The sequence below is a fragment of the Thauera sp. ZXT1-4 genome, assembly GCF_052598215.2.
Window position 1 is genome coordinate 1 of sequence record NZ_JBQWSN020000020.1, and the last position, 57,671, is coordinate 57,671.

The 57,671-nt window shown below is 66.3% G+C and carries 48 protein-coding genes (1 of these 48 running past the window's edge); 26 read left to right on the top strand and 22 right to left on the bottom strand.

The annotated features are described in order from the left end of the window. Positions 1-9: 9 nt before the first annotated feature. The 6 genes from ACUH78_RS14015 to ACUH78_RS14040 all read right to left on the bottom strand — a co-directional run bounded on the left by ACUH78_RS14015 (position 10) and on the right by ACUH78_RS14040 (position 4,347). Positions 10-339: an NIDO-like domain-containing protein gene (locus tag ACUH78_RS14015; protein WP_445333765.1), complete on the bottom strand. Its 330-nt coding sequence runs from the start codon at positions 337-339 to the stop codon at positions 10-12. Positions 340-693: 354 nt separating this feature from the next. Continuing rightward, complete coding sequence (locus ACUH78_RS14020) at positions 694-1,074, bottom strand: hypothetical protein (RefSeq protein WP_418365285.1); 381 nt, start codon at positions 1,072-1,074, stop codon at positions 694-696. A 72-nt stretch (positions 1,075-1,146) separates the two neighbouring features. Further along, positions 1,147-2,010 carry an SPFH domain-containing protein gene (locus ACUH78_RS14025; protein ID WP_435751226.1) on the bottom strand — a complete coding sequence of 288 codons (864 nt, stop codon included), beginning with the start codon at positions 2,008-2,010 and terminating at the stop codon, positions 1,147-1,149. A gap of 27 nt (positions 2,011-2,037) precedes the next feature. Then, positions 2,038-2,481, bottom strand: coding sequence for an NfeD family protein (locus ACUH78_RS14030; protein WP_418365283.1), 444 nt, complete (start codon positions 2,479-2,481; stop codon positions 2,038-2,040). Positions 2,482-2,833: 352 nt separating this feature from the next. Continuing rightward, positions 2,834-3,832 (bottom strand): recombination-associated protein RdgC, encoded by a 999-nt coding sequence (locus ACUH78_RS14035; protein ID WP_445333766.1) that lies wholly within the window; start codon positions 3,830-3,832, stop codon positions 2,834-2,836. A gap of 47 nt (positions 3,833-3,879) precedes the next feature. After that, entirely contained in the window at positions 3,880-4,347 is a 468-nt protein-coding gene (locus tag ACUH78_RS14040) for an SRPBCC family protein (RefSeq protein ID WP_418365281.1), read from the bottom strand. 60 nt (positions 4,348-4,407) lie between these two features. Between ACUH78_RS14040 and ACUH78_RS14045 the strand changes: the two genes are divergently transcribed. Further along, positions 4,408-5,142, top strand: coding sequence for a 16S rRNA pseudouridine(516) synthase (locus ACUH78_RS14045; RefSeq protein ID WP_418365280.1), 735 nt, complete (start codon positions 4,408-4,410; stop codon positions 5,140-5,142). 13 nt (positions 5,143-5,155) lie between these two features. Here the strand turns inward: ACUH78_RS14045 and ACUH78_RS14050 are convergent, their stop codons facing one another. Further along, positions 5,156-6,061, bottom strand: coding sequence for a hypothetical protein (locus ACUH78_RS14050; RefSeq protein WP_445333791.1), 906 nt, complete (start codon positions 6,059-6,061; stop codon positions 5,156-5,158). Positions 6,062-6,160: 99 nt separating this feature from the next. Between ACUH78_RS14050 and ACUH78_RS14055 the strand changes: the two genes are divergently transcribed. The 7 genes from ACUH78_RS14055 (at position 6,161) to ACUH78_RS14085 (ending at position 16,716) form a co-directional block, all read left to right on the top strand. Further along, positions 6,161-6,424, top strand: a complete 264-nt coding sequence (locus tag ACUH78_RS14055; protein WP_445333767.1) for a hypothetical protein — start codon at positions 6,161-6,163, stop codon at positions 6,422-6,424. Between the two features lie 49 nt (positions 6,425-6,473). Further along, complete coding sequence (earP, locus tag ACUH78_RS14060) at positions 6,474-7,661, top strand: elongation factor P maturation arginine rhamnosyltransferase EarP (RefSeq protein ID WP_445333768.1); 1,188 nt, start codon at positions 6,474-6,476, stop codon at positions 7,659-7,661. 65 nt (positions 7,662-7,726) lie between these two features. Then, positions 7,727-8,284 carry an elongation factor P gene (gene efp, locus ACUH78_RS14065; RefSeq protein ID WP_418365277.1) on the top strand — a complete coding sequence of 186 codons (558 nt, stop codon included), beginning with the start codon at positions 7,727-7,729 and terminating at the stop codon, positions 8,282-8,284. A gap of 146 nt (positions 8,285-8,430) precedes the next feature. Beyond that, positions 8,431-8,961, top strand: coding sequence for a prolipoprotein diacylglyceryl transferase (locus ACUH78_RS14070; RefSeq protein ID WP_435751232.1), 531 nt, complete (start codon positions 8,431-8,433; stop codon positions 8,959-8,961). Beyond that, complete coding sequence (locus ACUH78_RS14075; protein WP_445333769.1) at positions 8,961-10,130, top strand: glutaredoxin family protein; 1,170 nt, start codon at positions 8,961-8,963, stop codon at positions 10,128-10,130. The genes ACUH78_RS14070 and ACUH78_RS14075 overlap by 1 nt, the downstream gene beginning before the upstream one ends. Positions 10,131-10,239: 109 nt before the next feature. Then, entirely contained in the window at positions 10,240-15,915 is a 5,676-nt protein-coding gene (gene uvrA, locus ACUH78_RS14080) for an excinuclease ABC subunit UvrA (RefSeq protein WP_445333792.1), read from the top strand. A 114-nt stretch (positions 15,916-16,029) separates the two neighbouring features. Beyond that, positions 16,030-16,716: a cytochrome b/b6 domain-containing protein gene (locus ACUH78_RS14085; protein WP_445333770.1), complete on the top strand. Its 687-nt coding sequence runs from the start codon at positions 16,030-16,032 to the stop codon at positions 16,714-16,716. A gap of 125 nt (positions 16,717-16,841) precedes the next feature. Here the strand turns inward: ACUH78_RS14085 and ACUH78_RS14090 are convergent, their stop codons facing one another. Then, a complete protein-coding gene (locus ACUH78_RS14090) occupies positions 16,842-17,294 on the bottom strand; it encodes a c-type cytochrome (protein ID WP_418365273.1) in 453 nt (150 codons plus the stop codon). 260 nt (positions 17,295-17,554) lie between these two features. On the opposite strand from ACUH78_RS14090, the gene ACUH78_RS14095 reads away from it, so the two are divergent. Beyond that, positions 17,555-19,201, top strand: coding sequence for a methyl-accepting chemotaxis protein (locus tag ACUH78_RS14095; RefSeq protein WP_445333771.1), 1,647 nt, complete (start codon positions 17,555-17,557; stop codon positions 19,199-19,201). A 63-nt stretch (positions 19,202-19,264) separates the two neighbouring features. Here the strand turns inward: ACUH78_RS14095 and ACUH78_RS14100 are convergent, their stop codons facing one another. Next, a complete protein-coding gene (locus tag ACUH78_RS14100) occupies positions 19,265-20,740 on the bottom strand; it encodes a DegQ family serine endoprotease (RefSeq protein ID WP_445333772.1) in 1,476 nt (491 codons plus the stop codon). A gap of 132 nt (positions 20,741-20,872) precedes the next feature. Then, on the bottom strand, positions 20,873-22,921 hold the full coding sequence (locus ACUH78_RS14105; protein ID WP_445333773.1) for a TonB-dependent receptor plug domain-containing protein: 2,049 nt from the start codon (positions 22,919-22,921) through the stop codon (positions 20,873-20,875). A gap of 116 nt (positions 22,922-23,037) precedes the next feature. Here ACUH78_RS14105 and ACUH78_RS14110 point away from each other — a divergent pair, with 116 nt between their 5' ends. Beyond that, positions 23,038-23,964, top strand: a complete 927-nt coding sequence (locus ACUH78_RS14110; protein WP_445333774.1) for a hydrogen peroxide-inducible genes activator — start codon at positions 23,038-23,040, stop codon at positions 23,962-23,964. Between the two features lie 126 nt (positions 23,965-24,090). Beyond that, the gene (locus ACUH78_RS14115) at positions 24,091-24,561 is read left to right on the top strand and encodes a Dps family protein (protein WP_445333775.1); all 471 of its coding nucleotides are present in this window, start codon (positions 24,091-24,093) and stop codon (positions 24,559-24,561) included. 91 nt (positions 24,562-24,652) lie between these two features. Here ACUH78_RS14115 and ACUH78_RS14120 read toward each other — a convergent pair whose 3' ends face one another. From ACUH78_RS14120 to ACUH78_RS14135, 4 genes are all read right to left on the bottom strand, one after another. Continuing rightward, complete coding sequence (locus tag ACUH78_RS14120; protein WP_445333776.1) at positions 24,653-27,211, bottom strand: DNA topoisomerase III; 2,559 nt, start codon at positions 27,209-27,211, stop codon at positions 24,653-24,655. A gap of 105 nt (positions 27,212-27,316) precedes the next feature. After that, complete coding sequence (locus ACUH78_RS14125; protein ID WP_418365266.1) at positions 27,317-27,787, bottom strand: Smg family protein; 471 nt, start codon at positions 27,785-27,787, stop codon at positions 27,317-27,319. Positions 27,788-27,867: 80 nt separating this feature from the next. Beyond that, positions 27,868-29,049 (bottom strand): DNA-processing protein DprA, encoded by a 1,182-nt coding sequence (gene dprA / locus ACUH78_RS14130; protein ID WP_418365265.1) that lies wholly within the window; start codon positions 29,047-29,049, stop codon positions 27,868-27,870. Positions 29,050-29,086: 37 nt separating this feature from the next. Continuing rightward, positions 29,087-30,118 (bottom strand): LysM peptidoglycan-binding domain-containing protein, encoded by a 1,032-nt coding sequence (locus ACUH78_RS14135; RefSeq protein ID WP_418365264.1) that lies wholly within the window; start codon positions 30,116-30,118, stop codon positions 29,087-29,089. Between the two features lie 181 nt (positions 30,119-30,299). Between ACUH78_RS14135 and def the strand changes: the two genes are divergently transcribed. From def to tpx, 7 genes are all read left to right on the top strand, one after another. Beyond that, the gene (def, locus tag ACUH78_RS14140; RefSeq protein WP_435751488.1) at positions 30,300-30,803 is read left to right on the top strand and encodes a peptide deformylase; all 504 of its coding nucleotides are present in this window, start codon (positions 30,300-30,302) and stop codon (positions 30,801-30,803) included. Further along, the gene (gene fmt, locus ACUH78_RS14145; RefSeq protein ID WP_418365262.1) at positions 30,803-31,768 is read left to right on the top strand and encodes a methionyl-tRNA formyltransferase; all 966 of its coding nucleotides are present in this window, start codon (positions 30,803-30,805) and stop codon (positions 31,766-31,768) included. The genes def and fmt overlap by 1 nt, the downstream gene beginning before the upstream one ends. Before the next feature lie 88 nt (positions 31,769-31,856). Next, the gene (htpX, locus tag ACUH78_RS14150; protein WP_418365261.1) at positions 31,857-32,699 is read left to right on the top strand and encodes a zinc metalloprotease HtpX; all 843 of its coding nucleotides are present in this window, start codon (positions 31,857-31,859) and stop codon (positions 32,697-32,699) included. Positions 32,700-32,936: 237 nt separating this feature from the next. Next, positions 32,937-33,863 carry a phosphate/phosphite/phosphonate ABC transporter substrate-binding protein gene (phnD, locus tag ACUH78_RS14155; RefSeq protein ID WP_445333777.1) on the top strand — a complete coding sequence of 309 codons (927 nt, stop codon included), beginning with the start codon at positions 32,937-32,939 and terminating at the stop codon, positions 33,861-33,863. Positions 33,864-33,960: 97 nt separating this feature from the next. Continuing rightward, positions 33,961-34,821, top strand: coding sequence for a phosphonate ABC transporter ATP-binding protein (locus ACUH78_RS14160; RefSeq protein WP_445333778.1), 861 nt, complete (start codon positions 33,961-33,963; stop codon positions 34,819-34,821). 100 nt (positions 34,822-34,921) lie between these two features. Continuing rightward, on the top strand, positions 34,922-36,970 hold the full coding sequence (locus tag ACUH78_RS14165; RefSeq protein ID WP_445333779.1) for a PhnE/PtxC family ABC transporter permease: 2,049 nt from the start codon (positions 34,922-34,924) through the stop codon (positions 36,968-36,970). A 100-nt stretch (positions 36,971-37,070) separates the two neighbouring features. Then, on the top strand, positions 37,071-37,571 hold the full coding sequence (tpx, locus tag ACUH78_RS14170; protein WP_435751483.1) for a thiol peroxidase: 501 nt from the start codon (positions 37,071-37,073) through the stop codon (positions 37,569-37,571). A 67-nt stretch (positions 37,572-37,638) separates the two neighbouring features. On the opposite strand, the gene ACUH78_RS14175 is transcribed toward tpx, so the two are convergent. From ACUH78_RS14175 to ACUH78_RS14185, 3 genes are all read right to left on the bottom strand, one after another. Continuing rightward, positions 37,639-39,327: a flagellar assembly protein A gene (locus ACUH78_RS14175; RefSeq protein ID WP_445333780.1), complete on the bottom strand. Its 1,689-nt coding sequence runs from the start codon at positions 39,325-39,327 to the stop codon at positions 37,639-37,641. Between the two features lie 112 nt (positions 39,328-39,439). Further along, entirely contained in the window at positions 39,440-39,949 is a 510-nt protein-coding gene (locus ACUH78_RS14180; RefSeq protein ID WP_435751481.1) for an LEA/WHy family protein, read from the bottom strand. Between the two features lie 88 nt (positions 39,950-40,037). Continuing rightward, positions 40,038-40,769, bottom strand: coding sequence for a type 1 glutamine amidotransferase (locus tag ACUH78_RS14185; RefSeq protein WP_445333781.1), 732 nt, complete (start codon positions 40,767-40,769; stop codon positions 40,038-40,040). Positions 40,770-40,863: 94 nt separating this feature from the next. Here ACUH78_RS14185 and ACUH78_RS14190 point away from each other — a divergent pair, with 94 nt between their 5' ends. After that, on the top strand, positions 40,864-42,747 hold the full coding sequence (locus ACUH78_RS14190) for an ABC transporter transmembrane domain-containing protein (protein WP_445333782.1): 1,884 nt from the start codon (positions 40,864-40,866) through the stop codon (positions 42,745-42,747). Between the two features lie 91 nt (positions 42,748-42,838). Here the strand turns inward: ACUH78_RS14190 and ACUH78_RS14195 are convergent, their stop codons facing one another. The 3 genes from ACUH78_RS14195 to leuA form a co-directional block, all read right to left on the bottom strand. Next, positions 42,839-43,732, bottom strand: coding sequence for a DNA ligase (locus ACUH78_RS14195; protein ID WP_445333783.1), 894 nt, complete (start codon positions 43,730-43,732; stop codon positions 42,839-42,841). An 84-nt stretch (positions 43,733-43,816) separates the two neighbouring features. Then, positions 43,817-45,622 carry a diguanylate cyclase domain-containing protein gene (locus ACUH78_RS14200; RefSeq protein WP_445333784.1) on the bottom strand — a complete coding sequence of 602 codons (1,806 nt, stop codon included), beginning with the start codon at positions 45,620-45,622 and terminating at the stop codon, positions 43,817-43,819. A 450-nt stretch (positions 45,623-46,072) separates the two neighbouring features. Next, positions 46,073-47,785: a 2-isopropylmalate synthase gene (gene leuA, locus ACUH78_RS14205; RefSeq protein ID WP_445333785.1), complete on the bottom strand. Its 1,713-nt coding sequence runs from the start codon at positions 47,783-47,785 to the stop codon at positions 46,073-46,075. Positions 47,786-47,956: 171 nt separating this feature from the next. Between leuA and ACUH78_RS14210 the strand changes: the two genes are divergently transcribed. Beyond that, positions 47,957-48,424 carry an Lrp/AsnC family transcriptional regulator gene (locus ACUH78_RS14210; RefSeq protein WP_445333786.1) on the top strand — a complete coding sequence of 156 codons (468 nt, stop codon included), beginning with the start codon at positions 47,957-47,959 and terminating at the stop codon, positions 48,422-48,424. 72 nt (positions 48,425-48,496) lie between these two features. On the opposite strand, the gene ACUH78_RS14215 is transcribed toward ACUH78_RS14210, so the two are convergent. Continuing rightward, on the bottom strand, positions 48,497-49,330 hold the full coding sequence (locus ACUH78_RS14215) for an ABC transporter substrate-binding protein (RefSeq protein WP_418365247.1): 834 nt from the start codon (positions 49,328-49,330) through the stop codon (positions 48,497-48,499). 123 nt (positions 49,331-49,453) lie between these two features. On the opposite strand from ACUH78_RS14215, the gene ACUH78_RS14220 reads away from it, so the two are divergent. From ACUH78_RS14220 to ACUH78_RS14245, 6 genes are all read left to right on the top strand, one after another. Then, complete coding sequence (locus ACUH78_RS14220) at positions 49,454-50,623, top strand: substrate-binding domain-containing protein (RefSeq protein WP_445333787.1); 1,170 nt, start codon at positions 49,454-49,456, stop codon at positions 50,621-50,623. Further along, on the top strand, positions 50,614-51,534 hold the full coding sequence (locus ACUH78_RS14225; protein ID WP_418365245.1) for a LysR family transcriptional regulator: 921 nt from the start codon (positions 50,614-50,616) through the stop codon (positions 51,532-51,534). The genes ACUH78_RS14220 and ACUH78_RS14225 overlap by 10 nt, the downstream gene beginning before the upstream one ends. A gap of 158 nt (positions 51,535-51,692) precedes the next feature. Beyond that, positions 51,693-53,003: a Glu/Leu/Phe/Val family dehydrogenase gene (locus tag ACUH78_RS14230; RefSeq protein ID WP_445333788.1), complete on the top strand. Its 1,311-nt coding sequence runs from the start codon at positions 51,693-51,695 to the stop codon at positions 53,001-53,003. Between the two features lie 140 nt (positions 53,004-53,143). Further along, positions 53,144-55,027, top strand: a complete 1,884-nt coding sequence (locus tag ACUH78_RS14235) for a sensor histidine kinase (protein WP_445333789.1) — start codon at positions 53,144-53,146, stop codon at positions 55,025-55,027. Then, positions 55,024-56,367 carry a sigma-54-dependent transcriptional regulator gene (locus tag ACUH78_RS14240; RefSeq protein WP_435751474.1) on the top strand — a complete coding sequence of 448 codons (1,344 nt, stop codon included), beginning with the start codon at positions 55,024-55,026 and terminating at the stop codon, positions 56,365-56,367. The genes ACUH78_RS14235 and ACUH78_RS14240 overlap by 4 nt, the downstream gene beginning before the upstream one ends. A 240-nt stretch (positions 56,368-56,607) precedes the next feature. Next, on the top strand, positions 56,608-57,576 hold the full coding sequence (locus tag ACUH78_RS14245; protein WP_418365241.1) for a TAXI family TRAP transporter solute-binding subunit: 969 nt from the start codon (positions 56,608-56,610) through the stop codon (positions 57,574-57,576). Here the strand turns inward: ACUH78_RS14245 and ACUH78_RS14250 are convergent. After that, positions 57,552-57,671: part of a hypothetical protein coding region (locus ACUH78_RS14250; RefSeq protein WP_445333790.1), annotated on the bottom strand (this coding region is incomplete at its 5' end). Its footprint extends 77 nt past the window's final position; the window shows 120 of its 197 annotated nt. The genes ACUH78_RS14245 and ACUH78_RS14250 overlap by 25 nt on opposite strands.

Genomic DNA, 57,671 nt, shown 5'->3' on the forward strand with positions numbered 1-57,671 from the left:
ACGACTTTTCTAGGAAATTTCAGATGGCGCATGCCATTCGAGTGCGATGACCCTGGGGGCCAGCATGGGCGTGCTGACGCCGGTGATGCCGAACGGGGTGTAGGTCCCCAAAGGACCGGTGAAGGTGGTGTTGCCGTTGTTATTCACATACAGGCTGCTGTATGCGTTTCCGTAGAAGTTCAGGCTGAAACCGATCGACACCAGACCAGTTGATCCATCGTCATTGGCGGCGAGCGTGTTGGTGAAGAGGCTGGAATCGTGGATGGCTGCGGCATGTGCAGTCGTAGTGCCAAGTGCAATCAGCAGCACGATGGAAAGCTTCTTCATTGGGTTGGTCATGTTGGTGGTCCCTGCAATGAGTAAATGAATGGATGGTTTTCTGAATCCACAAAGCCCCTATCGGAGCTTTCTTTCCTCATGCAAAGCAAATTTCATGCCAAAAATACAGGTTCTTGTTTTACATGGAAATCACACCATCCATCGCATCCATGCCAGCCTTTGTGTAAAAAGTTCCGACACCAAGCCTTGCGGCCTGCATGAACGCCGGGGCCTCACCGAGCCGCCATGCGTTCGGCCACGCGCGCGATCATTGCGATGCGCGCGCAGATCTCGAGGGTATGGCTACCGATCGCGGCACAGGCGATCCGCAGTTGCGTGGGCTAGTCGCCACACCCTATGGACACCTGACCCGGATCACTCCCCAGCAATGATGCCTTCGACCACCTTCTTGCCGTCCGAGTACAGCGCCACCTGGCCGTCCTCGAGCTCGACGTTCATGCAGCCGGTGTTGCCCTTGAGCTTGCCGTCCAGCCATTCGCGGCAGTAGCGGCCCTGCTCGTCCACCCACCAGCGTGCCTTGGCACCGGTTGTGTCGGTAAGCGTACCGTCGGTACCGAACTTGAGCGTGTAGGCGGTTTCGGTGCGCAGATACACGCCGATGAAGGTGGCGCCGGTCAGCAGCTTCTCGACCTCGACCTTGTCGGTCATGAAACTCTGCGCCATGGCGCTACCGGATGCGGCGGCAAAGGCGAGGGTGGCGAGCAGGGTACGCACGAGGCTTGCGGGCTTGGTCATCGTGATCTTCCTTATCTTGCTTTGGGGCTTGCGATTGAATGCGAGTCTGTGAGGCCGGATGCGAGCGAAGGTTCAGCCGCGTGCGCCGAGCCTGCCGACCAGGCCGCGCAGCGTCTCCTGCAGGTCGGCGGGCATCACCACGAGCTTGGAACTGCCCGATTCGCCGAGCTTCTCCAGCGCGGCGATGTACTTCTCGCCGAGCAGATACATCATCGGCCCGGCCTGGTCGCCGATGCCGGCCGAGACGCGGCGGATCGACTCGGCCGAGGCCTCGGCCAGCATCACCTGCGCATTGGCGTCTCGTTTGGCGGATTCCAGCCGCGCCTCGGCCTCGAGAATCGCCGCCTGCTTGGCGCCCTCAGCCTTGGTCACCGCGGCCTTGCGCTCGCGCTCGGCCGCGGCCTGCAGTTCCATCGCCTTCTGCATCGACTGCGAGGGCTTGATGTCCTGGATCTCGACCGATTTCACCGTCAGGCCCCAATCGACCGCCTCGTCGGCGATGCTCTCGCGCAACCGCGCCTTGATCTTGTCGCGCGAGGAAAGCGCCTCGTCGAGCTCCATCTCGCCGACGATCGAGCGCAGTGTGGTCATGATCAGGTTGCGGATCGCCTCCGAGAAGTCGGTCACGCCATATACCGCCTTGACCGGGTCGGTGACCTTAACGAAGGCAATCGCGTTCGTCAGGATCACCGCGTTGTCGCGGGTAATGACCTCCTGCTCCTGCACGTCGAGGATGATGTCCTTGGTCACCAGCTTGTAAGCCACCTTGTCGAGATAGGGGATGAGGATGTTGAGGCCCGGCCCTAGCGTGGCGTGATACTTGCCAAGACGTTCGACCACCCACTCTTCGCCCTGGGCGACCAGGCGCACGCCTTTTGCGATGGTGATGACAACGAACACCAGGATGGCGATCGCGATGGCGAGACTTTCATTCATGAACCCGTTTCCTCCGGACTGTTTCGATCAGGCTTTCGCCACCTTGACGTAACTGCCTTCCACGCTCACCACCCGCACCCGCTCACCGGCCGCAATCGCGGTCTCGGACACGCAGGCCCACTCGTCGGCACCCAACACCGGACGCTGAAAGCGCACCTTGCCGCGCTCAAAGGGCGCAACCGCATTCACCAGCAGGCCGATCTCGCCGATCACTTCGCCCGCCGCCGTGCCGATCAGGGTCTTGAAGCGCGCTCGCCGCGCCACGCTGAACCACAGGACCGTCATCGCCATCGACGCGATGACCCACGCTGCGATCTGCTTCGACAAAGCCAGGTCGGGCACGGCAAGCAAGACCAAGCCGGCGAGCATCGCGCCGAGCCCGAACCAGATGATGAAGAAGGAGGGCAGGGCAAGCTCGAGCAGCACCAGCGCGAGGCCGGCAATCTCCCAGTGCCACCATTCAAGAGTCATCGCATTATCCATGGGTCAGACTTTAACGCAGCTGGAGCGACAGTTGGCTTGCAAGCATCGCACTGCGCAGTGGGAAAGCTGTGGTGAAGCAGGGCAGCGAATTGTGGACAAGTCACTGAAACCGCCCAAGCAGAATTTTCATCAACAAAGCATCCTGCCGTGGACGAGGGGGTTTTCAACCGCTTTTCGAGAGACTCAAATCGTTGATCGATATGATGAAAATACGGTTATCCACAGAAAAACGGGGTGTACTGTCTTTATGATCTTTTAAATCTTTAAATATTGTGTACACCCAGAAGCAGACCACCCGGCGCGCTGCCAGGTCGTCTGTTCGCTATCCCAACCGCTGTGCTCAGAACGGAGGATCGTCTGTCTCAACCGCTTGTTCGACAGGTTTCAGGGCCTGCAGGCGGGGCAGTTCAGCGCTAGGCATGTGGCCTTCCTGTGCTGTCGCAGCGATCTCGCCGCCCAGTGCAGCCACCACGGCAGGAAGCAGATGGGCGAGTTCGCCGGTCATAAGCGCAAACTCTGCGTTGAACAGCGCCTCGGCGTCATCCTTGTCGCCATCGCCAATCTGGTCACGCACGATGTCGAGGAAATCGAGGCGCTTGATCTCGAGCTTCTCGGTCAGCACGAAGCTGATGCGGTCGTCGAAGGTCAGCGCAAGTCGGGTGGGCAGCTTGCCGGCTTCGAGGTGGCCCTTGACCTCCTCACCCTCGAGCGGATGCCGCACGTAGCGCACTGCGGCCTTGTCTTCGGCCACCGAACGCAGCTCGCAGTCCTGGTCGATCGTGAAGCCCTCTGGCGGCTCACTGCCGGCCAGCCAGCCGGCCATTGCCGACGTCGGCGACAACTCGGTACGCAGCAGGGTCAGGGGCAGGCTGTCGAGCGTGTGGCGCAGTTGTTCGAGCACGTCCTCAGCCTTGCTCTGGCTGGCGGCATCGACGACCAACCATCCGTTGATCGGATCGATCCAGGCGAACATGCGGCGGCGGCGGGTGAAGGCGCGCGGCAGCAGTTCCTGCGTCACTTGTTCGCGCAGCTCCTTCATCTGCTTGCGGCCGAGCTTGTAGCCCTGCTGCTCGGCCAGCTCTTCGGCGCGCTCATCTGCTTCCTGCTTGACCACCGCAGAGGGCAGCAGGCGGTGCTCGAAGCCCAGGCAGATCAGGAACTGACCGCCGATGGCGTGCACCAGCACCTCGTTACCGAGTGGCGACAACCAGCCACGACTCTCCATGTCCTGGCTGCCGCAGGGGTGAAAGGGCTTCTTTGCGAGCTGCTCCTCGAGGCGCTCGGCGCTCATGTCCCACGGGACGGGAAGGCGATAGATCTGCAGATTCTTGAACCACATGTCGGGAGGTGTTTCCTGTTGATGGAGTTTCGGGTCCGGGCCAGACGCTACTGCGCCTGCCCGCGGGATTGGGCGATCATCCGGATCACGCGCACGGTATCGAGGTCGGACTGGTGGTACGCCGAGCGCACGAATTGCGCGTAACGCCCCTCCTCACCGCCTTCCGGCAACGAGGTCTGGTAGGCGAAACGCAGGAAGAAGGCGCCGGGCTCGGGTTCCTCGATGGTGATCACCAGACTGCCGCCGGGGTGTTCCTCATTGGCTTCGGATTCGAAGCGCATCCAGTGCAGCGGATCGAAGGTGACACAATCGCGGATGATGGCGCTGCCGAAGTGCAGGTCGCGCACGAGGCGGTCTTCGCTGCGCTCGATGATGTGGCAGGCCTCCAGGCCGGGCAGGAAGATGCACGCATCCTCTGCGCGGCACAACAGGCCGAACCACAGCTCTTCGCGTGTGAGCTGCATCTGCAGCGGGTTGGCGAGATCATTGACCTCGATCAGGTGTTCGAATTTCAAGGCGGTCTCCTGAGCGGGCAGGGCGGCAGTTTACCCGCGGATGCCTGCACCCGGGATAACATGCGTGCCATGCAACTCGAACGCCTCCTCCATGCCCAGGGCTTCGGCAGCCGCAAGGAATGCCGTGCCCTCATCCGTGCCGGTTACGTCAGCGTCGCCGGCGAAGCCTGTGAAGATCCGTATGCCGAATTCGATGCCGGCAGCACCGATGGCTCGCCCGGTCTCGCATTCCGCGTCGGCGAACAGGACTGGCGCTTCCGCGCCCGAGCCTATGTCGTCCTCCACAAGCCGGCCGGCTATGAGTGTTCGGCCAAGCCGACCTTCCACCCTTCGGTCTTCACCCTGCTGCCGCCGCAACTGCAGGAACGCGGCGTACAGTGCGTAGGCCGCCTAGACCAGGACACCACCGGGCTGTTGCTGCTCTCCGACGACGGGCAGTTCATCCACCACTGGAGTTCGGGCAAGAAGCGCACGCCCAAGGTCTACGAAGTCACCCTGAAGCATGCGGTGGAGCAGGCCTTTGCAGATTGCCTGCTCGGCGGCGTCGAACTGCATGACGAGCCTGCGCCGATCGCCGCCGCGGCCTGCGAGCTCACCAGCCCGAACACGCTGCGCCTGACCCTCTGTGAAGGCAAGTACCACCAGGTCAAACGCATGGTCGGCGCTGCCGGAAATCGTGTGGAGGCCCTGCACAGAAGCCGGGTGGGAGGGCTGGACCTGCCTGCCGGGCTCGCGCCAGGGCAGTGGCGATGGCTGGAGGCGGACGACCTCGCCCGCCTCGCCGACTACGCTTGAAGGCTCAAGGCGCCTAGAAGCGCATCTCCAGGTTCATGCCGACCGCCCAGGATTTGTCGCGCTCGCGGTTTTCTTCATCGTACTGCGGCCAGTAATGGCCGACGATGAGCTCGCCGATCAGCCATTCGCGATAAACCGGTTGCGTCCACTTCATCCGCACACCGTATTCGCCGACGGCTTCCTGGGCACCCGTTTCACCGGTCGCCACCAGTTCGCCCGAAAGCAGGCGGTCATCACCAAAGCGACGGAACAGACCCAGGCTGCTTCCCCAGGCGAAACCGTCGGTCTTCTCGGAGATGGTTGCCGCGTTCTGCCAGTGCAGTGAGAGCGTTGGCGTGAAGGCGTGCTCGTAATCGAGTGCGGTCGTGGAACCGAATTTGTGCGAGGTATTCCAGAAAATCGTCTCACGGAACTCGATGCGATCCTGTTCCGTTACGGCCCACTGCTCGCGGTAGCGCGCCTGGGTGTAAAACTTCAGCCCGCCGCGCACGCCTGCCCGCAAATCGATGTTCCTGCGCAACGCAAGCCCCAAACCTGCAAAGCCGGTCTGGTCTTCCCGTCTGCGCTCCTCGAGCAGCAACTGTTCGCGCGTGAATGCCTCAGCCTGGTCGGTCACGAGCTCGTCCTCGTTCTGCCGCCCGATGAATACATATGCCTTTTCGCGCAGGTTGGGCAAATCGAAGCGGGCACGGAAACGCACGTTGGTGTCCCAACCTTCGTCCTGCCGCCAGAGGTTACGCAGACCTAGGCGTCCGTTGGTGACCCGGCCGCCATCTTCGAAGGGGAGATCGCCGAACCAGTCGTTCACTGTTTCTCCCAGCCACAGCGAGAACCCTCTTACCTGGGTCCGAGTGGTTTCCAGAATGCCTTCCTCCTCAGCGGCTTGCGGACTAACGGTATTGGCATGCCGTTCCGCCAGGCTCGTGAGTGGTGCAATCAGCAGCAGTACCAGTGGTAGGGCATGTCGTCTTGCCACGGTAAACCTCCCCTTCCCGGCAACGGTTCCGTTGCAGGCTAGATGTTTGCGGACCAAGAACCCGCTTCTGCAGACGATTTTACCTGCAAGTACACGGGTGCGCCCGAGCCTTACGGCGCTCAGGGTTTGTTCTTCTATTTAGTTATTGATTTAAACAACAATAAAGTTAACAGTACCCAAAAATCTGTGGATAAGTCCCTGCGCACCTTGTTTCACCTGCTTTTCACCCCTGGAGGAAGTCAGTGGGAAAGGCTTTGGGTGACTGTGGGGGAATTGTCCATCAATTTTGGTGCATCTCGCTTTTGAGCGCTTGTCCACAAGCTTTCAAGCGCTCACTCCCAGGATTGTTCAGGATATGACTGTTGCTGCTGCGTCATCTCGCCCGGAATGGGAGATCTTCTGTCAGGTTGTGGATAACTTTGGGGATATCGGCGTGTGCTGGCGGCTGGCCCGCGATCTGGCCGCGCGCAAGCCCGGAGGGGTGAGGCTCTGGGTGGATGACTGGGCGGTCCTGCAGCAGATCTGCCCGCCCGCAGCGGACGTCGATCCGCGGGCAGGTAGCGTGGTCGAAGGGGTGGAGGTGCGCGGTTGGGAGGAATCGTTCTCGCCCCTGGCGCCCGGCAGGATCGTGGTGGAGGCCTTCGCCTGCGAACTGCCGGCGTCCCAACTCGAGGTCATGGCTGCGCAGAGCAGTCCGCCGGTGTGGGTCAATCTCGAGTACCTCTCCGCCGAGGCTTGGGTCGTCGGGTGTCACGGCATGGCTTCGCCTCATCCGCGACTGCCGCTGGTGAAATACTTCTTCTTCCCGGGGTTCGATCCTCGCGTGGGGGGGCTGCTGCGCGAGCCCTGCTTGCTACAGCGCCGCGATGCGTTCGTGAAGGATCCAGCGGGCCGACTCGCCTGGCTGCGGGAGCGTGGTGTGGATATTGACCCGCAGACCCTGCGGGTGTCGCTCTTCGCCTACGAGCAGCCGGGCCTGGGGGAACTCATCAGCTGCTGGACCACCGGAGCGCGCCGCATCAGCTTGCTGGTGCCCGTCTCACGTGTTCTGGCGGATGTCGCTGCCGGGCTGGGCTGTCCCGCTCCAGAAGCAGGCGCGCATATCCGGCGCGGTAGTCTGGATGTCCATGTACTCCCCTTCACGGATCAGGATGGCTACGATCGGCTGCTCTGGGCGAGCGATCTCAACTTCGTGCGCGGCGAGGATTCCTTCGTGCGCGCGCAGTGGGCGGCTCGTCCCTTCGTCTGGCAGATCTACCCGCAGGCCGATGCCGTGCATCACGAGAAGCTCGATGCCTTCCTTGCGCTCCATCGGCCAGGTCTGCCTGCGGCAACCGCTGACGCACATGCTGCGTTCTGGCGCGCCTGGAACGCATGCCCGGGTGAAGGTATTCGCCCCGCACGCGCCTGGCCCGCATTTTCCGAGGCCCTCCCGGTGCTCGCCGAACACGCGCGGAGCTGGTGTGTCGCGCAGGCCGCCCTCCCCGACCTCGCAGACAACTTGACAAAATTCTGCTCCCACATCCGCCAAAGCCCGCGGTAGAATCGCGGGCTAAATTTTTCAAGCACATGCGGCCGCTCGCCGCAGCGATCAATTCGGGAAACAGCATGAAAACCGCTCAGGAACTCCGCTCGGGCAACGTCATCATGGTGGGCAGCGACCCGCTCGTGGTGCAGAAGGCCGAATACAACAAATCCGGCCGCAACGCTGCGGTCGTGAAGATGAAGCTCAAGAACCTGCTCACGGGCGCTCCGTCCGAGTCGGTGTACAAGGCGGACGACAAGTTCGAGGTCGTGGTGCTGGAGCGCAAGGAAGTCACCTACTCGTACTTCGCAGATCCGATGTACGTGTTCATGGACGCCGACTACGAGCAGTACGAGGTCGAAGCCGACAACATGACCGACGCCCTCAAGTACCTCGAGGACGGTCTGCAGTGCGAAGTCGTGTTCTACAACGGCAAGGCGATCTCGGTCGAACTCCCCAACAGTGTGGTACGCGAGGTCGTCTACACCGAGCCCGCCGTCAAGGGCGACACCTCGGGCAAGGTCATGAAGCCGGCCCGCATCTCCACCGGTTTCGAGCTGCCGGTGCCGGCCTTCGTAGAGATCGGCGACAAGATCGAGATCGACACCCGCACCGACGAGTACAAGAACCGCGTCAAGTAAGCGCGCCTTACGTCGATCGCTGCAATGGGCCCGCAAGGGCCCATTTGCTTTCTGGATGTTGCAGCGTGAAATCTGCGCATTGTTTTGCTGTCGGGATTCGGTAAGCTCACCCCATTCGCCGCTTCCTGCTCCGTCTGACAATGCTCATGAAACCGCTGTCCCTGCTCGTTCCCATTCTGTCGCTGGCGATTCTTGCAGCCTGTTCGGCCGAACCGCAACAGGCGCCTGCGCCCGTCAAGGAAGCCACGCCCGAGGCCCCTGCTGCGGAAGCGGCGCGGGAGGATGCGGCGGCGGCCCGCCAGAAGGCGGCGGATGCCGCTCGTGAGGCGCTGCAGAAGGCTGGCGAGGCTGCGCGCAAAGCTGGCGAGGCGGGTGCAGCCACCGTGCAGGCGGTCGTCGAGTCAGCCGAGGGGGCGATTCGTGACAGCGGACCTGCAGGTGAGGGCGAGTCCGCCACCGGTGCTCAGACGGTACGCGATGCGAAGGAGGCTGCCGAGCAGGCGGCTCACCGCATCGCAGAGGCTACGCGCGATGCTGCGCAGCGTCTGAGGGAAGTCGGCAAGGGGGCGATCGAGAGCGTACGTCCCAGGCCCGACGGGGAGTTGGGTGAACCGGCGCCGGTAGAGGAGCGTACCTTGCCGGAGGCAGAGGCCGAAAAGGGCAGTTCGGAGGAGTGATGTCCGCCGCGATGCGGCAAGTGGGGATGGCGGCAGCGCTCGGACGCGTGCTGGTCTTTCTCGCCCTGTTTTTTCCCTTGCCTGTCTGGGCGAGCGGCGATGCAGAAGCTGCTTCGCCGCTGGTGCTTCCACCGCCAGGAGAGCTTCAGGTTTTCGTTCGCGATGGCTGTCCGCATTGCGCCGACGCGAAGACTTATCTGGACGAACTCCAGCGCATCCGCCCCGATCTTCGCATCGTGTTACGCCAGGTCGATCGCGATCCCGCTGCGCGTGACGTCCTCGTCGCGATCAGTCAGGCCGTCGGTGCCTGGCCGCCCGGGGTGCCGACCTTCGTGTATGGCACGCAGGTACTGGTCGGATTCGACGACGCGGCGCACACGGGCTCGGAACTGGAGCGGCTGATCGAGGCCTTGCCGCCGCCACCGCGCGACCGGTTCGAATCTGCGCTGTTCGGCACCCTGAGCGTCAGCGAACTAGGACTGCCACTGTTCACGCTCGCGCTCGGCCTGCTCGATGGCTTCAATCCCTGTGCGATGTGGGTGCTGCTGTTCCTGCTCTCGCTGCTGGTACGGCTGAAGGACAGGCGGCGCATGGCCCTGGTGGCCGGCACCTTCGTGCTCGCGAGCGGTGCGGTGTATTACGCCTTCATGGCGGCGTGGCTCAATGTCTTCCTGTTCGTCGGCATGACCGACGCGCTGCGCATCGGCCTCGCAGCACTCGCCATGCTGATCGGTCTGGTCAACGTGAAGGATTTCTTTGCGTTTCGCCGTGGCGTCTCGCTGTCCATTCCCGAATCGGCCAAACCTGGCATCTATGCTCGGGTACGTGCCATCCTGAAAGCTAGATCACTGTCGGCCTCGCTGGTGGCCGTCGCCGTCCTTGCCGTGGGGGTGAACTTCGTCGAGCTGTTGTGTACTGCCGGCCTGCCAGCGATCTATACCGCGGTACTCACCCAGCATGCGCTCTCGCCGCAGGCGCATTACGGTTACCTCGCTCTCTACATCTTCGCCTACATTGCCGACGATGCGCTGATGGTGGGGACGGCGGTGCTGGCGCTTGGCAGTGGAAAGCTCACCGAGCGTGGCGGGCGCGTGCTCAAGCTGCTGTCGGGGGCGGTGATGCTCGCACTGGGCACCGTAATGCTGCTGCGACCGGCGTGGCTGATGTAGAGGATCAGGCGTGAAACGCTTTTCGTGTCATCGGGAGCTTTTCCTGCGCGCATGAGTCCGAGGCGGGTCCGCGCCTAAAATGGCGGCTTACATCCTCGTGTTCGAGTCCATGTCCAAGTCCGAAACCCGCTACACCCCGGTCGATGCCCCCGCCCCGATCGTCGACGCCATCCGCATCCGCGGTGCGCGCCAGAACAACCTGCGCAACCTGTCGCTCGACCTGCCGCTGAACCGCCTCACGGTGGTGACCGGCGTGTCCGGCTCGGGCAAGTCCTCGCTGGTGTTCGACACCCTGTACGCAGAGGGTCAGCGGCGCTACGTCGAGACCTTCTCGCCCTACGCGCGCCAGTTCCTCGACCGCATGGACAAGCCGCAGGTGGATCGCATCGAGGGCGTGCCGCCGGCGATCGCGATCGACCAGACAAACCCGGTGCGCACCTCACGCTCGACGGTGGGCACGATGACCGAGCTCGCCGACCACTTCAAACTGTTGTATGCGCGCGCCGCGCACCTGCATTGCCGTTGCTGCGGCAAGCCGGTACGCCGCGATTCAGCGGTCAGCATCGCCGCCGATCTGCGCGCGCGCGCTCAGGCGGGAGGCGACCCGCGCCTGGTGGTGTGCTTTCCGGTGCCGGTGCCGTCCAACTTCAGCGAAGCGGAAGTGACCGGGCTGCTCAACGCCCAGGGCTACACCCGCATCCAGGAACGCATTGCCGGTGCCGGCGCCGAGGGACAGGACGTGCTGCAGGTGGTGCAGGATCGCTTCCGCGCGTCGAACGCCGAGGACGCGCGCCTGGCCGAGGCGCTGGAGACGGCACTGCATCGCGGCTACGGGCGCGTGTCCGTCTATGCGTCGGGCGAGGGTGTGAAGTCGGAGTCCAAGGATCGGACGCCGGGCGAGGCGGTGTGGCGCTACTCGTCTGGCCTGCACTGCGCGGACTGCGACATCCACTACTCGGACGCCACCCCCGGCCTGTTCTCCTTCAATTCGCCGATCGGCGCCTGCGAGACCTGCCGCGGCTTCGGCCGAGTGATCGGAGTCGATTTCGGGCTGGTGGTGCCGGACGAGTCGAAGACGCTTGCCGAAGGCGCGGTGAAGCCGTGGCAGACCGAGAGCTACCGCGAGTGCCAGGCCGATCTCGAGAAGATGGCAAAGAAATATGGCGTGGCGATGGACATCCCGGTGCGCGACCTGCCGCCCGAGCATCGCCAGTGGCTGTTCGAGGGCGACCCGAAGTGGAAGAACTGGGACAGCTCGTGGCCGCGCTACTGGTACGGCGTGCGCCACTTCTTCGACTGGCTGGAGACCAAGGCCTACAAGATGCACATCCGCGTGCTGCTGTCGCGCTACCGCAGCTACACGGAATGCCCGGCCTGCCACGGGGCGCGGCTGAAGCCGGATGCGCTGCTGTGGCGGCTGCCGGTGGGGGACAAAGGTGTCGCGATTCACGAACTGATGGCCCTGCCGGTCGATCGCATCCGCGAGGCCATCGCCGCGCTCGCACTGCCGGGCGTGCCCGACGAAGCCACCGAGCTGGTGCTGGGCGAGATCCGCAGCCGGCTCAACTACCTCGCCGACGTCGGCCTCGGTTACCTGACGCTGGACCGCCAGTCGCGCACCTTGTCGGGCGGCGAGGTGCAGCGCATCAACCTGACCACCGCGCTCGGCACCTCGCTGGTCAATACCCTGTTCGTGCTCGACGAGCCTTCGATCGGCCTGCACCCGCGCGACATCGGCCGCATCCTCGGCGTGATGACACGGCTGCGCGATGCCGGCAACACGCTGGTGGTGGTGGAGCACGACCCGCAGGTGATGGTCGCCGCTGACGAACTGCTCGAGATTGGCCCCGGCCCGGGAGAGCGTGGCGGCAACATCGTCGCGCGCGGCACGCCGGCCGAGATCGCCGCCAACCCGGACTCGGTGACCGGCCCCTGGCTGGCGGGCAGGAAGCGCATCGACGTCGATCGTCCGCCGCGGCCGGTCGATGACGCCACGCCGCGCATGACTCTGGTCGGCGCGCGCCAGCACAACCTGCGCGACCTGACCGTCGGCTTCCCGCTGCAGCGCCTGACCTGCCTGACCGGCGTGTCCGGTTCGGGCAAATCGACCTTGATCCAGGACGTGCTGTTCCCGGCGCTGGCCAAGCATTTCGGCGAGGCATCCGAATCAGCGGGCGATTTCGACCGCCTCGAAGGTGTGGATAAGTTGCGCGGCGTGGTCATGGTCGACCAGTCGCCGATCGGCAAGAGCTCGCGTTCCAACCCCGTCAGCTACGTGGGCGCCTGGGACCCGATCCGCAACCTGTTCGCCGCCCTGCCGGAGGCGAAGCAGCGCGGTTACTCCCCCGGTACTTTCAGCTTCAACGCCGGTCACGGCCGCTGTCCGACCTGCACCGGCTCGGGCTTCGAACATGTCGAGATGCAGTTCCTGTCCGACGTCTGGCTACGCTGTCCGGACTGTGACGGCAAGCGCTACCGGCCGGAAGTGCTTGAACTTCAATGGAATGGGCGTTCTGTCGCGGATATTCTGGAACTGACGGTGCATGAGGCGCTGGACGTGTTCCGCGAACACCCGAAGGTGCTCGCCGCCCTGGCGCCGCTGGCGGATGTCGGTCTCGACTACCTGCGCCTCGGCCAGCCCGTGCCGACGCTGTCGGGTGGCGAAGCGCAGCGTCTGAAGCTCGCCGGCCATCTCGCCGAGGCAGCACAGAGAAGGCCTGTCCGCAAAGCCAGGGCTGTGGATAACTTTGTTGGCAAATCTGTTGGCAACGCCGAAAACGCGCCCGAGCCCGGGCTGCTGTTCCTGTTCGACGAACCCACCACCGGCCTGCACTTCGAGGACGTCGCCAAGCTGCTGGGGGCCTTCGACAAGCTGCTGCAGGCCGGCCATTCGCTGATTGTCATTGAACACAACCTCGACGTCATCGCCGCATCCGACTGGATCATCGACCTCGGCCCGGAAGGGGGTGAAGGCGGCGGCGCGGTGGTGGTCGAGGGGACGCCGGAAGTCGTGCGCGGGCATGAAAGCTCGCATACCGGCAGGGCATTGCGGGACTACGCGGCGGAACTGGAGAAGACGCGCACGGCGCCGCGGGTCGCCGCCGAGCCGCGGGTGGAATATCGCCCGGTTGCTGCGCCGGCGATAGAGATCCGCCACGCCCGCGAGCACAACCTGAAGAACGTCAGTCTGCAGATTCCGCGCGACCAGTTCACCGTGATCACCGGCCTGTCCGGCTCGGGCAAGTCCACGCTGGCCTTCGACATCGTGTTCGGCGAGGGGCAGCGCCGTTACCTGGAGTCGCTCAACGCCTACGCGCGCCAGTTCGTCCAGCCTGCCAGCCGACCCGACGTCGACGGCCTGTTCGGCATCCCGCCGACGGTGGCGATCGAGCAGCGCACCAGTCGCGGCGGGCGCAAGAGCACGGTGGCGACGCTGACCGAGATCCACCCCTTCCTGCGCCTGATGTACGTGAAGCTGGGCACGCAGTTCTGCCCCGACTGCGACGTGCCGGTGACGCCGCAGAGCTTCGAGGCCATCGTCGCCCAGGTCCAGCGCGAGCTGCGTGGCGCGTCCATCGAAGTGCTGGCGCCGCTGGTGGTCAACCGCAAGGGCCTGTACACCGACCTCGCCAAGTGGGCGCGCGGCAAGGGCCACGCGCAGCTGCGCGTCGATGGCGAATACCTGCCCACCGCCAAGTGGCCGCGGCTGGACCGCTACAAGGAGCACAACATCGAGCTGCCCACCGGCATGGTGGTGGTGCAGCCGGAGAACGAGGCCACGCTGCGCGAGTTCGTGCGCCAGGCGCTGGACATCGGCAAGGGCGTGATCAAGGTGCTCGAGATCGGCAAGCTCGGCGCGGTGCCGGTCACCTTCTCCACGCTGCGCGCCTGCCCCAACTGCGGCACCGGCTTCCCCGAACCCGATCCGCGCCTGTTCTCGTACAACGCCAAGCATGGCTGGTGCCCGAAGTGCTACGGCACCGGGCTGAAGACGGCGGCGCGCATCGAGGACCCCGACGCGCTCGACCTCGGCGATGCGGAAGAGGTCATCGTCAGCGACGAGCCCTGCCCCGCCTGCGACGGCGCGCGCCTCAATCCGGTGGCGCGCGCGGTGCGCTTCCGCGACCTCGGCCTGCACCAGCTCGCGGCCCAACCCGTGGACAAGGCTGCCGGCTTCTTCGCCGATCTGGCATTGAACGAGCGTGAAACCGACATCGCGCGCGACCTCGTCAGCGAGATCCGCGGGCGGCTGGCCTTCCTGCAGCACGTCGGCCTCGGCTACCTGGCGCTGGACCGCGCCGCGCCTACGCTGTCCGGGGGAGAGGCGCAGCGCATCCGCCTGGCGGCGCAGCTCGGCTCCAACCTGCGCGGCGTGTGCTACATCCTCGACGAGCCGACGATCGGCCTGCACCCGCGCGACAACCGCCTGCTGCTCGACACCCTGGAAGCGCTGCGCGACCGCGGCAATACGCTGCTGGTCGTGGAGCACGACGAGGACACCATCCGCCGCGCCGACCATGTCATCGACCTCGGCCCCGGCGCCGGCGTGCGCGGCGGCCGGGTGGTGGCCGAAGGCCGCATCGACGACCTGCTCGCCGCGCCCGAATCCGCCACCGGCGAATGCTTCCGTCACCCGCTGCAGCATCCGCTGCGACCGCGCCGCGCGGTGGCGGACGAGCACTCCGCGATCCGCATCGAAGGTGCCAACCTGCACAACCTGCGCGATATTTCGGTGCGCATCCCGCTCGCGCGCCTCATCGTGGTGACGGGCGTGTCCGGCTCGGGCAAGTCCAGTCTGGCGCGCGACGTCATCCACGCCAACCTGCGCGCCCGCCTCGGCGACCCCGAGGCCACCCGCGCCCGCCGCCGCGGCCAGGCGCAGCCGGAGGAGGTCGACCAGGCGCTGGTCGGCTGCAAGGGTATCCACGGCTGGCAGCAGGTCGGCCGCGTGCTGGAAGTCGACCAGACTCCGATCGGCAAGACGCCGCGCTCCTGCCCGGCGACCTACGTCGGCTTCTGGGATGCGATCCGCAAGCTCTTCGCCGACACTTTCGACGCCCGCACCCGCGGCTGGAACGCCTCGCGCTTCTCCTTCAACACCGGCGCCGGGCGTTGCCCGGTGTGCGATGGGGCCGGCCAGACCACCGTCGAGATGAGCTTCCTGCCCGACGTGAAGACGCCCTGCGAGGGCTGCGGCGGCGCGCGCTTCAATCCCGAGACGCTGTCAGTGCGCTGGAAGGACAGGACGGTGGCCGAGGTGCTGGCGATGCCGGTGGACGAGGCGGTGGATTTCTTCTCCGCCCATCCGGCGATCGCGCATCCGCTGCAGTTGCTGCAGGACGTCGGCCTCGGCTATCTGACCCTGGGCCAGCCCAGCCCGACGCTGTCGGGCGGCGAGGCGCAGCGCATCAAGCTCGTCACCGAACTCGCCAAGGTGCGCCGCCGCCCGGGCGACGCCGAGGACACTGGTGGCGTGCCGCTGCCGGCCGACAAGCACAGCCTGTACGTGCTTGACGAGCCTACCGTGGGCCTGCACATGGCTGACGTGGACAAGCTGATCCGCGTGCTGCACCGCCTGACCGACGCCGGCCACACCGTGCTGGTGATCGAGCACGATCTCGACGTGATGGCCGAGGCCGATTGGCTGATCGACCTAGGCCCGGAAGGCGGTGACGGTGGCGGCCGCGTGGTGGCCGAGGGCCCGCCGGAGGTGGCGATGGCAACGCCGGAATCGCATACCGGATGCCATCTGCGCGAGTTCCTGGCCCAGCGCAAGGCCGGATGATGCAGTGCAGCGGAACCATGGCATGATGTCCTGGTCATGGTTCGTCATGGGCGCCGCTTCTTCCGTGGGAGCGGGCTTGGCCGCCGAACCGGTATCGATGAAGGGAAGAAAGCAATGAACACACGCAAGATCCGCATCTGGGACCTGCCCACCCGACTATTCCACTGGCTGCTGGTCGTGCTCGTGGTCGCCGCCTACGTCACCGGCCAGATGGGTGGCAGCATGATCGAATGGCATGGGCGCGCTGGCGTGGCGATCACCGGCCTGCTCGCCTTCCGCATCGTGTGGGGCATCGTTGGCTCCACCTACGCGCGCTTTGCGGATTTCGTGCCCACGCCCGGCCGCATCGGCAGTTACCTGCGCGGCCAGTGGAACCGGCCCGGCCATAATCCGCTCGGCGCGCTGTCGGTGTTTGCGCTGCTTGCGATCATGATCTTCCAGGCGGTTACCGGCCTGTTCTCGAACGACGAGATCGCCTTCTCCGGCCCGCTGCGCGACCTGGTGAGTTCCGCGACCAGCGACCAGCTCTCGGGTCTGCACAGGCAGAACTACTGGGTGATCATCTTCTTCGTCGCGCTGCATGTCGGCGCGGTGATGTTCTACGCGCTGGTGAAGAAGGACGACCTCGTCAAGCCGATGATCACGGGCGTGAAGGAAGTCGCCGATCCGGCGCACGAGCCCGCCCGTGGCGGTGGCACGGTGGCCTTCATTGTCGCCCTCGCGCTCACCGCGGCGGTGCTTTACTTCGCCACCGGCAGCTTCATCGAGCCGCCGCCCCCGCCGCCGCCCGCGGCGTGGTAAGGATGCGAGGCGGGCCTGCCAGCAAGCTGCCCGACCGCTGCGGTCAACGAAAAAGCCACCCCTGACGCGGGGTGGCTTTTTCGTGTGCGCCGACGAGGCTCGTGCCCGCGTCGGCGTGTGCAGGATCACTCCATGCGGTACTTGTCGTGACAGGCCTTGCAGCTGCTGCCGGTGTCGGCGAAAGCCTTCTGCACCGCGGCCTTGTCGCCGCTGGCTGCGGCCGTCGCGAGCGCGGCGGCGTTGGTGTTGAACTCGGTGGCGATCTTGCCGACGTCCTGCATGTTCTCGAAGAATTCGGGCTTGACGCGGGTCTTCACGTTACCGATGTCCTTTTCGGTGCCCGGGCCGTACAGCGCACCCATGCCCGAACCGGCGATGCCGGCGATGGCCGCGGCTGCGGCTTGAACCTGCTGGGCATTGTATTCGCCCTCGAGATTGGCCTTGATCTTGCCCATGTTCCAGCTCATGAAGCTATAGCCGGCCTGACGGTACTTGATCTGGTCCTCAGGTTTGACCTGGGCCGAAGCGGCGGTCGCGAGGGACAGGGAGATGATGCCGAGAGCGATTGCTTTTTTCATGTGGAACCTCCAGGTTCGTTGCTGGAGAAGTCTTCAGTGGTGCCGCGATATGCCGCCCGAACGTGCGTTCGCGCTGCAAGGGATGCCTCTGGTCCGGGGCTGTACTGCATACGTATGGCTCATATCACGAGAACCTTATATCAAAATTCATTGATGTGGGTCATGCTTACTCGCCAGAATATTGCTTTTTCGGCCTAAAGCATCCTGCATTTCGGTCGTTGAAGCGGATGTTGATCGATCAGGAAAGGTAAGGTTCCCAAATGAACGTCGGACAGCAAAACTCGACAAAGCGTGTCTCCTCGACGCCGATCTGGCTTCGGCTCACCGGAGTCATCTGGCTGATGATGGTGCTCGCCTTCGGCAGCATGATCGCCTGGGAAACGAAGGTGAACCGCGAGACGGCGATCGATCAGGCGAAGGACTTCGCTGCGGCGATCAACGAGATGACCATGGCCGGGCTGACCGGAATGATGATCACCGGCACCGTAGGGCAGCGCGACGTCTTCCTTGACCAGATCAAGGAGCTCTCGGTGGTGCGCGATCTGACCGTGTTGCGTGGGGAGGCCGTGAGCAAGGTGTATGGCGACGGGGGCGGCGGCGCGGTAGCGGTCGATGCCGACGAGCGCTCCGCCCTGAGCGAAGGCCGCAGTACCTTGCGTGTAGAACACAGCGCCGAGCATGGCGAGCATCTGCGCGTCGTCATTCCCTCGCTTGCATCGAAGAACTGGCTGGGCAAGGACTGTATCCTCTGTCACCAGACCAGCGAAGGAACCCCTCTGGGTGCGGTGTCGATGCGGATCTCGCTCGACAAGGCGAATGCGGCGGTGACGGAGTTCCGCAACGAAAGCATCGCATTTGCGCTCCTGGTGTCGATACCGCTGATCGGTTTCGTCTACTTCTTCATCAGCCGCTTCGTTACCCGCCCGCTCGACCAGCTCAATGCCGGGATGGCCGAGATTGCCGCGGGCGGCGGCGACCTGACGCGCCGGTTGCCGGTGCGCGCTGGTGATGAGATCGGGCGTGCCGCGAGCTCCTTCAACCAGATGCTCTCGACCCTGGGCGGGCTCGTGCGCCAGGTTGGGGATTCGGCGACCTCGGTGACGCAGGCTGCGCATGGTCTGGCCAAGGATGCGGAAAGGGTTGCGGAGAGCTCGCACCGGCAGAATGAAAGCTCGGTCACGGCTGCAAATGCGGTCGATGCGATGGTGGAGAGCATCTCCGACATCGCCACGCGTACCGCAGGCGTTCGGGAACGCTCGCATGACAGCCTGCGGCGCTCCCAGGAGGGCACGCAGAGTCTCGCCCGCCTGGTTGGCGAGGTCGGGGGAGTCGAGACAGCGGTGCGACAGATGGCCGACGCGGTGTCGGCGTTCGTGGCATCTGCCCAGGCCATCACACGCATGACCGGTGAGGTGCGCGAGATTGCCGAGCAGACCAACCTGCTCGCGCTCAATGCCGCGATCGAGGCAGCGCGTGCCGGCGAGCAGGGGCGGGGTTTCGCGGTCGTCGCGGACGAAGTACGCAAGCTGGCGGAGAAGTCGGCCAAATCGGCCGGCGAGATCGACACCATCACGCGCGAGGTCACCAGCCGTTCTGATTCCGTGCAGTCGGCAATCGACCGCGGCCTGGATCACCTTGCCTCCAGCCGCGAGATGGCCGACGCGGTGCAGCAGGTGCTGGCAGCAGCCAACTCGCTGGTGGTGGAGGTTGGCGAGGGCTTGGACCGTATTGCCGACGCAACCGGAGAGCAGCGCAATGCGAGCGAGTCCGTCACGCATAGCATTGGCGAGATCGCAGGCATGGCGCAGAACAACAACCAGGCGCTGGAGCAAACGGTCGCTTCGGCGCGCGAACTCGGCGAACTCGCCTCTCGGCTGCAGGAGTCGGTTGCGCGTTTCCGCTTCTGAACGTGCCTGCGTCGCCGACCAGACTTGGCGGCGGCGCAGGCTTTCCTGCTGCTGTCCGTCGGCTTACTCGATGCGGACAGGTACGAAGATGCGGGCGTTTCCACGCTGGATCAGCACCGCGAAGCGATTACCCGCCCCCTCGAGCAGGGCGCGCAGTTCAGTGACGTTCTTCACCTGCTGGTTGTTCACCGCAAGGATCACGTCGCCTCGCTGCAGCCCGGCCCGGGCGGAAGGGCCGTCGACACTCTCGATGATCACGCCGCCGCGCAGGCTCAGTTCCGCTGCTTCCTGGGCGGTCAGGGTGCGCGCGCTGAGTCCGAGTCGTTCGTTCAGACGCTCGACCTGGCTGGGTGTCGCCTCGCCCGCGCTGGCAAGCGTCTCGGTTTTCATCTCGTCCAGCGTCGCGGTGATGCTGCGACTGCGGCCGTCGCGCCAGACTTCCATCTTCACCCGGGTGCCGGGCCGCTTTTCACCGATCACCCGCGGCAATTCCGCTGAATCGTTGATGCGGCGACCATCCACGCTCAGCACGACGTCGCCCGCCTGCAGGCCCGCCTTCTCGGCCGCGCTGTCCGGCTCCACGCTGGCGACCAGCGCGCCGTAGGCCTCCGCGAGTCCGAAAGACTGCGCGAGATCCTTGTCGACGCCCTGGATGGCGATGCCCAGACGCCCTCGTTGTACGCGGCCATGCTCCACGAGCTGGTCCTTGATGTTCATCGCGACGTCGATCGGGATCGCGAACGAGATGCCCATGAAGCCGCCCGAGCGTGAGTAGATCTGCGAGTTGATGCCGATCACCTCGCCCGCGAGGTTGAACAGCGGCCCGCCCGAGTTGCCCGGGTTGATCGCGACGTCGGTCTGGATGAAGGGCACATAGGTTTCGTCCGGCAACCTGCGTGCCTTGGCCGAGATGATGCCCGCAGTCACCGTGTTCTCGAAACCGAAGGGCGAGCCCATGGCCACCACCCATTCGCCCACACGAGCGTCGTCGGCGTTGCCGATTCTCACAGCCGGGAGATCCTTGGCGTCGATCTTGAGCAGGGCGACGTCTGTGCGCCGATCGACGCCGACGACCGAGGCCTTGAACTCGCGCTTGTCGATCAGCGTGACCGTGACCTCCGAGAGCGCGGGATCCGTGTTCTCGTCCGTGACGACGTGGGCGTTGGTCAGCACGTAGCCATCCCGGCTGACGATGAAGCCCGAGCCGATGCCCTGGCGCGCACGCGGACCCATGCCGGGCTGGCCGGGGAAGCCGGGCATGGGTACACCGAAGCGGCGCAGGAAATCGTAGAAGGGATCGTTGGCCATGGGGTTTTCACCCATCGTGCCCTGCGTACTGCGCTGCACCACGCGGATGTTGACCACGGCAGGACCGACCTGCTCGACCAGGTCGCCGAAATCCGGCAACCCGTAGCGGTTCGGGCTCACCATGGAGGCGGCCGGCGCCGCCTGGGCATGTGCGTGGGGGATGAGGGCGGTGCCGGGCAGGGCGGCAGCGATCGAAAGGGCGAGAGTTGTGGTGAGGATGTGTTTGCGCATGATCGAGTCCGTACTGAATTCCAGGTTCGACGACGGGAGGTGGACGTCGAAGTGCGTCCGGTGTTCCCCGAGTCGCATTCGCTTGCAGATCCCGCGTGCGGTGGAGCGTATTGGGCGGCCTGGAGGCCTGCGCTAGAAGGTCGTCTCCAGGCTCAGGTAGATGTGTGGCGAGCTCTCGTTCGGTGTGCGAGCGCGATACTGTGACGTCGCCTGTAGCGGCTTGTGTGCAAGTTCCTGGTGGCGGCCGAGCAGGTTGGTTGCGGTCACGCGCGCCTGAACCGGCTGGCTTCCGAGCCGGAAGCTGCGGCCCATGCTCCAGTCGAGGGTGGTGTAGGCCGGAACGCTGTAACGCAGTCCGGGAACGTGATTCGTCCCGGCCTCGAGCGGCCCCATGCGCATCACACTCAGCATGGAGTGCCACGCGCCCAGTTGCTGCAGCCAGCTCAGGGTGGCGGTATGCGGCGCGATGCTGCCACGCACCACGGGGTCGTCAGCGCGGCGGTCGATGACGCTATGGGTGAATAAAAGGGTTGTGCCGGCGCTCGGCTTGAAGCTGAGTTGGTATTCGATCCCCGTCAGACGGATCCTGCCCGGCATGTTGGTCCACTGCGTTGAACCCATCACCGGATCCAGGGGCAAGGTTGGGGCGACCGGGGTGCGGTGGATGTAGTCCCGGATGCGCTCGTCAAAGATGCGCGCGTCGAGCAGGCCGCCGAACGGGAAGGCGCCCAGGTAGCCGAGCTCCCAGGTGTCGATGCGGGCTGGCCCGAGTCCGGGGTTGGGGGTATGGCGCTGGTTGACCGCACCAAGCCCCGCGGCGCTGACGACCACGTTGACCCAGCGCTCGTGCAGCGTGGGCTGGCGCCATGCACGCGCATGGCCGAGGCGCCAGGTGCTCGAGGCGTCAGGCTGCCAGTTCAGGAAGACGCGCGGCGGCAAGCGTACACCGTCGCCTTCGATGTGTTCGGCCATGGCGCCGATGTTCCACAGCCATTCGGATGCCATGCGCCATTCGCCGTTGCCGAACAGGCGCCACTCCTGCCGCGTGGGTTTGCGACCGTCGCTGAACAGGAAGTCCGACTGGATCCGGTCGTAGCGCCAGCCCGCACCCCACAGCAGGCGCAGCCCTGCCGTGGGTTCGAAGCGATGCTGGAATTCGATGTCATCGCGCTGGCTGCTGCGGTTGTTGTTGACATCGCCATAGGTATCCGGGAGCAGGCCGCACAGAGCGCCGCAGTTCGCAAGCGAACGCACCTGCCAGGCATCCCGGGTGCGCTCGCTGTTGTGATACCACGACAGCAGCCACTCTTCCTCGGCCGAGGGCGCATGGCGCCATTTGGCGTGCAGCGAGTAGTCGCGCTGCCGGAGGTTGCGCTCGCCGCTGCCGTCGAACAGTGTGCCGGTGTAGCCGACGCCGAGCTTGCCATCACTGTAGGCTGCGGAGAACTCAAGCGCATTTGCCGGATCGATCTGAAGGTCGCCGCGCAAGCCGAGGACGCGCAGGCGCTGGTCGTCGCGCAGACCAGACCAGCCGTCGTCGCGTGATTCCTGAGCGGTGATGCGCAGCCCCAGCGGCCCATCGTGCATGACTGCACGGCCAGTCACATCGGCGATGCCATGACCGCCGAGGCGCACGCCGACCGAACTGCCAGTTTCGGCTGCGGTGTGCCGGGTGAGGATGTTCACCACGCCGAGAAAGGCGTTGGATCCGTAGCTGGCGGAGTTCGAGCCGCGCACGATCTCGATGCGCTCGATATCCTGCAGCGCCAGCGGAATGGCGCTCCAGTTCGCGCCGCCGGAATAGTGAGGAGAGTAAATGGAGCGGCCATCGACCAGCACCTGCATCTGGTTGGGGTATTCCGCCCCGAGCCCGTGATAGGTGACCCACTGCTGGTTGCCGCGCTCCTGGGCGACCTGCATGCCGGGCACGAGCCGGAACAGCCGGGTCAGGTCGCGGTACCCGGTGGCTGCGATGAACTCGGCATCGAGTACGGTCATGGCCGCCGGGGTGTCGGACAGGGGCTGGGGCAGGCGCGATGCGCTCAGAACGACCGGCAGCGGCTGGAAGAAGCTCTCTTCCGCCTGCACCGACAGCCCGATGCCCAGGGTCATCAGGGCGATGATTGACGAGGGGAGTCGGGTGGCATGAAACGGCATCGGCGCGGGAAGCAGCGTGGGCACGGAGTGCGCAGTATACCCATCCTCAGCGGGGGCTGGCTGAGCACCTGTCGCGCCTTACGGGGTAACATTCGCCATCGCCTGCATCGGTTGCCCGGACTGGATTGTCCGCCCACCTCATGACCCTCACCGACTTACGCTATCTCGTCGCACTCGCCCATGAGCGCCATTTCGGCCGCGCAGCCGAGAAATGCCACGTCTCCCAGCCAACGCTGTCGGTCGCGGTGAAAAAGGTCGAGGAAGAACTCGGCATCCAGCTCTTCGAGCGCAGCGCCGCCGAAGTCAAGATCACCGAGACCGGCCGAAAGATCGTCACGCAGGCGGAAAAGGTGCTGATGGAAGCGAGCCAGATCGCGGAGATCGCCGCGGCCGGCAAGGATCCGCTCTCCGGGCCGCTGCGCGTTGGCGTGATCTACACGATCGGCCCCTACCTGCTGCCGAGGCTGATCCCGCGCGTGCACCAACTCGCGCCCAAGATGCCCCTGATCATCCAGGAGAACTTCACTGCGCGCCTGTCCGAGGCGCTCAAGCGTGGTGAGCTCGATGTGATCATCCTCAGCCTGCCCTACGAAGAGCCGGGCATCGTGGCCCAGCCGGTCTATGACGAGCCGTTCCGTGTGCTGCTGCCAGCGGAACACCCTTGGACGGCGGAGAAATCCATCTCGGCCGAGCACCTGGCCGACGATCAGCTACTGCTTCTCGGTGCAGGCAACTGTTTCCGTGAGCAGGTGCTCGAGGTGTGCCCGAGCTGCCGCAACATCGGTGGCCTGCAACGTACGCTGGAGGGCAGTTCGCTGGAAACCATCCGGCACATGGTCGCCACCGGCCTAGGTGTCACCGTGCTGCCGAGCTCCGCAGCCGATGATGCATCGACGCAGAACCCGCTCGTGTCCGTGCGCCCCTTCTCCGATCCGCAGCCTTCGCGCCGGGTCGCGCTGGCGTGGCGGGTGACCTATCCCCGAAGCGGTGCGATCGATGTGTTGCGCACTGCGATCCTGGACAGCGGTCTGCCCGGCGTGAAGCCGGTCGGCCGGAAACCGTCGTGATAGCCCTTCTGGATGAAGGGGATCTCCATGATCAATTGGATCAATCGGCAGGATTGGCTTAGCATCTGAATGTACGCGGCACCGAAGGGTGCCCCCCATGAACAACGCATCGAAAGGAGAGTCGGCATGGATATCGATATCGGCATCAACAAGAAGGATCGCGCGAAGATCGCGGAAGGCCTGTCCCGTCTGCTGGCCGACAGCTACACGCTGTACCTGACCACGCACAATTTCCACTGGAACGTGACCGGGCCGATGTTCAATGCCCTGCACACGATGTTCGAAACGCAGTACAACGAACTCGCGCTGGCGGTGGACGAGATCGCCGAGCGCATCCGCGCACTGGGCTTCCCGGCCCCCGGTACCTACAAGGAGTTTCAGAAGCTCACCAGCATGAGCGAGCCCGAAGGTGTTCCGAGCGCGCAGGAAATGATCCGCCTGCTGGTGCAGGGCCAGGAAGCGGTGATCAAGACCGCACGCAGCATTGCCCCGATCGCCGACAAGGCGAGCGACGAGCCCACGCTCGACCTGCTGACCCAGCGCATGCAGGTGCATGAGAAGACCGCCTGGATGCTGCGCAGCCTGCTCGAAGGCTGATTCGCCGGTAGATGGTGATCAAATGAGAAACGGGCCCTCGGGCCCGTTTCTCATTTGCGGCGTTCATTGTGCCAGGTCCAATCCTGCTGGATCAGCCCGCCTTCTTGCGGGTTGACGCTCGCTTGGGCGCGGGTGCCTCGTCGGATTCGTTCTCTGCCGCAGCCTTGGCACCTGCCTTGGGCGCCTTCGGTGCCTTGGCCTCGAATTCGAAGCCGACCTTGCCGTCCTTGCCGCGCACCAGAAAGGCGGAGAACTTGCGCCGCGTGCGTGCCGATACGAAGCCCTTGAGCAGGTCGGTCCTGCCTTCGGTCAGCAGCTTCGCCATCTGCTCGCGCTCGATCGGCTGCTGCAGGATGATCTTGCCGGAGCGGAAATCGCAGCTCTTGCCCGGCCCGACCGACTTCTCGCACACGTAGGCCATGCCGTGCTCGAACACGCGGCTGGCGCATTTCGGGCAGGCGCCGATGCTTTCCTGCGCGGAGAAATCCACCGCCTCGGCTTCTTCGCCTTCCTTGGGCTGGCCGAAGTCGAAGGTGGGCTGCTTGTCCTCGTTCAACACGATGTCGGCGTTGAACAGTCGCCCCATCTTGTTACGGAAGCCGAGCAGCGGGCCGACCTTGCCCGCGCGCAGCAGGGTCTCGATCTCGTCGTATTCGAACTGGCGGCCGGCGACGATCTTCCAGGTGCTCCAGTCGCAGCTCTGGCAGGCGAACTTCTTGTAGTTCTCCTTCACCACGCCGCCGCACTTCGGGCAGGGCGTCTGCAGCGTGACGAACTCGCCGGGCACGGTGTCGGATTCAAAACGCTTGGCGCGCTCGACCACCTCGCGCGTCATCTCGGCGATCTCGTTCATGAAGGCTTCGCGGCTGAGCTTGCCGTGCTCCATCTGCGTGAGCTTGTATTCCCAGCCGCCGGTCAGTTCCGGCGAGGTCAGCGCAGTGACGCCAAGGCCCTTCAACAGCGTGATCAACGAGAAGGCCTTGGCGCTCGGGATCAGCTCGCGGCCTTCGCGGTGGATGTACTGCTCGCTGATCAGGCCTTCGATGATCTGCGCGCGTGTGGCGGGGGTGCCGAGACCGCGCTCGGCCATCGCCGCGCGCAACTCCTCATCGTCCACCATCTTGCCCGCGCCTTCCATTGCGGAGAGCAGTGTGGCTTCGTTGAAGCGCGCCGGCGGCTTGGTCTGCAGCGACTTGACCACGATGTCCTCGGTGGACACGGTCTCGCCCTGCTTCACCGCGACCAGCTGCGGGGCGCTGCTTTCCTTGGTGTCTTTCTCGTCGTTGGCGGCTTCCTTGCCATACACCGCCAGCCAGCCCGGATTGACCAGCACCTTGCCCTCGGTCTTGAAGGCCTCGCCCTCGACGCGGGTGATGCGGGTGGTGATCTGATACTCGGCCGCCGGGTAGAACACCGCCAGGAAGCGCTTGGTGACGAGGTCGTAGATCTTGTGCTCGGCGTCCGACAGGCTCTTCGGCAGCGCCCCGGTGGGGATGATGGCAAAGTGGTCGGAGATCTTGGCGTTGTTGAAGATGCGCTTGTTGGGCTTCACCCAGCCCTGCTTGGCGATCTCGTTGGCGAAGGGCGCGTACTGGTCGGGCAGCGTGCGCATGACCTCGCTCACGGTGGCGAGGTAGTCCTCGGGCAGTGCGCGTGCGTCGGTACGCGGGTAGGTCAGCACCTTGTGCTTCTCGTACAGCGCCTGGGCGAGTTGCAGCGTCACCCGGGCGGAGAAGCCGAAGCGGCCGTTGGCCTCGCGCTGCAGGCTGGTGAGATCGAACAGCAGCGGCGACAACTGGGTGGAGGGCTTGGCCTCTTCACTGACCACGCCCGGCTTGCCTGCGCACTTGCTGCGGATGGCCTCGGCCTGGGCCTTGTCCCACAGGCGGAAGGCGGTGGCGTGTTCGTCGCCCTCGGGCTTCCTGAACTTCTCGTCGAACCAGCGCCCCGGGTACTCGCCGGCGGCGCAGCCAAAGCGTGCTTCGAGTTCCCAGTAGTCCCGCGACTTGAACTTGCGGATCTTGTCCTCGCGCTCCACGACCATCGCCAGCGTCGGTGTCTGCACGCGGCCTACCGTGGTGAGGTGGAAGCCCCCGGTCTTGGAGTTGAACGCGGTCATCGCGCGCGTGCCGTTGATGCCGATCAGCCAGTCGGATTCGGCACGACAGATCGCCGCGTTGCGCAGGCCCTCGACCTCCTGCGCGGCGCGCAGGTGGGCGAAGCCGTCGCGGATCGACTGCGCGGTCATCGACTGCAGCCACAGGCGCTGCATCGGCTTCTTGCTGCCGGCGTGCTGGGCGATGAAGTTGAAGATCAGCTCGCCCTCGCGGCCCGCGTCGCAGGCGTTGATGAGGCCGGTGACATCCTTGCGCTTGATCAGCCGGGTGAGCAGCTTCAAGCGGTCCTCGGTCTTCTCGATCGGCTTGACCGCGAAGTGGGGCGGGATGACCGGCAGGTGGGCGAAGGTCCACTTTCCGCGCTTGACCTCGAACTCCTCGGGCACGGTGAGCTCGAGAAGGTGACCGACGGCCGACGACAGTACGTAGTCGTCGGACTCGAAGTAGTCCTTCTCCTTGGTGAAGCCGCCCAGCGCACGGGCGATATCCTGCGCGACGGAAGGCTTTTCCGCGATGATCAGTTGCTTGCTCATGCTCTATGGAAAGCGAGTGGCGCGCCAACGGGGGACGCGTCGGTTGGGAAGCGGCGGATGATACGGACGCCCTGCGGGTGCAGACAAGTCGTGCAGGGGCTGGGTTCAGTGCAGCGTGGGTTCGTAGGCCCAGTCGTCTTCCTCGGTCAGCAGTTCATCGACCATCAGCATGTCGATCTGCTCGTCCTGCTGCCACAGCACCATCAGCACGATGACCTTGAGACGGTTGAGCGTGATCGTGAAATCGTCCAGCGCCATGGCGCGCTCGATGATCAACTCGCGATGCGCGGCGGACAGCACGCCGGCGCTTTCCAGCAGGCTGAGGAAGCCGCGACAGCGCGGATCGAGCTGGGCCTGCTCCTCGTCCGTGTAGATGCGCACGGATCCGGCGCTCGGGGCCAGCCCCGGATGGATGTCGCGCGAAACGCGCCGCAGGCCGGCGAGCCAGTCCAGCGCCTCGGAGATGTCCTCCTGGTCGAAGCCGGCCGCCGAGAGCTTGCGCGTGAGCAGGTCCGTCTCGGGGAAGGCATCGGTGTGGATGTAGCTTTCGAACAGATAGACGAGGATGTCGAACAAGGCGGCCTCTTGTGGGTGCGGCGCTTGCCGGACGTGCGGTGCGTCGCGGCGGAGGGTCTTGCGGGACGGTGCGGCCGGTTTCAGGTGCGCTGGAAGCGACCGCCAGGCAATCTGGCCAGCAAGCCCTCCAGCTCGAGTGGCAGCAGGATGGCGTAGAGGGCATCCACCGTCAAGCCAGCCTGTGCCGCCAGCGTGTCGATGTCCACGGCCTCCTGACCGATGAGTGCGAGCAGGCGGGTGCTCTCGTCATCGAGTTCGAGCGCATGCTGGATGGGGCCGGGCGCGACCTGCGGCAGCGCTTGCCCTGCGTCCGCGGGCACCCTTCGCCTGCCGCGTTTTGCAGCTGGCGCGGCGTGGAGGGCGGGCAGACCGAGCCGGCCGCGCAACTCCTCGATGACGTCTTCCGCAGTCTCGACCAGTTTCGCCCCGTCGCGGATCAGGCGGTGGCAGCCCCGAGAAAGGGGGGAGTGGATGGAGCCGGGTATGGCAAACACTTCACGCCCACTTTCGGTGGCCAGACGGGCGGTGATCAGTGAGCCGCTGTTTACCGCAGCTTCCACAACCAGCACTCCTTGCGCGAGGCCTGCGATGAGGCGGTTGCGGCGTGGAAAGTTGTGCGGAAGCGGCGGGGTGCCGAGGGGCAGCTCGCTCACCACCGCGCCGGTATGTGCGATCTCGCGCGCAAGCGGAGCGTTGCGTGCCGGGTAGATACGGTCGATACCGGTGCCGATGACCGCCACCGTTCCGCCGCCCTCAGGCCCAGCCGCGAGGGCACCGCGGTGCGCTGCGGCGTCGATGCCGAGGGCGAGCCCGCTGACGATGGAGAAGCCCTGTCCTGCGAGCGCGTGCGCGAAGGCTTCGGCATTGGACATACCTTGCGCGGTGGCCGAACGCGCGCCGACCAGTGCGATGCCGTTGCGCAGCAGCAGCTCGGGGCGGCCTTTGACGTACAGGAGCAGCGGTGGGTCCGCGATGTCGAGCAAGCCTTGCGGATAGTTCTCGTCAGCCAGGGTCAGGATCTGGTTGCCGGGCTCGTCCGCCCACGCGAGGCTGCGCTCGATGGCTTCGGTGTCGGGGTCCGCAAGGATCGCGTCAGCCGATTCGCGCCCCACGACCGCAGCGAGCGCGCTGCGGTTGGCGTTGAAGATGTGGTGGGGCAGGCCGAACGCCGCCAGCAGATTGCGCTGGCGGCTTGCGCCCAGCCCCGGGATCGAGGCCAGGCGCAGCCAGTGCGAGCGCTCGTCCCCTGCGGGCTTCAGCATGAAGCGGGTGAGTGCGCACGCACCGGGGCGGCGATACTCAGGGTTTGCGCACTGCGTCGGAAATCGTCACCTGGCCGTCTGATTCCATCACCAGCGCGTAGGAGACACGATCGAACACGCGGAAGACGAACACCAGGCCGTAGCGCTTCTCCGGCAACTGGTAGGTTTCCTTGCCGTTCTCGCCGGTGTACTCGGCGACGCCACGGTTCCGATACAGGGTCAGCACATGACCGCGCTCGACCCCATCCTGTTCGCCGACGTTGAGCGCAACCACGTGGAGACGGCCCGTTTCGCTGACGCCGCGGTGGATGGCGATGACGCGGCCTTCAACGTCCTGCTCGGGGGCGTGCGGAGCGTAGGAGAAAACGCTCGGTGTCTCGCTCGGCATCATCAGGTCGCCAACGCCGATTTCCTCGACTGCGGAGGTGATCTCGAGCGTGGTGGGGTTGCCGCGCTCGGTGACGCGGGCAGTGCCCAGATAGGCGGCCTCCCAGGCGATGGTCTCGTGTGTCAGCGGATCCTCGAGCGGGCGTGCGGGGCGGTAGATGTGCCACACTTCGGTATCGGGATCTACGTTCTTTGCGAACACCGTATCGCCCGAGCCCGTCAGCACGCGGCTGGTTTCGGTGGCGATGATGGTGGCGGAGCCTTCCAGGCGCGGCTGGTCGACGACCAGCGGTCGGTTCAGGAAGGGTTCGATGACCTGCAGCGGAATGCTGGCCACCGCGGCGTCAAGCGCTTCGGTGTAGATCCTCGGGCGGATGCCCTCGTCCTGCGCACCGACGCGCTGACCGATCGTCAGCCACGGGCCGCTGCGGTCGAGCAGGATGACCTGGCCGGGGTAGATGAGATGCGGGTTGCGGATCTGGTCGCGGTTCAGGCGCCAGACTTCAGGCCAGCGCCAAGGCTGCCGGAGGAAGCGCCCGGAGATGTCCCAGAGCGTGTCGCCGCGAACCACCGTGTAGCTGTCAGGCGCATTGTCGGCAAGTTGCACGCCGGACTGGGCATGAGCGGTCGCGCCGAGGAGGGTCGCGAAGCCAACGAGCAGAGGGAATATAATTCGAATCATTGTTCGCATCCGGTCGGAGCGGAGCTGGCCGGGAGGATCCCGGAACACCGCGGACTGATCAGGGTCGAAACCGGTAACGAGCGCTGTCGCAAACTGCTCCGGTATCCCGTCGTAATGCATGCATGAGCATGCGAAACCGCTCGAAATTCTGCACTTAAAGACTTATCCCAGCAAGGCATTCATGGCTCTCCTACCCATTCTCCGTTACCCCGATCCTCGCCTGCACACGGTTGCCCGACCGGTGGCGGAGGTGAATGACGAAATCCGCCAATTGGTGAAGGACATGGCCGAAACCATGTACGAGGCACCCGGGATCGGTTTGGCCGCGACCCAGGTGGATTTTCATCAGCGCGTCATCGTCATCGACGTCAGCGAAGATCAGACCGGTCTCATGGCGCTCATCAACCCCGAGATCCTCGAGCGCGATGGCGAGCAGGTGCATGAGGAAGGTTGCCTGTCCGTACCCGGAATCTACGAGAAGGTGACGCGTGCCGAACGTGTGAAAGTTCGCGCCCTGAACGAAAAAGGCGAATCTTTCGAGTTCGAGGCCGATGGACTGCTCGCGGTGTGTGTGCAGCATGAGATCGACCATCTCGATGGCAAGGTCTTCGTCGAGTATCTCTCGCAACTCAAGCTCGGCCGCATCAAGGCCAAGCTGGCCAAGAAAGCGCGCATCACCGCGTGATGGCCGCGCCTTCATCCACGGCTCGCAGCGGCTTGCGTGTCGCTTTCGCAGGAACGCCCGAATTCGCCGCGACCGCGCTCGAGGCCATCCTCGCCGCAGGGCATGAGGTGTCGCTGGTGCTGACCCAGCCCGACCGCCCCGCCGGGCGCGGCATGAAACTGACGCCCAGCGCGGTGAAGACGCTGGCACTCGCACGCGGCATCGAGGTCGATCAGCCCGAGAAGCTGCGCACCGAGGAGCAGCGCGCACGCCTCGCCGCGTGTGCGCCCGACGTGCTGGTGGTCGCTGCCTACGGTCTGATCCTGCCCAAGGAGGTGCTGGATTTGCCGCGCCTGGGCTGTCTGAACATCCACGCCTCGCTGCTGCCGCGCTGGCGGGGTGCAGCCCCGATTCACCGCGCGATCGAGGCGGGTGACGCCGAGACCGGTATCACCATCATGCAGATGGACGAGGGACTGGACACCGGCGCCATGCTGCTCAGGCGCGCTACCGCCATCCTGCCGACCGACACCACGGCCAGCCTGCATGATCGCCTTGCAGCGCTGGGGGGCGAGTGCATCGTCGAGACGCTGGCAGCCCTGCCGCGCGGTGGGCTGATCGCAACGCCGCAGCCGGCCGAGGGGGTGACCTACGCCGCCAAGATCGCCCGCGCCGAGGCCGTGATCGACTGGACACGCCCGGCGAACTACATCGAGCGCATGCTGCGCGCTTTCGATCCCTTTCCCGGGGCGGCCTCCTGCCTGCGCGACACCTTGGTGAAGTGCTGGGCCGGAGAGGTCGTGCCCGGCGACGGCGCGCCTGGCACAGTGCTCGCGGCCGACGACGGCGGGATTACCATCGCCTGTGGCCGTGACGCTTTGCGTTGCACGGTGTTACAGCGCCCGGGCAGCAAGCGCCTGCCCGCAGGGGAATTCCTGCGTGGATTCCCGGTCTCTGTCGGCGAGCGCTTCGCATCTGCAGCATGAGCGCTGGCGGCGTCCGAAGCGGCCTTGAAGGCGGCCCCGGGCGCCCCAAGCTACACTGACGAATCAATCTTGCAGGAAGGATCCCGCAATGTTCGGAAACTGGATCAAGACCTCCATCCTGATGGCCGGCATCGTCGCCCTGTTCGGCGCGATGGGCGCGGCCATCGGCGGCCAGCAGGGCATGCTGATCGCGCTCGTGATGGGCGGCGCGATGAACGTCTGGGCCTACTGGTTCTCGGACAAGATGGTGCTGAAGATGTACAAGGCGCGTGAGGTCGATGCCGCCTCTTCGCCCTACCTGTACAACATGGTCGCCGAACTCGCGCGCCGCGCCGAGTTGCCCATGCCCAAGGTGTACATCATCGACGAGGCCCAGCCCAACGCCTTCGCCACCGGCCGCAACCCTGAGAACGCCGCAGTTGCGGCCACCAGCGGCATCATCCGCATGCTCTCCGAGCGTGAGCTGCGCGGTGTGATGGCGCACGAACTGGCGCACGTGAAGAACCGTGACATCCTGATCTCGACCATCTCGGCGACGGTCGCCGGCGCAATCTCGATGCTTGCCAACTTCGGCATGTTCTTCGGCGGGCGTGACGGCGAGAACCGTCCCAACCCCATCGTGAGCATCGTGATGATGATCCTCGCGCCCCTGGCCGGCATGGTCATCCAGATGGCGATCAGCCGCACGCGCGAGTTTGGTGCGGACCGTGGTGGCGCGGAGATCTCCGGCGACCCCGAGTCGCTCGCCAGCGCGCTCGCCAAGATCGATGCCTACGCGCGTGGCATCCCGATGCACACCGCCGAACAGCATCCCGAGACGGCACAGATGATGATCATGAACCCGCTCTCCGGCGGGGGGTTGCGCGGCCTGTTCTCCACTCACCCGTCCACCCAGGACCGCATCGCCCGTCTGCGCGCAATGGTGCGCTGAGGCTAGCGAAGCCGGCGGGAGCGCCCGCCCGCTGCAAGCTGCTCCCGAACGCGGTAGCATTCGCCCCTTGGCGGGCAATCGTGGCCGATCTTCGTTCGGCCCGCCCGCCGCGGAGCGTTCTCTCCGCGCCTCGTTGCCCGGCATTGCACCGGGCGGATTAAGTCCCGGCGCACCTGCACCGGGACGGCTGGCTTGCCGTGCGTTCGCGCGCCGGCTGCCGAAAATCGGGAGTAGTTCATGCACGACATCCATTCTGCAGGACGCAGAGGCTTTCTGCTGTCTTCGGCCGCGCTCGCGCTCGCTGGCGTCCTGGGTTCAAGTTCTGGCGCGGCGTTTGCCGCACAGCGGCCGGCCCGACTGGTCATTACCGCGATTCCGGACGACGGCGACGCCGATCGCATGCGCGAGCATTTCGGCGCATTGGCGCGCCTGCTCGGCCAGGCAACAGGCATTCCGGTCGAGTACATGCACGTCGAGAACTACGCCGCCAGCGTCACCGCGCTTGCGACCGGCCGTGCCCACATTGCCTGGCTCGGTGCCGTGACCACGGCGCAGGCGCGCATGCAGATGGGCGAAGCGCTCACCGTGCTGGGCTGCCGCGACATCGACAAGCGCTTCGTCAGCTATTTCATCGCCAACCCGTCGACCGGCCTGACGCCGGTGAACGATCTCGCCGCACTCGCCAAAGCGGCCCAGGGCAAGGGCTGGAGCTTCACCTTCGGCAGCAAGAGCAGCACCTCCGGGCACGTGATGCCGCGCAAGTTCTTCATGGACCAGACCGCGAGCACGCCGGAGAAGGTGTTCCGCACCGTGGCCTATTCGGGTAGTCACGACGTGACCCTGCGCATGGTGGCCGACGGCACGCATCAGCTCGGCGCCCTGAACTACGCGTCCTGGGACAAGGCCGACGAGGCGCTCAAGGCTCGTGCGCCGATCGTCTACAAGACCCCGACCTACATCGATTACGCCCTTGCCGCCCGTGCCGACCTCGGCCCCGAACTGCTGACGGCCTTGCGCAGCGCGCTGCTGTCGATCGACGGCAGCACGCCCGAGGGGGCACAGGTGCTGAAGTACCTCAAGGCCGGCAGCTTCGTCGAAGCCGAAGTGGGCGAGTGGCAGCATTACGTCGACCTGCTCGAGTCTGGGCTCGACATCGGCGGCTGAGCGCCGCGCGGGCCGTTCCCCGAGGGCGGGCGGCTGTGGAGCGCTTGTCCGCAGGTGCGGGCAAGCCTCGCGCCCACCGTCCGGTTCATCAGACAGCATGGGTGCGCGCCGCGTGCGTCGCATGCCCTTCATCGATCTCATCATGAACATCGACTCTCCCGACGTTCCGGCGTGTACGCTGCCGCCGGTGCGCCTCGTGGCGGCGGCGGTCGCCTATGGCGGCCAGCGCGTGCTCGATGACATCAGCCTGGACATTGCGCCCGGTGAGCGTGTCGCCGTCATCGGCCCTTCCGGGGCGGGCAAGACCACGCTGTTTCGGCTCGTATCGGGGCTGGTCAAGCCTGCGGCCGGGCATGTGCTCACGCTGGGTGAGGATACGCGTCATCTGCGCGGGCGCCGGCTGGCGCGGCTGCGACGGGCGGTGGGTTTCCTGCATCAGCAGGACAACCTGATTCCGCAGTTGCGTGTGGTGCACAACGTGCTCATGGGCCGCCTCGGCCACTGGTCGATCGCACGCGCGCTGCTGTCGCTGTTGTGGCCGCAGCAGATCGAGCGCGCGCGCGCGGCGCTGGTTCGCGTCGAACTTGCCGACAAGCTGTGGGCGCTGCCTGACGAGCTGTCGGGCGGCCAGCAGCAGCGTGTCGCAGTTGCCCGCCTGATCGTTCAGCAACCGAGGCTGGTGCTGGCCGATGAGCCGGTGAGCGCACTCGATCTGCGCCTCGGCCGCGAGATCATCGGTCTGCTGGGTGAGTTGGCACGGCGCGACGGGGTCACGCTGGTGGTCAATCTGCACACGCTGGATCTGCTCCAAGGCCATTTCGACCGCGTTATCGCCTTACGTGGCGGTCGCCTGTTCTGGCAGGGTGAGCCGGCGCAGATCACGCAGGGAATGTTGCGTGATCTCTACGGTGCCGAGTATCGCGCCTTGCACCTGGACGAGATCGAGGTACCGGCGTGAGCGGATGGACGACCTCAGGGCATCGCGCAGCGTACGCCAGCGTGGCCGCGAGAGGCTCGGCTCCGGACGCTCCCTTGACCGACGCTGTCGGAGGGGTGGGATGAGCACGCTCGCGCTGGCTTCGGCAGCGCGCCATGCGCGCCGTCCGCTGGGCCATTTCGTTGCCCTGCTCGCCGTGCTGCTGGCAATGCTGTTGGCCTTCTCTGCAGCGGACTGGGATTGGAGCGCGCTTACGGACGCCGAACGCCGCGCACAGGCTGCGGCGCGCATCGGCGCCTGGCTGGCAGCCTTCGCCCGCCCCGACCTGTCGCCGGACTTCGTGCGCAATGCCATGGATCTGACCCTGCAGACCCTGTCTGCAGCCATTCTCGGCACGGCGCTGGCGGTGATGCTGGCCTGGCCGCTGGCGATGGGGGCGAGCCGTGCCGTGTGCGTCGGCGAGGAGCGTGCCGTAGCCGGTGGCGGCCTGCTCACGCGCCTCTGGCGGAGCCTGCCGCTGCGCTCTCCGGCCGCGCTGCTGTGCGCCGCCTGCCGGCTGGCGCAGGATATCCTGCGTGCCGTGCCGGATTTCGTGTGGGCGATCATCCTGGTGGCGCTGATCGGTCTTGGCCCGCTGACCGGTGCCCTCGCGCTGGCGCTCAACATCACCGGCATCCTCGCCAAGGTGTATAGCGAGCTGTGGGACAGCGTAGACCCGGCACGCTATGCCCAGGTGCGCAGCCTCGGCGGTGGGCGGCTGGCGACCTTTCTGTACGGCATCCGCCCGCTCGCGTCGCGCAATGTGCTGTCCTTCACGCTGATGCGCGCCGAATGCGCGATCCGCAACGCCGCGGTGATCGGTGCGGTGGGCGGCGGCGGGTTGGGCTCGGAGATCTGGTACCAGGTGCGCTTCGGTGCCTGGGATAAGGTGAGCACGCTGATCCTGTTCACCCTGTTGCTGACGCTGGCGGCGGACCTCGCCAGCAACACCCTCCGTCGCCAGTTGCGCGGTGACTCGTCCCGCCAGGGCGGCGGGGCCTCTTGCGTGGTGGCCGGTCGTGGCGATGGGCTGGGCGATGGACCGCAGTCGCCGGTGTGCGTGGATGCGCTACACCCGGGCCGGGTTGCAAGCGGGTCCATGTCTTCGCCTGTCACGCGGGGGGGCGCCCGTCCGCCGCCGGGTCCCTGGCTGGCTAGCGCACTGGTTGTGCTGGCGTTGCTGTGGTCGCTCTGGTTCATGGGCTGGGGCAACCGGGGGGGAGAGGATGGGGCGGCGCGAAACCATCTTGCGCCCGCCATGGAGCTGCTGAGCGGCGAGGCCTGGGGCAAACTGCGCTTCTTCGAACGCTTGCTGCGGCCCGAACTCGACCTCGCCGCGATCGGCTTTGGTGACCCGGCCAGAGTCAGCGCGCGGGCCGGCGAGGGCAAGGCGGTCGAACTCTTCGCCACCCATGGCGTGCTCGATTTCTGGCGGCCATCGGCTTGGCTCGCCTGGCAGCAGGCACTGCAGAAGTGGTTCGTGTGGCGGGTGTTTGAGTCAGCGGCGATCCCGCTCGCCATCGCGGTGGTTGGTACGATGCTCGGCGTGGCGGCTGCGATCCTGCTGACCTACCCGCACTCGGCCAGTTTCCAGCTACATGCCGCGCGCTTCAGTGGCGAGACGCCGGCGCCCTGGCTGCGCGTGCTGCGCGCCTTGCAGCTCGCGGCCGCGCGCGCAGCCGCGGTGATCGCACGCGGTGTGCCCGAGGTGATGTGGGCCTTCCTGTGCATCGCCTTCTTCGGTCCGGGCCTGGTAGCGGGCACGCTGGCGATTGCGCTGCACACGCTGGGTGTGCTCACCCGGGTCTTCGGCGAAGCGGTGGACAACCAGCCGTTGCGCCGCTTCGAGCCCACGTGCGGCGCCTCGCGCCTGGCGACCTATGGTCTGGTGGCAGTGCCGCGCGTGTGGCGCGACTGGATGACCTACAGCTTCTTCCAGTTCGAGAGCAACGTGCGCGCAGCGGTGGTGCTCGGACTGGTTGGCGTTGGTGGCCTGGGCTTCCAGTTCAGCTTCAACTTCGAGTGGTTCCGCTTCGAGCGTGCCGGCACCTACCTGCTGGTGATGGTGCTGCTGACGGTCATGATCGACCGCGGTTCGCGTCTGCTCAAGCTGTCCCGGGTTGGGCGCTGAACGGTCGGGCAGCAGGCAAGGGCTTGGTGTAGGCTAATAGGCGGATCAGCCGGCGCCCGACGAACAAGCCGGTAACCACCTCACCCACAGGAGCAGAAACATGAGCAAAGTAACCCTCGGCGGCAACCCGATCGAAGTGGCGGGCCGTTTCCCGCAGGCCGGCGATGCTGCGCCCGCCTTCAGCCTCACCGGCGCTGACCTGGCGGACGTCGGCCTTGGCGCTTTCGCCGGCAAGCGCAAGGTGCTGAACATCGTGCCCAGCCTGGATACCCCGGTGTGTGCGGCTTCGGCGCGCAAGTTCAATGAGGCCGCTGCCGGTCTCGCCGACACCGTGGTGCTGGTCATCTCGGCCGATCTGCCTTTCGCCGCCAAGCGTTTCTGCGAGACTGAAGGCCTGCAGAACGTGCATACGCTGTCGACCTTCCGCAACCCCCAGTTCGCCCAGGACTACGGTGTGGCGATCACCACCGGTCCGCTCGCGGGCGTGACCGCGCGCGCGGTCGTGATCGTGGATGCGAATGACAAGGTCGTCTACGCGCAGCGCGTACCCGAGATCAAGCAGGAGCCGGACTACGCGGCGGCGCTCGCGGCGTTGAAGTAAGCGCATCCGGAGCATCCAGCGCACAGCATAGGACGGGCCCCACGCAGGGCCCGTTGCACGTGTGGGCTCAGCGTTGAAGTGCGGCGGATTCCGGCCGCTGCGGTGCGCCAAGGTGGCTGTCGTCCTCGAGCGGAAACACGCCGAGCTTCTGGTCTGCAAGGCGAACCGTACTCGGTCCGCGGTCGTGTGGGATGCGCAGCGTGTTTTCGCCCATGGCGATGACGCAGCCCTCGTACATCGCACTCTCTGCGTTCACGCGTGCCTGCTGGACCAGCATCAAGTGGTGGCGCAGGCCTTCTTCCTCGCCACGCAGGGTTTCAATCTCTGTAGACAGGGTGGCGGCGGTTTCCTCTGCGCGGGCGATGATCTCGGCTGCGATCTTCCCCGGGCTGCGATCGGCCAGGGTGAGCAGCTTGCCGATCTCGAGCAGCTTGTTCTCCCTTTGGTCGCGCTCTGAGGCCTTGTCCTGCACGGCGCGGGCAAGGGCAGGATCGCTGCCGATTTCGATCTCGGTGCGGATGCGGTTCGGGGCGCCGATCACGCGCGCATGCACGGATAGACCGGCACGTGTCAGCCCGCCGACGATGTGACCGCGGCGCTCATGTCCGACGCGGACGTGGTTTGCGGCTTCAAGCTGGCTTTGCATGACCAGATCATCGATGAAGATCGAGTCGCCGGCGCAGATGCGCGCCTGCTGGGCATAGGTGGCGGAGAAGCTGCCTTCGCAGCGGATTGCGTGGGCGTTGGTGTCCTTGGCTGCGCCCTTGGCGCCCAGGCTGCCGACGACCCCGCCTCGCACGACAATGTTTCCGCCAGCCTCCAGGGTTGCGTTCTCGACCGCGCCGCCGATCTCGATGTCGCCGGTCGCGCGTACCGTCATGCCCGCCTGTACGTCGTTGCGTACGCGGACAGTGCCGTCGAAGACGATGTTTCCGGTGGCCATATTTACCGCGTCTACGGTAAACACCGGCTCGACTATGATGCCGCCGCGCACCTTCAGTGGCTGGCCGTCGGTGCTTGCCACGAGCAGGTCGGGGTCGTCAGCTGCGGGCGCCACGCCGCGCAGGCCGGCGGCGAAGACCACGTTGCGACCAGGCTTGGCGGGCACCGGGCGAGCACAGACGCTCAGGCCTTCGGTGCCATTCGTGGGGGGGTGGCGGCGCATCAGTGCATCGCCGGCATGCACCACCAGCACCTCGCCGAGGTCGCGATAGTCGGTGCGTCCGCTGGGGTGCACGCTCGGGACGCGTTCGCGTGTCTCAGGTAACAGGCTCTCGAGCTGCCCGTCCTCACCGGCAACGGGTTCCCGTCCGCGGGCGATGACCAGGTCCTCGGCCTTGCCGGCGGCGATGGTATCCGCGATCGCTTCGTCCAGCACGCCTTCGAAGACACCCTTGCTTGCGAGCAGCGCGCGCAGATCGGATTCAGTGGCGGGCTTGCCACCCTTGGGGGGAACGAGGTTCAGGCGCGCGGTGAGCCCATCGAGTGCGACTACGAGCTCGAGGCTGGCATCGACACAATGGGCGATCTCGATCGGCGGCACGGTCTCGCCCGCGTTGTAGCGTGCGATCAGGTGCTTGATCGGCTCGGGCCGGATCTGCAGCTTGCCGTAGCCGGCGGCTTCGAGCCGGCTGCGCAGCCACATCGCGTCGACACGCGGGAAGCGGGCGTCGGGCGCGACGCTGGCGCTGAGCGTGCGCGTGGCCTCGTCCAGCGTCAGGGTCAGTGCAGGCCCGGTGGGGCGGTCGTTGTCCATGCGTTCGGTATGTGTCCCTGTGGAGGGCGGAAGTGTCGCTGCATTCTAGATGTCCCGTGATGAGGTGTTCATGCGCTGGATCAATCGCGGGTTCCGCAAGGCGTGCCGCCGGTCAGCGGGGCGTCTTCAATGGGTCGGGCAGCTTCAGGGTGCCGGAATCCGAAAAACGCATGCTGCCGATCAGCCCGCCGGCGAGCCGGCCGCGCAAGGTGTAGGGTACTTCGGCCTTGCCCTCGCCTTCGATCACTCCCAGCGCCTGACGCACTACTGCGATGGCCGACACCGACACCGGGATCTCGATCAGCGCCTCGCCGAAACGCGGCACGCTGCCGCTGCGGTCGCTGACGCCGCTGGCGAAGGGGCGATTGTTGAGGTCGAGGTCGAGCGCGATGCCGTCGAAATCGATCGCGCGCTCATTGGGGTTCTGCACACGCAGCTTCACCTTGAAGCGCATCTCCATGCCTTCGCCCGGAATTGGCTCCAGCCCGACGACGTTGATGCGCACCTGCTCCCGATGCGTGAAGCTCGCGCAGCCGGTGAGGCCGGTCAGCAGCAGCGTGCAGAGCGCGAGCAGCAGGGCGCGCAGGAAGGATGGAGGCGCTGCGGGGCTTGCGAAGGACATGGCGGATCTCCCGGAAATGCGGTGTGTGAGCTTGGATCTGCGGGACAGGGTTGCACCATTCTGTCGATCCGTTCTGCATGCTCTGAAGTCATGCGTGTGCTGTGTGTGGCGTGCGTGTGAGCCAGTCGAGCAGGCGATCCATCAAGGCGTGGGTCATGGCGAAGTGATCCGGTGCCCCGTCCAGGATCGTAGCCTCGTCCTGAATCCAGCGCGCCGGCACGAGCTCGTCGCGGCAGTGGTGGACGATCGCGTGCAGGCTTTCGGGCGTCATCTCGAGGTGGAATTGCAGGCCTACCGTGCGTTCGCCGAGCTGGAAGGCCTGGTGTCTGCAGGCGGCGCTGCTGGCGAGCAGTCGAGCGCCAGGCGGCAGGTCAAAGGTCTCGCCGTGCCAGTGCAGCACGGCGGTGCGCGCCGGGAATTCGAAGCGCGGTACCGGCGTGTCCGTGTGATCCGTGCTGCCTGCGGACGTGGCGGCCGCAACCTCGAACCAGCCGATTTCCTTCTCGGCATTGCGATACACGCGTGCACCGTGGGCGCTGGCGATGAGTTGCGCCCCGAGGCAGATGCCCAGCACCGGGCGATTGAGGGCGATTACTTCGGCGATGAAGCGCTTCTCTTCGGCCAGCCAGGGGAATTCCGCTTCGTCGTTGACGCTCATCGGTCCGCCCATCACCACCAGCAGTCCGACCTCAGCCGGGTCGGGCAGCGCGGGGGAGGCCCAGAAGCGGGTGTAGCGGATGTCGGCCCCCCGTTGTGCCAGCCATTGGCCGATGTAAGCGGGGCCTTCGAAGGGAACGTGCTGCAGGATGTGCGCTTTCATGAGGGCGGATCGGTGGCGGTGGGTGGGCACTGACCGAAGCATAGCCCAGTGCAGGCGGACTGTCGGCGAACGGGCGAAGCGGCAATAATTCTGTATGTCCGACACCGATGCCCCCGTTCCGCGCCGAGCGTTCTCCACCCTGCGCGGCCTGCTCCCCTTCCTGCGCCCCTACCGTGGGCGGGTGGCTCTCGCCTTCCTGTTGCTGTGCCTGGGATCGGCAGCGATTCTGGTTGTGCCGCTGGCGTTTCGTGACCTGATCGATGCGGGCTTCGGCGGCGTGTCTGCGGCTGGCGTAGCCAGCACCGGGGCAGCGGCGCGCGGAGGGCTGTTCGGCGCGCAAGATCTGGACGGGCGCTTCGTTGCGCTCTTCGGCCTCGCGGTGTTCTGGGCGGCGGCCGTGGCGGCGCGCTATTACACCGTGTCGTGGATCGGCGAGCGGGTCACCACCGATCTGCGCAGCGCGGTGTACGCGCGTGTGCTGCGCCAGTCACCGCAGTTCTTTGAGACCCTGCAGACCGGTGAGGTGCTGTCCCGGCTCACGGGTGATACGACGCTGGTGCAGACCGTGGTGGGGAGTTCGATCTCGATGGGCCTGCGCAGCCTGTTCCAGTTCGCCGGCGGCATGGTGATGCTGGCGGTCACCAGCGTGCAGCTCTTCGGCCTCATCTTCGGGCTGATGGCCCTGATTGCGCTGCCGATCACCCTCATCGGTCGCCGCGTGCGCAGCCTGTCGCGCGAGGCGCAGGATCGCATTGCCGATGCGTCGGCGCTTGCCGGCGAGATCCTCAACGCCATGCCCACGGTGCAGGCCTTCACGCAGGAGGACAACGAGGCCGCGCGCTTCGCTGCGCGCGCCGAGACCAGCTTCGCCACCGCGGTGCGGCGCACGCGGGTGCGCGCGGTGCTCACCGGGCTGATCATCGCCGCGGTGATGGGCACGATCATCTTCGTGCTGTGGATCGGCGCGCGCCAGGTGCAGGCGGGCGCACTGTCGGTGGGCGAGCTTGGCGCCTTCGTGATCTACGCTGCGCTGGTGGCGGGCGGCGCCGGCACGCTGGCCGAGGTATGGGGTGACGTGATGCGTGCGAGCGGTGCCACCGGACGCCTGCTGGAGCTGCTGCACGCCGAGCCGGCGATCCGCGATGCGGAGATGGCTGCACCGGCGCCGTGGGGGCGGGATTGCCCGCTGCCACGGGATAGGTCTCCGGGCGCATCGACCGTTGCGCAGGCGGATTCGGTTGCGGAGGCTCGAATCGAGCTCGAGCACGTCGTTTTCCGCTACCCCGCGCGCCCGGCTGTGGCGGCGCTCGACGACGTCTCGCTGCAGATCGCTGCAGGCGAGAAGGTCGCGCTGGTCGGCCCGTCCGGTGCGGGCAAGACCAGCCTGTTCCAGCTGCTGATGCGCTACTACGAGGTGTCCGACGGCCGGGTATGCATCGGCGGCCGCGACCTCCGCACGTTGCCCTTGCGCGCCCTGCGCGCGCGTATCGCCATCGTCCCGCAGGACCCGGTGATCTTCTCCGCGAGCGCGCTGGACAATATCCGTTACGGCCGCCCCGACGCCCGTGACGACGATGTGATCGCTGCCGCCCGCGCCGCTGTGGCCGATGAGTTCATCTCCCGCCTGCCCGAGGGCTATGCGACCTTCCTCGGCGAGCGTGGCACCCGGCTCTCGGGCGGCCAGCGCCAACGCATCGCGATTGCCCGCGCAATCCTCAAGGGTGCGCCCATCCTGCTGCTCGACGAGGCCACCAGCGCACTCGACGCCGAATCGGAGATCCTGGTGCAGCAAGGCCTGGCCGCCGCGATGCAGGGGCGCACCACACTGATCATCGCGCACCGCCTGGCGACGGTGCAGAAAGTGGACCGCATCGTGGTGATGGACGCCGGCCGTATCGTCGAGACCGGCACCCCGGCCGACCTGCGCCGCCAGGGCGGGCTGTACGCACGGCTGGCGGCGCTGCAGCTGGAGGGGTGAGCGGACCAGCGGGTCGCGGGGGCGCCACGTGCACAGATGTTTCATCGAATGCGGGGTCGTGACCCGTATTGGCGCCGCCGATGATCCGCTCTCAGGGGAGTACCCGCTCTCGAAGAAAGCGTGGGAAGCGCGGCTGACCGCTCGGGGTGAGTTCGCGGTAGCGATAGGTGACGAGCGCACCGAGCGGCGGCGGTGCGGCGCGCAGGGCGTCGGTGAGGCCGCTGCCGATACGAAAGCGGCGGCCGTCATCGGTCTCGACGAGCAGTGCGCCGACCTTGCCCTGGAGTCGGCCCTTGCCGGGGACGTAGCCGATGACGCGTGCCTCGGCGTCAAGCCAGGGCGTGAGCTTGCGTAAAGCGGCGCTGCGACCGGGCTCCCACTGCGCGTCGGCACGGTGGAGCATCAGCCCTTCGCCGCCACCGGCCAAGGTCTCCTCGAGCATGCGCTGCAAGGCAGCGCGGTTGGCTATGCGCTGCTGCGGCACCAGTTGCAGCCAGGGGCACGCGGTGCTGGCGACGATCTGCCGCAGCGCCTGTAGCCGGGTGCTGAAATCGCCCGCGCCGCCGGGCTGGTCGAAGAGCATGTAGCGCACGTGGCGCCAAGCGGGGTCATGCGGATCCTCGCGGCGGATCAGGCCTGAGAGTGCGTCGAAATTTCGGCGGTCGATCCAGAGTTCGCCGTCCAGCGGCGTTGCGGGCAGCGCGGCGATGAACCACGCGGGGGTGACGATATCGCGCCCGCTGCGAAAGCGTAGCCGTTGTCCGTCCCACAATGCGCGCACGCCGTCGAGCTTCTCGCTGATCCAGTAACCGGCGGGGTCGAGCTTTCCGTCGTCATGCAGCGCGAGCATTGCCGGCGGTGCGCTGGCCTGCACGGCGTCTGTGGCCTGGGCGAAACCGGCGGTCGGCAGCAGGCAGGTGGCGATGGCCAGGGCGCAGAGGCCGGGACCGATGCGTGCTCGGAACGTGGCGATGGAAGCGCACATGACAGAGTCTCTGTAAATGACGAAAGCATTGTAGGAGACGGTGGGCGATGCTGCCAGCGCGGCCTCTGCGGTGCGAGTGCTGGATCAGCGTGCGTGCGCGATCTGCTTTTCCCGGTACATCGCGCAGTCCGCACGTTGCATCAACGCTGGGGCGCTGTCGCCATCGCGCGGATACAGCGCGACACCGATGCTGCCCGAGATGATGATGCGCTGACCGTGGATGTCGAAGGGGCTGGCGAGGGCGGTGTGCAGCTTGCCGGCGACGTTGTCGGCGTCCTCGTCGGCTGCGATCATCGGCAGCAGTACGACGAACTCGTCGCCGCCGATCCGAGCTGCGGTGTCGGACTCGCGCACCAGGCCCTGCAGACGCTGGGCGACTGCTTGCAGAAGGGCGTCGCCGATGTCGTGGCCGTACCGGTCGTTGACCGGTTTGAAGCCATCCAGATCGATGAACAGGACCGCCAGCAGATGATGGTTGCGCTGGGCGGCGGCAAGCGCACGTTCGAGGCGCTCGAACAGCAGTGCGCGGTTGGGTAGACCGGTGAGCGTGTCGTGCTGCGCGAGGTGCTTGATCTTCTCCTCTGCTTCGATTCGCGCCGTGATGTCGTTGACGATGTTCAGGGTTGCGGGCCGCTCGTTCCAGCGGATCGACACGCCGCTGGTTTCTGCCCACAGCAGGCGGCCCGATTTGTGTACGAGCCGCAGCGGATAGCGCTGCTCAGCTTCCTCTCCGGTGATACGCCTGGTGTGGTTCTCGCGCGCACGCTGCTGGTCGTCTGGGTGGATCAATCCTTCTATGGCGTCGATCCGCGCCAGTTCGCGCATGTTGTAGCCGACGGGTTCGTGGAAGGCCGGATTGCAATACACCACCCGCTCGTCCTGCACCACGATGATGCTCTCGTGCGCCATTTCCACCAGCGAGCGGTAGCGCTCCTCACTCTCCTTGAGCGCCTGCTCTGCGCGCTGGCGCGCTGCAATATCCTCGCCCAACTGTTTGCCGAGTGCGGCCAGGCGCTGGTTCACCCCACGCAGGTGCCGGATCCAAAGATAGGCCAACAGCAGCAAGAGGAAGAGGCCTGCGCTGATCCGGAGGAGGAGGAGGCGGTCAACCCCGGATGCAACATCGATCGCGACGTGCCGGTTGACGATCTCGTCGACCTCCTCTGGCGTCAGGGATGCGATTGCGGCGTCGAGCGCGGCAAGCAGCTCCGGGCGCTTGCCGACGATGCCGATGCGCATGCGGTTGCCGTACGCGGGTACCTCGCCGGCGATCCTGAGGTTGAACCAACCTTCGGTCTTGATCGTGTGTGCGACGATGGTGAGGGCACGCAGGGTGAGTTCAGCTTCGCGCTGCTCGACCATGCCGAGGGCTTCCGCCTCCGAGGCGACCGGCAGGATACGCAACCCGGGGAAGTCACGTCCGACCTGCTCGATGATCGAGGTCGCCGTAGGTAGCGCGATCATCGTCCCGGCGGGCAGGTCCGCCAGGCTGGCGATGTCCGGGTGTTCGGCGCGGGTGATGATGACGTTGCGGTCGAAGAAGTATGGGCGGGTGAAACTGAGCCAGCCCGCTCGCTCCGGCGTCTCGTTGAGGAAGGAAAGGGCGTCGCACTTGCCGGTACGGGCCAGTGACAGACTCTCATCCCAACTGGTGCTTTGGACGATGCTCAGGCGCAGGCCGGCACGTGCCGCGATCAGCCGGGTCAGGTCGGCGGCGATGCCGCGATGGCGGCCCTGTTCGTCCAGCCATTCATAGGGAGCCCAGTCGGGATCGATGCACAGGCGCACGTTTGCGCCCTCGCCCGCCGCGGTGGCGGATGGGCCAGGCTCGGCGCCGATTGCCAGCTTGAACGCGACGGCAAACATCAGTCCAAGAAGCAGGGCGCACAAGCGTTTTCGAGCACCATACCGTGCGCATGCGCTTGGGGCTGAACGGTTGCTTGTCGAGGCCGCCGCTCGCGGGTTCGTTGTCGGGAAGGGCTTGGGGGATGCCCAGCAGGGGGAGACGCGAGGAGTCACGGGGGATGAGGTGGTGGATTCGCGCGCACAGCCGCTCTGCCGGCCCGGCATGGTTGTCCGGCAGGTGGTCGCGCTCGTCCGGATTGTGCCATTCGCCCGAAACCACCCGGTAGTGTGCTTTTACACACAGGCTAAAAAATACTCGTGATGGCCCTGCCTGACCTTGGTAGCGATGATCGGGGAGGTCGCGGGGCGACGGCTGGGGCAACGACCCGTCTGAACGGAGGGCGCCGGTGACTGCGTTCTTTTTTCATGCCCTGGGCACGTTCCTGCCCAGGGGGCGTTCGGGATGGGGGCGCGCAGAAGCGCCCGCCGCGCGCTTCAGGCCGCCTTTTCTGCTGGCGCCTCTGCGCGCGCCGGCTGCAGGCGATTGATGCCGCTGATGATGGCGCGGATCGATGCGGTGACGATGTTGCCGTCCACCCCCACGCCGTAGCGGTCGCCGCCTTGCCCGCCTGCCTCGGTGAGCTCGAGGAAGGCGCAGGCCTGGGCGTTGCCGCCGTCCTCGCTGGGGGTGATCGAGCGCTCCTCGAAGCTGCGCACCTGGACGTCAATGCCGGCGCCGCGCAAGGCGTGGATGGCGGCGTCGATCGGGCCATTGCCCTCGCCTACGAGCATGTGTCGGGTGCCGCCGATCTCCACCACCAGGCGGATGCCCTGTGCCTCGCCGTGCTCGAACAGATGGTGCTCGACGTAGCGCACCGGCGTGACGGTGTCGAGATAAGTGCTGCGGAAGAGGTTCCAGATTGCCGACGCCGACATTTCGCCGCCGCTGGCGTCGGTGACCTGCTGCACCTCGCGCGAGAACTCCACCTGCAGGCGGCGCGGCATGGCGATGCCGTACTCGGTCTCGAGCAGGTAGGCGATGCCGCCCTTGCCGGACTGGCTATTCACCCGGATCACGGAGTCGTAGCTGCGGCCGACGTCGGCGGGGTCGATCGGGAGGTAGGGTACGTTCCACGGTGCATCCGCCTTGTGGGCGGTGAATCCCTTCTTGATGGCGTCCTGGTGGGAGCCGGAGAAGGCCGTGAATACGAGATCCCCCACATAGGGGTGGCGTGGGTGGATGGGCAACTGGTTGCAGTACTCGACGGTGCGTGCAACCGCGTTGATGTCGGAAAAGTCGAGCCCGGGCGCGACGCCCTGCGTGTACATGTTGAGCGCGAGGGTGACGATATCGACGTTGCCGGTGCGCTCGCCGTTGCCGAACAGGCAACCCTCGACGCGGTCGGCGCCGGCCATCATGCCGAGCTCGGCGGCGGCGATGCCGCTACCGCGGTCGTTGTGCGGGTGGAGCGAGAGCACGACGCCGTCACGACGCGCGAGGTTACGGTGCATCCACTCGACCTGGTCGGCGTAAACGTTGGGCGTCGACACCTCGACGGTGGCCGGGAGGTTGAGGATGACCTTGTTGTCCGGCGTCGCGCCCCATTCCGCGGTGACGGCGTCGCAGACTTCCTTGGCGAAGTCGAGCTCGGTGGCGGAGAAGGTCTCCGGGCTGTACTCGAGGCGGATCTCGGTGCCGCACTCCGTCCTCATTTGCTCGCCGATCTGCTTGATGAGCCGTACCGCCGACACCGCGAGCGCCACCACCTGCGGCTTCTGCATGCCGAACACGACCTCGCGGAAGGTGGGCGAGGTGGCGTTATAGACGTGGATGATCGCCCGCGGCGCGCCGCGTACCGACTCCATGGTGCGGCGGATGAGGTCCTCGCGCGCCTGGGTGAGCACCTGAATGGTGACGTCCGCCGGGATGTGACCGCCCTCGATGAGGGTGCGCACGAAGTCGAAGTCGGTCTGCGAGGCGGACGGAAAGCCCACCTCGATCTCCTTGAAGCCGATGTCGCACACGGTGCGGAACATGCGCATCTTGCGCTCGACGTTCATGGGCTCGAACAGCGCCTGGTTGCCGTCGCGCAGGTCGGTGCTCATCCAGATCGGGGCGCGGTCGATGACCTTGTTCGGCCACTGGCGGTCGGCGAGCGCGATCGGGGCGAAGGGGCGGTATTTGGCGGCGGGATTCTGCAACATCATGGCGCGGTCCTCGGGGGGCGTGGCGTTATTCGATGGACGAAAGTTTACGCGGCCAGCTGAGGCAGACGATTGCGTTGTTGCGCTGCAAAAGGGTATCTTTGCGCAGAAAGATTTACGAAGTTGAGCTTTCGCGCAAGAATGTGCTTCACATGTGAAATGGGGCGCCCGATCATGCAACTCGACCGCTACGACCGTCAGATTCTGGGCCTGCTGCAGCAGGATGGCCGCATCAGCAACCAGGAGCTCGCGGATCGCATTGCGCTCTCGCCCTCGGCCTGCCTGCGCCGGCTGCGCGCGCTGGAGGAGTCCGGCTTGGTGATCGGCTACCGTGCGCTGCTCGATGCGAAGAAGCTCGGTCTGTCGCTGATGGCGCTGATCCACATCTCGATGGACCGCCATACGCCGGAGCGCTTCGCTCACTTCGAGGCGGAGGTCGAGAAGATCCCGCAGGTGCTCGAATGCCTGCTGATCACTGGCCAGGACGCCGACTACCAGCTGAAGGTCATCGTCGCCGACATGGACGGCTACCAGGAACTGCTGCTCAACCGCATCACCCGCATTCCTGGGGTGACCGGGGTGCATTCGAGCTTCGTGCTGCGGCGGGTGATCGACAAGACGGCGTTGCCGGTCGGGGGATGAGCGGCTCCGCGCAGAAACGCGACGGCGGCGAGCATTGCCCGCGGCCGTCGCGTTCTCGGCTGTCCGCCGTGCTTACTTGCCCGCGTTCGGGAAGAACAACTGCTCGCCTTCGATCTTGTACGACGCGATCGCGTCCTGCCCGGCAGGTGACACCACCCATTCCACGAACTTGCGTGCCTCGGCCGTCTTCACATGTGGGTGGCGTTCCGGATTCACCACCATCACGCCGTACTGGTTGAAGAGGCGGGTGTCTCCCTCGACCAGCACCGCGAGGCCTGCGCGGTTCTTGAAACTGAGCCAGGTGCCGCGGTCGGCGAGCACGTAGGCGCCGCTCGATGCCGCCATGTTCAGCGCCGGACCCATGCCGCAGCCGCATTCCTTGTAGCCGGCGCCCTTGTTGTCGACCCCGGCGGCCTTCCAGTAGCGCAGCTCGGCGGCGTGCGTGCCGCTCTTGTCGCCGCGCGACACGAAATTGCCGTTGGTGGCGGCCAGCTTCTGCAGGGCGGCGGTGATGTCCTTGCCGTGGGTGCCGGCCGGGTCGTCCTTGGGACCGATCAGTACGAAGTCGTTGTACATGACCTTGCGGTGCTCGATGCCGTGGCCTTCGTCGACGAACTTCTGCTCCGCTGCGGCGTCGTGCACGAACACCACGTCCGCATCACCGCGGCGGCCGACATCCAGGGCCTGGCCGGTGCCGAGCGCAACGACCTTCACGTCGATGCCGGCAGCCTGTTTGAACTGCGGCAGAATGTGCCCGAAAAGGCCGGACTGCTCGGTCGACGTGGTCGAGGCGACGACGATGGAGGGGCCTTCGGCCTGCGCGGACAACGGCAGCAGCGCGAGCAGGCTGGCGGCTGCAGCGGTGCGGAGGTGCTTGCGCGACAATGCTGCGAGTAGGGACGTCATGTGGGTGTCTCCTTTGGTTAGCTCCGGGGTGGGCGCTGGTTTTCCTGGGGCTGTGGCATTGCCCGGCGTCCTCGTGTTGCGCCAATCTATGGAGCCTGGAAACCGCGATCAATATGAAAAGAAATGCATAGGATCAGCCTCAACTACACGCTCGGGACCGAAGCCGCACCGGCGCTGATCCGCAATCCGCTGCTCGATCTGCTACAGGCGGTCAGCGACCAGGGGTCGATCTCGGCCGCCGCGCGCCAGCTCGGCCTGTCGTATCGCCACGTCTGGGGTGAGCTCAAGCGCTGGGACGCGGCGCTCGGCCAGCCCCTGATCCTGTGGGAGAAGGGCCAGGCCGCGCGCCTGACCGACTTCGGCGCCAAGCTGCTGTGGGCCGAGCGCCAGGCCCAGGCGCGCCTGCTGCCGCAGATCGAGGCCTTGCGCGCCGACCTGGAGCGCGCCTTCGCCGTGGCCTTCGACGAAAGCGCGCACGTGCTCACCTTCCATGCCAGCCACGATGAGGCGCTCGTGGCACTCGCCGAGCATGCGCGGCAGGCGCGACTGCATCTGGACATCCGCTTTTCCGGCAGCGTGGATGCGATTCGCGCGCTTAACGAGGGGCGCTGCGAGATGGCGGGCTTTCATGTGCGCATCGCGCCCGCCCAGGGTTCGCTGACGCAGCGCACCTATAAGCCGCTGCTGCGCCCCGGGCGGCACAAGCTGATCGGCTTTGCGCGCCGCAGGCAGGGCTTGATCGTGGCGCCCGGCAATCCGCTCGGGCTCGAGACCTTGGCCGACCTGGCCGACAAGGGCGCGCGCTTCGTCAACCGCGCGCTGGGTACCGGCACCCGCGTGCTATTGGACGAACTGCTGGCCGAGGCGGGGATCGCCCCCGAGCGCATCCGCGGATACGCCGAGGTCGAGCCCTCGCATGCGGCGGTGGCGCGCGCAATCGCCACCGGGCGCGCGGATGCGGGTTTCGGTATCGAGGCCGGGGCGCAGGCGCTGGGGCTGGATTTCGTGCCGCTGGCCGAAGAGCAGTATTTCCTCGCGTGCCTCAAGAGCAGCCTGGCGCAGCCGGCGACGCAGGCCCTGCTCGATCTGCTGCGTACCGGGGCCTGGCAGCACAGCTTGTCCGCCCTGCCCGGCTACACGCCCGCGCGCAGCGGCGAGGTGCTGGCGATGAACCGCGAACTGCCGTGGTGGCGGTTCCGTCCGCGTGCCGTCGAGCATGCGGAGCGCGGGCCGCACGGCCATGGCCCTGCACCGGGCGCGGAGGTGGGCGTGGAGGTGGGCGGATGGAGCTGAAATGGCTGGAGGATTTTCTCAGCCTCGCCGAGACCGGCAGCTTTTCGCGCTCGGCCGAGCAGCGCCACGTGTCGCAGCCCGCCTTCTCGCGCCGCATCCGCGCGCTGGAGGCCTGGCTGGGTGCGCCGCTGGTCGATCGCAGCGCCTACCCGACGCAGCTCACCGCAGCGGGTGAGGCCTTCAAGGGCCCCGCGGCCGATCTCATCAGCCGGCTGCACTCGGCGCGTGCGCTGGCGCGCGGCCTGCAGCCGGTGGCCGGCGGCGTGCTCGCCTTCGCGGTGCCGCACACGCTCGCCTTTGCCTTCTTTCCGGCCTGGCTGGCGCGGCTGCGGCAGGACTTCGGCGCCGTGCCCACGCGGTTGATGGCGGGCAACGTGCATGACGTGGTCAGCAGCCTGGTCGAGGGCGGCTGCGACCTCCTGCTCTGCTACCACCATCCGGCCTACCCGGTGTGGCTGGACCCCGCGCGCTTCGACGGGCTCAAGCTCGCCACCGAGGCGGTGCGGCCCTATCTGCCGCGCAGTCTCGCCGCGAGCGGACGCTGGCGGTTGCCGGGCACGCCCGCAGCGCCGATTCCCTTCCTGCGATACGGACCGAACACCTACCTGCGCCGGATGGTCGACACCATCCTCGATCGCGCCGGCCAGCCCGCACATCTGGCGTTGCAGTACGAATCCGACATGGCCGAGAGCCTCAAGGCGATGCTGCTCGCCGGCCACGGCCTCGCGTTCCTGCCCGAGAGCGCGGTGGCGCGCGAGCTGGCGCGCGGCGAGATCGCGCCCGCCGGCGATGCGCGCTGGACGCTGGAGATGGAGGTGCGGCTGTACCGCGACCGCGCCAACACCCGGCCCGAGCTGCTGCGCCTGTGGGCGTACCTGACGGGCGCCGTGGAAGGTGGCGATCGGGGGTGACGGGGTGACCACGGGGGGCGACGCCCCCGGGTGCGTGAGCCCCAAGCGGCGGCATCCAAAGGTTATGCGTTGAACGCATGACCCGATGATCCAACGGCATCCACCCTGCGCGGCGGGGACAACAGAATGTGCGCTTCCCCACCCCGGAGACACCGCACATGAGCGCCACCCCCCCGAACCCCGCCTCCTTCGACAAGCTGGGCGGCCTGTCCTACCTCAACCCGGCCGCGCCCGAACCCTGGGCCAGCTTCGTGCAGCAGATCGAGCGTGTGCGCCCCTACCTCGGCTCGCTCGAGCGCTGGGTCGAGACCCTGATCCGCCCCAAGCGCACGCTGATCGTGGATGTGCCGATCGAGCGCGACGACGGCACCGTTGCCCACTTCGAGGGCTACCGCGTGCAGCACAGCCTGTCGCGCGGCCCGGGCAAGGGCGGTGTGCGCTTCCACCCCGACGTGACGCTCAATGAGGTGATGGCGCTCGCCGGCTGGATGACCATCAAGAACGCCGCGGTCGGCCTGCCCTTCGGCGGCGCCAAGGGCGGCATCCGCGTCGACCCCAACAGCGTCAGCAAGGGCGAGCTACAGCGCATCACCCGGCGCTACACCTCCGAGATCGGCGTGATCATCGGCCCCGATCGCGACATCCCGGCGCCGGACGTTGGCACCAACGCGATGACCATGGCGGTGATGATGGACACCTTCTCGATGAACCGCGGCGGCACCGCCACCGGCGTCGTCACCGGCAAGCCGATCGCGCTCGGCGGCAGCCTGGGCCGCCAGGAAGCCACCGGCCGCGGCGTGTTCATCACCGCGCGCGAGGCCGGCCGCACGATCGGCCTGCAGATCGACGGCGTGCGCGTGGTCGTGCAGGGCTTCGGCAACGTCGGCGGCATCGCAGCGCGCCTGTTCCACGAGGCCGGCGCGCGCGTGCTGGCGGTGGCCGACCATACCGCGACCCTGGCCAACGAGCACGGCATCGACATCCCCGCGGCGCTCGCGCACGTGGCCGCGAACGGCGGGCTCGCCGGCTTTCCGGGCGCCGCGCCGATCGACATCGAGGACTTCTGGCAGATCGAGTGCGACTTCCTCGTCCCGGCTGCGCTCGAGGGCCAGATCACCCCGGCGCGCGCCGAGCGCATCCGCACCCGTATCGTCGTCGAAGGCGCCAATGGTCCGACCACGCCGGCGGCCGACGATGTGCTGCGCGAACGCGGCGTGCTGGTGGTGCCCGACGTGCTGGCCAACGCCGGCGGCGTGACTGTGTCCTATTTCGAGTGGGTGCAGGACTTCTCGAGCTTCTTCTGGACCGAGGAGGAGATCAACGAGCGCCTCGAGCGCCTGATGGTCAACGCCTTCGCCGCGATCTCGCACGTGGCTGCCGACAAGAAGGTGTCGCTGCGCACCGCGGCTTTCATCATCGCCTGCCATCGCGTGCTCGAAGCGCGCGCCGAGCGCGGCCTCTACCCCTGATCGCAGTGCCGCCTCCCTTCATGCGGGGGCGGCGGGCGGCCTCGGGCCTGGCGTTGGGCCTGGCGTTGTCGCCGATCTGGGCCGCTGCGGGTATGCTCTCGGTCGGCCCGTTCGGGCGTGGTCGGGGACGGAGGGCAGGCTTGATCGAACGCGGAGTGAGGCGCCGGGAATGGCTCGGGCAGCGTGTCTGGCTGGCGCTGGCCCTGTGCTGCGTGTTCGCCGCGGCCGTGCAGGCCTATCGCATCAGCGAGCGGCTCGGCGCCGAACGCATGCGTGTGGAGGCCAATCATCGGCTGGAACTGCTCGCTGCGGCGGTCGATAGCATCATCCTGCGGCTTGAGCACATCCCCGGCACGCTCGAGCTCAACCCGGACCTTCGCGCCTGGCTGTTGGCGCCCGGCGACCCTGTGCTGGCGGCGCGGGTGCAAGCCTTCCTGCATGCGCTCAACGATCAGGTCGGCGCGCGCCTGATCTACCTGCTCGATGCCGATGGCCGGCTGCTGGCTGCGGCGGGTCGTGACACCTCGGCCGCTGCGCCGGGCGAGGACCTGTCCTTCCGCAGTTATTTCCGCTGGGCCCGGGGGGGGCTCACCGGGCGTGACTTCTCCGTGGGGGAGGCAGGCGAGGATGCGGGGTATTTCGTCTCGCGTCCGATCCGCGACGGTGAGGAGGTCGTCGGTGTCGTGGCGGTCAAGATCGATCTGGGGGTGCTGCAGCAGGCCCTTGAGGCGCTCGAGGAGCCCGCGCTGATCGCGGACAGCAATGGAGTCGTGATCATGAGCGCAGTCAGTGGCTGGCGCTACAGCGCACTCGAGCCGATGAGTGCGCTCGCCCATGCTACCGCGCGGGCCAGCCGGCTCTACGACGACGAGGAGATCGTGCCCTTTGTCGTCCCGCTGCCCCTGCGTACCGGCAGCCCCCCTAAGGAGGCGACTCTGCCCGCCCTGGTGCTGACCGCAGACGGCGCCGGCCGGCTCGACGCCGCACGTTATCGGGTGGTGCTCAAGCTGCTCGAGCGCACGGGCTGGCGCGTGGTCCTGTTCTCGAATCTGCGCAGCCTGCGTGCCGAAGCGTTCAGCCATGCAGCGCTGGTCTTCAGTGCGGGCACGGTCCTGCTCATGGCATTGGCCTATCTGCTGCAGCGGCGTCGTATCGTGCGTCAGAAGCTTGCTACCCAGGCACTGCTTGCAGAGGCCAACCGCGTTCTCGAGACCACCGTCGAGCGCCGTACGCGTTCGCTGCGCGAAACCAATGAGCGCCTGCAGCGTGAAGTCGCCGAACGTAAGGCGGCCGAGGCGGAACTGCGCACTGCACAGGACGAACTCGTCCATGCCGCCAGGCTCGCCGCGCTCGGGCAACTGGCCACGGGCATTACCCACGAGCTGTCGCAGCCGCTGGGCGCGCTGTCCACGCTCAACGACAATGCCGCCGAGTACCTGCGCCGTGGCGCCACAGACAAGGCGGCGCGCAACCTGGAACTGGTCGCCGAGATGGTGGGGCGCATGGATGGCATCATCACGCCGCTGCGCGACTTCGCCCGCAAATCGCCCGCTCAGCCGGGCGAGGTCCGGCTGAGCGAAGCGGTTGACGCCGCCCTGCGCCTGGTCGATCACCGGCTGCAGAAACAGGGTGTGGAGGTGGTGGCCCGGGTACCGGCGACGGCGCGGGTCTGGTGTGACCGTGGCCGCCTGGAGCAGGTGCTGGTCAATCTGTTCGGCAATGCGGCGGACGCGATGGAGGGGTGCCCGACGCGCAGGCTGACAATCGAGATCGAGGGTGTCGCCGACTGGCCCGACGCGATCGTGGTCAGCGACACAGGGAGGGGCCTCGCCGAAGGCGTGCGTGCACGCCTGTTCGAACCCTTCTTCAGCACCAAGCCACGGGGCGTTGGTTTGGGCCTTGGGCTGGCGATATCCCGCGACATCGTGCACGAGTTCGGCGGCACGTTGAGCGCGCGCAACGGCGAGGGTGGCGGGGCGAGCTTTCGTATCGGTTTGCCGCCGCACAAGGAGGACAAGGCATGAGCGAACACGCGGTTCTGCTCGTGGAGGACGACCCGCATCTGCGTCTCGGTTGCGAGCAGGCCTTCGAGATCGCGGGTATTCCGGCAGTTGCCGTGGGCTCGGCGGAAGAGGCGCGCCGTCACCTTGACGGCGCGGGGGTCGATGTCGTGGTGACTGATATGCGCCTCCCCGGCGAGGATGGCATGAGCCTGCTGCAATGGCTGCAGAGCCGGGATGAGAGCTTGCCGGTGATCATGATCACCGGCCACGGTGGCGTCAGTCATGCGGTGGAGGCGATGCGTGCCGGTGCCTACGATTTCATCACCAAGCCCTTCGCCTCGGCCCACCTGCTGGACGTGGTGCGGCGCGCCCTGGAGAAGCGCCGCCTGAGCCGCGAGGTTCAGCAGTTGCGCAGCCAGCTCGCACAGCGTGCGGGTGCAGGGCAGTACCTGATTGGCCAATCGCCGGCCATGGTGAAGCTGCGCGAACTGGTGACCAGCCTCGCCGACAAGGATGTGGACGTCCTGGTGCATGGCGAAACCGGCACCGGCAAGGAGCGGGTGGCGCGCTGCCTGCACGAGCTCGGTCGGCGCGCGCGCGGCAACTTCGTCGCGATCAACTGCGGCGGTCTGCCCGAGCATCTGCTCGACAGCGAGCTGTTCGGGCATGAGGCCGGCGCCTTCACCGGTGCGGCGCGTCGGCGCGTGGGGAAAATCGAACATGCCAGCGGCGGCACGCTCTTCCTCGACGAGATCGAGAGTATGCCGGTGCAGGCGCAGATCAAGCTGCTGCGCGTACTTCAGGAGCGCTGCCTGGAGCGCCTGGGCGGCAATCAGCTGGTTCCGGTAGATACCCGCATCGTGGCGGCCACCAAGGACGACCTGCGCCAGCGCGCGGACGAGGGCAGCTTCCGCGAGGATCTGTACTACCGCCTCAACGTGGTCATGATCGAGCTGCCGCCCCTGCGCGAGCGGCGCGAGGACATTCCGCTGCTGTTCCAGCATTTCCTGCAGCAGTCCGCGCAGCGCCATGACCTGCCGGTGCCCGAGTGCCCGCCCGAGCTGATGCAGCGCTTGCTTGCCCATCCCTGGCGCGGGAACGTGCGTGAACTGCGCAACATGGCGGACTGCATGGTGCTCGGGATCCGTCGCGAGGTGCTGGCGGAGGCCGACAGGGATGCGGTCGACCCGCCCTCGCTGGCCGAGGCGGTGGACGCCTTCGAGCGCAGCCTGATCGCTGCGGCACTGGCGCGTTGCGACGGCAACCTCACGCGCGCGGCTGCCAGCCTGCGTGTGGCGAAGACCACGCTGTTCGACAAGCTGCGCCGGCATGGGCTCGAGGGTGGTTCGATCGGGCGCTGACGGGCGCGATCGCGTGGCGCCTGCGTTCGGTTTTTCGGACGTCGCCAGGTCGATTTGTCCGAAAAGCCGAACGCGGGACGGCGCATGGATTGAAAAACCGTTTCAATTCATTAATTTGTTTTTTCTTCTGCCTGGCACGTTCGGTGCTAAGTATTTCCTCCGTGGGTTGCGGCATGGTGCCGCAGCTCATCGCATGCCCGAAGCACAACAGGGCAGGGATTCTTACAGGAGGAGTACACAATGAAAAAATTGAGCGCAATCGCCGCTGCCTTCGCCCTCGTGGGCACGATGGGTGCAACGCCCGCCGTCGCGCAGCAGCAGTTCGTCACCATCGGCACCGGGGGCGTGACCGGCGTGTATTACGCCGCCGGCGGCGCGATCTGCCGCCTGATCAACAAGGACCGCGCCCAGCACGGGTTGCGCTGCTCGGTGGAGAGCACTGGCGGCTCGGTGTACAACGTCAACACCATCAAGGCCGGTGAGCTCGACTTCGGCGTTGCCCAGTCCGACGTGCAGTACAACGCAGTCAAGGGCCAGGCCCAGTTCGCCGATTCCGGACCGGTCGCGGACCTGCGCGCGGTCTTCTCACTGCACCCGGAGCCGCTGACCGTGCTTGCGCGCAAGGAAGCGGGCGTGAGCACGATGGAGGGCTTCAAGGGCAAGCGCTTCAACATCGGCAACCCGGGCTCGGGCCAGCGCGCCACCATGGAAATGCTGATGCCGGCGCTGGGCATGAGCAAGGATGACTTCTCGCTTGCCTCCGAGCTCAAGCCCGACGAGCACGGCGCTGCCCTGTGCGACAACAAGATCGACGGCTTCGCCTACGTCGTCGGCCACCCGGCCGCCAACATCCAGGATCCGACCACCACCTGCGGCGCCAAGCTGGTGAACGTGACCGGTCCCGGCGTCGACAAACTCGTCGCGGAGCTGCCGTACTTCGCCAAGGTCACGGTGCCGGGCGGCATGTATGCCAACAATCCGAACCCGACGGAGACCTTCGGCGTGGTCGCGAGCTTCGTAACCTCGGCCAAGGTGCCGGCGGAGACGGTGTACACCATGGTCAAGGCCGTGTTCGACAATTTCGAAGACTTCAAGAAGCTGCATCCGGCCTTCGCCAACCTCCAGCCCGAGCACATGGTCAAGGATGGCCTCTCGGCGCCGCTGCATGAGGGCGCGGTGAAGTACTACAAGGAAAAGGGCTGGATGTAAGCCCTGAATAGCCTGCGGCCTTGGGGCCGCAGGCCGTTTCGTTTGTCCCGGCGCCTGCGGGCGCGTGCTCGGACCGTGTCGAGCCCTGAAGGGTG

Coding starts and splice junctions, on each gene's coding strand:
- ACUH78_RS14020 (WP_418365285.1), bottom strand. CDS start 1,074: ATGACCAAGCCCGCAAGCCTCGTGCGTACCCTGCTCGCCACCCTCGCC.
- ACUH78_RS14090 (WP_418365273.1), bottom strand. CDS start 17,294: ATGAAAAAAGCAATCGCTCTCGGCATCATCTCCCTGTCCCTCGCGACC.
- fmt (WP_418365262.1), top strand. CDS start 30,803: ATGGCCGCGCCTTCATCCACGGCTCGCAGCGGCTTGCGTGTCGCTTTC.
- ACUH78_RS14035 (WP_445333766.1), bottom strand. CDS start 3,832: ATGTGGTTCAAGAATCTGCAGATCTATCGCCTTCCCGTCCCGTGGGAC.
- ACUH78_RS14190 (WP_445333782.1), top strand. CDS start 40,864: ATGTCCGACACCGATGCCCCCGTTCCGCGCCGAGCGTTCTCCACCCTG.
- ACUH78_RS14085 (WP_445333770.1), top strand. CDS start 16,030: ATGAACACACGCAAGATCCGCATCTGGGACCTGCCCACCCGACTATTC.
- ACUH78_RS14165 (WP_445333779.1), top strand. CDS start 34,922: ATGAGCACGCTCGCGCTGGCTTCGGCAGCGCGCCATGCGCGCCGTCCG.
- dprA (WP_418365265.1), bottom strand. CDS start 29,049: ATGCTGAAGCCCGCAGGGGACGAGCGCTCGCACTGGCTGCGCCTGGCC.
- ACUH78_RS14220 (WP_445333787.1), top strand. CDS start 49,454: ATGCATAGGATCAGCCTCAACTACACGCTCGGGACCGAAGCCGCACCG.
- def (WP_435751488.1), top strand. CDS start 30,300: ATGGCTCTCCTACCCATTCTCCGTTACCCCGATCCTCGCCTGCACACG.
- ACUH78_RS14240 (WP_435751474.1), top strand. CDS start 55,024: ATGAGCGAACACGCGGTTCTGCTCGTGGAGGACGACCCGCATCTGCGT.
- ACUH78_RS14210 (WP_445333786.1), top strand. CDS start 47,957: ATGCAACTCGACCGCTACGACCGTCAGATTCTGGGCCTGCTGCAGCAG.
- ACUH78_RS14025 (WP_435751226.1), bottom strand. CDS start 2,010: ATGAATGAAAGTCTCGCCATCGCGATCGCCATCCTGGTGTTCGTTGTC.
- ACUH78_RS14115 (WP_445333775.1), top strand. CDS start 24,091: ATGGATATCGATATCGGCATCAACAAGAAGGATCGCGCGAAGATCGCG.
- earP (WP_445333768.1), top strand. CDS start 6,474: ATGACTGTTGCTGCTGCGTCATCTCGCCCGGAATGGGAGATCTTCTGT.
- ACUH78_RS14180 (WP_435751481.1), bottom strand. CDS start 39,949: ATGTCCTTCGCAAGCCCCGCAGCGCCTCCATCCTTCCTGCGCGCCCTG.
- ACUH78_RS14120 (WP_445333776.1), bottom strand. CDS start 27,211: ATGAGCAAGCAACTGATCATCGCGGAAAAGCCTTCCGTCGCGCAGGAT.
- ACUH78_RS14110 (WP_445333774.1), top strand. CDS start 23,038: ATGACCCTCACCGACTTACGCTATCTCGTCGCACTCGCCCATGAGCGC.
- ACUH78_RS14135 (WP_418365264.1), bottom strand. CDS start 30,118: ATGATTCGAATTATATTCCCTCTGCTCGTTGGCTTCGCGACCCTCCTC.
- leuA (WP_445333785.1), bottom strand. CDS start 47,785: ATGATGTTGCAGAATCCCGCCGCCAAATACCGCCCCTTCGCCCCGATC.
- ACUH78_RS14175 (WP_445333780.1), bottom strand. CDS start 39,327: ATGGACAACGACCGCCCCACCGGGCCTGCACTGACCCTGACGCTGGAC.
- ACUH78_RS14075 (WP_445333769.1), top strand. CDS start 8,961: ATGTCCGCCGCGATGCGGCAAGTGGGGATGGCGGCAGCGCTCGGACGC.
- htpX (WP_418365261.1), top strand. CDS start 31,857: ATGTTCGGAAACTGGATCAAGACCTCCATCCTGATGGCCGGCATCGTC.
- ACUH78_RS14095 (WP_445333771.1), top strand. CDS start 17,555: ATGAACGTCGGACAGCAAAACTCGACAAAGCGTGTCTCCTCGACGCCG.
- ACUH78_RS14225 (WP_418365245.1), top strand. CDS start 50,614: ATGGAGCTGAAATGGCTGGAGGATTTTCTCAGCCTCGCCGAGACCGGC.
- ACUH78_RS14100 (WP_445333772.1), bottom strand. CDS start 20,740: ATGCGCAAACACATCCTCACCACAACTCTCGCCCTTTCGATCGCTGCC.
- ACUH78_RS14160 (WP_445333778.1), top strand. CDS start 33,961: ATGGGTGCGCGCCGCGTGCGTCGCATGCCCTTCATCGATCTCATCATG.
- ACUH78_RS14030 (WP_418365283.1), bottom strand. CDS start 2,481: ATGACTCTTGAATGGTGGCACTGGGAGATTGCCGGCCTCGCGCTGGTG.
- ACUH78_RS14045 (WP_418365280.1), top strand. CDS start 4,408: ATGCGTGCCATGCAACTCGAACGCCTCCTCCATGCCCAGGGCTTCGGC.
- ACUH78_RS14215 (WP_418365247.1), bottom strand. CDS start 49,330: ATGACGTCCCTACTCGCAGCATTGTCGCGCAAGCACCTCCGCACCGCT.
- ACUH78_RS14015 (WP_445333765.1), bottom strand. CDS start 339: ATGACCAACCCAATGAAGAAGCTTTCCATCGTGCTGCTGATTGCACTT.
- efp (WP_418365277.1), top strand. CDS start 7,727: ATGAAAACCGCTCAGGAACTCCGCTCGGGCAACGTCATCATGGTGGGC.
- phnD (WP_445333777.1), top strand. CDS start 32,937: ATGCACGACATCCATTCTGCAGGACGCAGAGGCTTTCTGCTGTCTTCG.
- ACUH78_RS14195 (WP_445333783.1), bottom strand. CDS start 43,732: ATGTGCGCTTCCATCGCCACGTTCCGAGCACGCATCGGTCCCGGCCTC.
- ACUH78_RS14055 (WP_445333767.1), top strand. CDS start 6,161: ATGTTTGCGGACCAAGAACCCGCTTCTGCAGACGATTTTACCTGCAAG.
- ACUH78_RS14245 (WP_418365241.1), top strand. CDS start 56,608: ATGAAAAAATTGAGCGCAATCGCCGCTGCCTTCGCCCTCGTGGGCACG.
- ACUH78_RS14070 (WP_435751232.1), top strand. CDS start 8,431: ATGAAACCGCTGTCCCTGCTCGTTCCCATTCTGTCGCTGGCGATTCTT.
- uvrA (WP_445333792.1), top strand. CDS start 10,240: ATGTCCAAGTCCGAAACCCGCTACACCCCGGTCGATGCCCCCGCCCCG.
- tpx (WP_435751483.1), top strand. CDS start 37,071: ATGAGCAAAGTAACCCTCGGCGGCAACCCGATCGAAGTGGCGGGCCGT.
- ACUH78_RS14185 (WP_445333781.1), bottom strand. CDS start 40,769: ATGAAAGCGCACATCCTGCAGCACGTTCCCTTCGAAGGCCCCGCTTAC.
- ACUH78_RS14230 (WP_445333788.1), top strand. CDS start 51,693: ATGAGCGCCACCCCCCCGAACCCCGCCTCCTTCGACAAGCTGGGCGGC.